We start from the raw sequence: 41120 nt of genomic DNA, 5'->3' as shown, positions 1-41120 counted from the left end.
TTTGGATTTTAAGAAGTTAATTTAAAGCTATAAAATATTTCATCTGTAATGCAAAAACATTAGGTCCTGTAAAAAATTAATCTATACTTAGTTGTTTTTGATTGAAAATTATAAGATTTTTCTTGGAATAAAAACAACTGTTTCAACAAGAATCTTATTAATTTTTACTTAAAACTATCTAAAATACGAATAATTCAACTTTTCTTTACAGAACCTAGTGCAGAAATAATTATTTTAATTCAACTTTTGCTCCAGCAGCTTCTAACTTACCTTTGATTTCGTCTGCTTCTGCTTTTTTCACATTGCTTTTAATCGGCTTTGGAGCTTCATCAACTAATTTCTTAGCTTCAATTAAACCAAGACCTGTGATATCTTTCACAACTTTAATTACTTCAACTTTCTTATCACCGGCAGCTGTTAAAACTACTTCAAACTCAGTTTTTTCAGCTACTGCTTCAGCCGCAGGAGCTGCAGCACCGGCAGCTGCTACAGCTACAGGAGCTGCTGCAGATACACCCCATTTTTCTTCTAGCATTTTCACAAGCTCAGCTGCTTGCATTAACGTTAATGATGATAATTGTTCTTCAATTTTAGCTAAATCTGCCATAATTTTTTCCTTTTACTTTTTTTATATTGAGAGATTACTAAATCAGGCATTTTAAAGTTAATTAAATTCTTTTGTGCTTCAAATTATAAGACTTTTTTAAAATAAGAATAATATCCCATAAAAAACCTTATTAATTTTCACTATAACAGCTCTTTAATTATCAATTAAAATACCTGATGCAGTAACCTTTAAGTTAATTTTTACTAGCATGTGCTTGTATTACTCTCGCCATACTCGAAGATGGGGCTTGTAAAACACCTACAACCTTAGTAGCCGGTGCTTGTAATAACCCAACAATTTTACCCCTAAGCTCATTAAGTGTAGGTAGCTTAGAAAGTTCTTTTATTGAATGTTCATCTAATACGTGATTATCTACTATTCCACCGATAATCTTAAGATTATCATTAGCCTTAGCAAAATTAACTACTAATTTTGCCATCTCAACCGGTTCTTTAGAATAAACAATAGCAGTAGGACCCGCAAATAAATTAGCAATACTATTAAGCCCTGTTTGATTTGCAGCTATTTTTGCTAAAGTATTTTTAACTACTTTAAAACCTGCTTCTTTAGATTTAAGTGATTCTCTAAGCGAACTCACTTGACTAACGGTTAACCCGTGATAATGAGTAATAATTATAGAGGGCGATTCTTTATAAATATTTACAATATCCTCTACTGCTACCGGTTTTTCTGATCTTAACACCTTTTAATTCTCCTTTTATAATACAGTTTAATATATTTAAACTGATACAAATGCTTAAAATAACAAAATTTTTTATTATTACTATACTACCGTTAAACGGCTATAAAAATTATGCTATACTAGTTAAATCTATTTGTACCGATGCTCCCATAGTAGAAGATAAATACATTGCTTTTAAATAACTTCCTTTTAACCCGGCAGGTTTTGCTTTAATTACTGCCTCAATAAACGCATTTAAATTTTTTAATAAATCTTGGTCTGAAAAAGATAATTTTCCAAGCCCTGCATGAATTATACCTGCTTTCTCTGCTCTATATTCTACCTGACCGCTTTTAGCATTTTTAATAGCATTTTTAATATCTAAAGTTACGGTACCAAGTTTAGGGTTAGGCATTAAACCTTTTGGCCCTAAAATTCTTGCAACTGAACCTATAGCTGCCATCATATCGGGAGTAGCTATACATACATCAAAATTAATTTTCCCTGCTTTAACTTCATCAATAATATTTGAACCTACTAAATCTGCTCCGGCACTTTTAGCTTCTTCTTCTCTTTCTTCTTTACAAATAACGGCAACTCTTACGGTTTTGCCTGTACCGGCAGGTAAATTAACTACACCACGTACCATTTGATCGGAATGCCTAGAATCAATTCCAAGCTTCATAACTATTTCTAAGGTTGGATCAAATTTAACATATGATGCTGATTTTAATCGTTCAACTGCATTTGTTAAATTATATAAAGTATCTGATTTTACTTTTTCTCTAGCTTCTCTTATTTTTTTACCGCCGCTAATTTTTACAGCAACATCTTTCTTATTTGACATAATAATTAATTCCCTACTACTTCAAGTCCCATAGATGCAGCACTACCACAAATAATTTTTGTTGCTGCTTCAATATTTTTTGTATTTAAATCAGGCATTTTTAACTTTGCAATTTCACGACAATCATCCATAGTAACTTTACCTACTACGGCTTCTTTTTTAGTAGCACTAGAACCTTTAGTAATTTTAGCATATTTCTTTAAAAAGTAAGAAGCAGGAGGAGTTTTTATTTTAAAAGAAAAACTACTATCTTCATAAACGGTAATTACGGTTGGCAGAGGTATTCCTTTTTCCATACCTTGCGTAGCATCATTAAAATCTTTACAAAATGCTGCAATATTAACTTTTCTTTGTCCTAGGGCCGGTCCTATAGGAGGTGCAGGAGTGGCTCCAGCAGCTGGAATTATCAAGTTAATATAACCTTTTATTGCTTTCTGAGACATTTATAAATATCCTTATTTTTCTCTTAAATTAATATTACTTTGTAATAATTGCATGGATCTTGTTTCCCATCATTGCAAGGAAAAGCTGTAAGTTTTGACAAAACAAGGAAGAAAAAAAATTCTGTAAATCAGAAGTTTTTTATTATTTCTCCTAGATTGCCACGCAGCATACGGCTGCTTTTGCAATGACGACGCATTATCCCGCCAATGAAATCCTGAACATTCGTACAATACAGCTTAAGTAATTTATAAACCGTATTTAGTCCAACTTTTAATCATTTTTCTTTACTTGATTAAAATTTAGTTCTATTGGAGTTGCTTTACCAAATATTGCAACTGAAACTTTTAACCTATTTTTTTCTTGATCTATTTCTTCTACTGTACCCATGAAAGTTTCAAAAGGACCGTCTGTAACAGTCACTATTTCACCAACTTCATACAATTTAGAATTCTTTGCTTCTTTAGCTTCTGCTTCCAAATTATTAAAAATATTTTGTATTTCACTTTCTGTAAGAGCTTTTGGCGTGGTTTTGCTTCCTAAAAAGCCGGTTACTCCAGATATATTTTTTACTAAATGCCAAGATTTATCAGTCATATTCATCTTTATCAAGATATAACTTGGCATTAGTTTTTTTTCTACCTTGACATTTTTACCGCGTTTAACGTCAGAAACTCCAAAAACAGGTATTAATATATCTTCAAAAAAATCCGTCATGTTCTGTTTAGCGATTTTTCTAAGCATATCTTCTTTAATGCGTTTTTCTGCTCCTGATGCCGTATGTACTACATACCACTGCTTTACATTTTTTTCAGAAGAAGGCAATATATTATCTATACTCTGTGCTGTCACAATTTATTCCTCATACTATTTGCCGATATTAAGCAAAAGCTGCATTATGTTATGTATACTATAATCAAGTACCAAACAAATTAGGCTAAAAATAAAAACTGCTACTACCACTACTAATGTTGAAGCAACAAGCTCTTTTCTAGTTGGCCAAACTACCTTATAAGTTTCTTGTTTAACTTGTTCAAAAAACTTATAAATTTTATATTCTTTAAACATATTTTTGTTAGGTAATTTATTAGACTTCTTACAAAATACTACCTCTAGAGGCAATTGAGACGATAATCCAACACTGGAATTCTCACATACTAGTATGTACGCTGCGATTCGAGGTGAAGTACCTCTTTCAAATTTCTCTCTATAAGCAAATTTTGTAAAAATTCTATATTTTATAGCAAAAAAGCTCTAAGCCTATAATGGCAGGAGCGACAGGTATCGAACCCGCAACCTCCGGTTTTGGAGACCGGCGCTCTACCAATTGAGCTACACTCCTATCATATTTTTAATAAAAAATCAATAAAAGTTATTAAAAATATTTGTTATTATTAAAAAATTACTATAATAAACAGTACTGTTAATTTATAAACTGCCACGGCAAAACAACATTTATTTCTGTAAGACGTGACACCTCACCCCTAAATTATTTTTTAGCTTTAATAATATCAGCTACTTGACTCGGCACTTGATCATAATGAGAGAATATCATACTAAACTGAGCTCTACCTTGAGATAAAGACCTAAGCGTATTAACATAACCAAACATTTCCGCTAAAGGAACATTCGCAGTAACTACTTGAGCATTCCCTCTTGGATCCATGCTTTGAATTTGTCCTCTACGACTATTTAAATCGCCTATAATATCACCCATATATTCATCAGGAGTGATAACTTCAACTTGCATAATCGGCTCAAGTAATTTAGGATTACCTTTCGGCATCCCTTCTCTAAATGCTGCCTTTGCAGCAATTTCAAACGCAAGTACACTAGAATCTACATCATGAAACGCACCGTCAACTAAAGTTGCTTTAAAATCAATCATAGGATAACCGGCAATAACACCGGTTTCTCTAATATTATTTAATCCTTTTTCAACACCTGGTATATATTCTTTAGGCACGGCACCGCCAATGATTTTACTTTCAAAGACAAAAATTTTATTTTTATCTTCATCTTTTAGATCTTTTACCTCTTTTAGAGGCTCAAAAATAATTTTTACACGAGCAAATTGTCCTGCACCGCCGGATTGTTTCTTATGGGTATAATCAATTTCACAAGCTTTTGTTATAGTTTCACGATATGCTACTTGAGGAGCTCCAATATTTGCTTCGACCTTAAACTCTCTTCTCATACGATCAATGATAATTTCTAAATGGAGCTCCCCCATTCCTTTTATCACTGTTTGTCCTGTTTCATAATCAGTTGACACTCTAAATGATGGATCTTCAGCTGCTAAACGAGAAAGTGCGAGGCCCATTTTTTCTTGATCGGCTGTTGATTTAGGTTCTACCGCAAGCTCAATTACCGGCTCTGGAAATTCCATTCTTTCTAAGATTACTTGCTGATCAATATCGGATAACGTATCACCTGTGGTAGTATCTTTAAGACCTGCTAAAGCTACTATATCACCTGCTGATGCTTCTTTTACGTCTTCACGATTATTAGCATGCATTAATAGCATTCTACCGATTTTTTCTCTTTTATTCTTTACGGTATTAATAACAGTTGTTCCTGAAGTAATTTTACCTGAATATATTCTAATAAAAGTTAATGAACCGACAAATGGGTCATTCATAATTTTAAATGCTAAAGCTGCAAAAGGCTCAGTTACCGAAATAGGGAAATCTTTTTCTTCACCGGTACTTACTTCCATACCTTTTACTATACCTATATCAATAGGCGAAGGTAGAAAATCTACTACGGCATCAAGTAAAGGCTGTACCCCTTTATTTTTAAAAGCACTACCGCATAAAACCGGATACAATGCTGCTGAAATAGTACCTTTTCTGATTAATCTTTTAATCTCTTCTGCTGTTACTTCTTCACCTGATAAATATTTTTCCATAACATGATCATCTAACTCAACAACCATATCAAGTAATTTAGCACGATATTCTTCAGCTTTATCTTTCATATCGACAGGTATATCTTCTTCAAAATACTCAGCTCCAAGTGCTTCATCTTTCCAAATCACTGCTTTCATTTTAATAAGATCAATGATACCTTTAAAATTTTCTTCAATCCCTACAGGCAACTGAATAACAAGTGGTTTTGCTCCTAAACGATCTTTGAGCATTTCAACGCATCTATAAAAATCTGCTCCCATTCTGTCCATTTTATTGACAAAACACATTCTAGGAACATTATATTTATCTGCTTGCCTCCAAACCGTTTCTGACTGCGGTTCAACACCTGCTACACCGTCAAATACTGCAACCGCACCGTCAAGCACACGAAGCGAACGCTCTACTTCGATAGTAAAGTCAACGTGTCCAGGAGTATCGATAATATTAATTATTTTATCTTGCCATCTACAAGTAGTAGCAGCTGAGGTAATGGTTATACCGCGTTCTTGTTCTTGTTCCATCCAATCCATGGTAGCACCGCCCTCATGAACTTCACCTATTTTATGCGATTTACCGGTATAATATAAAATACGTTCGGTAGTTGTGGTTTTACCGGCATCAATGTGAGCACATATACCGATATTACGAATGTGCTCAAGTTTATTTATTTTACTCATTATACCCTACCTTATTTCATTTTTTTAGGGCTAAAATGAGAGAAAGCTTTATTAGCTTCGGCCATTTTATGAGTATCTTCTTTCTTCTTAATGGCAACACCTCTATTATTAGAAGCTTCAAACAGCTCTTCGGCAAGTTTATCAATCATCATTTTTTCAGAACGTTTTGACGCAGCATTAATAATCCAACGGCTAGCAAGGGCATATCCTCTTCTTTCATCAACATGCGTCGGAACTTGATAATTAGCTCCTCCAACCCTAACCGAAGTTACTTCTAAATGCGGCTTCACGTTATGCATAGCATTATTAAAGGTTTGATACGGATCAACTCTATGCTTCTTTTCAATTTTATTAAAGGCTGAATAAACAATTTTCTCTGCAAGGGCTTTCTTCCCTTCTTTCATAATATTATTGATAAATCTTGACAGTAAAATACTGTTATATTTCATATCAGGTAAAATTACTCGCTTTTCTGCGGCATGACGACGTGACATTTTATTTTTTCTCTCTAACTAATAATTTATTTTTTTGTAACTGCAACTTGTTTACGAGGAGCACCGTAACGTGACCGACCTTGCTTACGTCCTTTAACTCCGGCAATATCATAAGCACCGAGTACGATATGATATTTCACCCCCGGAAGATCAGGAACCTGACCGCCTCTTACTAACACCCTATCATGTTCCTTTACACTATGCTTTTCACCAGGAATATATGCATTTACGGTTCTTTTATTACTTAAACGCACCGTTGCAATCTTACGCAGTGCAGAGTTAGGCTTTTTAGGGGTAACGGTTTTTACAACTAGGCAAACACCGCTTTTAAAAGGATTAGATTCTAAGGCAGGAGATTTGGTCTTACGAGTTTTTGACTTTCTCCCAAAACGTACTAATTGATTATATGTCGGCATTAAAAAAAATACTCCAAAAAAAACTTATATATACGATAATTAAAGGGTGAAAAATACTTCCACCCTTTATTTTCAATCATTTCTAAATACAAATTATAAGAATTTGTAAATTACACTAAATTTAAATTATAATTACTTTTTCCATAAAAGCAAGTATGTTTTAATTAACAATCATTTTTTTCTCAATTATTTTTGCTATAAAGCTGATTAACATCACTAAAATATAGTAACAGCACGCAGCAATAAGCATTGGAAAAAAATAATTATATGTTTCAATTGATACAATTTGTGCTCTACGCATTAAATCCATTTCTCCAAGCATAGAAATAATGGCTGATTCTTTAATCAAATTTACAAGCTCATTTACTAATGACGGAAAAATATTTTTAACTGCTTGCGGCAGAATTATATCTTTCGTTATTAAAAACTTTGGAATAGCAAGAGCTTCAGCCGCTTCAAACTGCCCTTTATCAACTGCATTAATCCCTGCCCTGATTACTTCGGAAACATATGCTCCCGAATTAAGAGAAAAAGCAATAGCTCCCGCCATAAACACACTAAATTTAATGCCTATGATATAAGGTGAAGCAAAATAAATAATACTTAATTGAATTAATAAAGGCGTTCCTCTGAAAATAGAAGTATAGAAATTTGCAAAAAGCCTTAAAGCACGATTTTTATTTACCTTACAAATAGCGAGCAGCATCCCTATTACTAAACCGAATATAACGGCAATAACGCTATATTTTAAAGTTACCAAAGTTCCCTCTACAATAAAAAAGATTTTTGGATAGAATTTTATTAAATACTCAAACATATGTTATATATATTTTTTTCTTGTCATACCGCGGCTTGACCGCGATATCTAAAAAATAAGCATTTTTGGATCCCGCGATTAAATCGCGGGATAACATTAAAGGTTTCTAGATTCCTGCTTTCGCAGGAATGACATAAGAACATTAATCAGTACACTCTCTTCACCGGCGGGACTGCTGTTACTTCATCGGTTAAAGTAGTTAAAGTCACAGATTTATAATCAAGAACTACTTTACCTGCTTCATCGATAGAGCTAAGAGTATGCTTCATCCAATCCTCATCATTACGATCAGGATAATCTTCACGTGCATGAGCTCCTCTGCTTTCTTTTCTTGCAGCTGCCGAATATACCGTTACTAAAGCTTGATCAAGTAGATTATCTAGCTCTAAGGCTTCCACCAAATCGCTATTCCAAATTAAAGATTTATCGTTAATTTTTATATCTTTATAGCCGCTTCTTATTTCGCTAATCATTCCTGCCCCTTCATCTAGTACCTCTTGAGTTCTAAATACCGAAGCATGGCTTTGCATAGTTCTTTGCATTTTAAGCCTTAACTCTGCAACTAAAATATTACCGTTAGCGTGACGGACTTTATCAAATCTATTTATAATTTTTTCAAGGCTTTCTTCTTTTATAGACTTGTGGGGACTCACAGGCTTAATAAGCTCGGCTGCTTTTAATGCAGAACTTCTACCAAATACTACTAAATCAAGCAAAGAATTTGATCCTAATCGGTTAGCACCGTGTACCGATACGCAAGCCGCTTCACCGATTGCCATAAGCCCTTTTACTACGCTATTATGATTTTTACCATCTTTGATTATGACTTGACCGTGATAATTCGTCGGTATCCCGCCCATATTATAATGTACCGTAGGAAGTACCGGTATCGGCTCTTTAGTCACGTCAACACCGGCAAAAATTTTAGCCGTCTCAGAGATACCGGGCAAACGACTATGTAAAATCTCAGGCGATAAATGATTTAAATGTAAAAATACATGATCTTTATGCTCGCCGACTCCTCGCCCCTCTCTGATTTCTATAGTCATTGCTCTTGAAACTACATCTCTTGAAGCTAAATCCTTTGCAGCAGGAGCATAACGCTCCATAAAACGCTCACCGTTTGCATTAACGAGATATCCCCCTTCGCCTCTTGCCCCCTCGGTAATAAGACAGCCGGCCGAATATATACCTGTCGGATGGAACTGTACAAATTCCATATCTTGCAGTGGAAGACCGGCTCTAATCACCATGCCGCCCCCATCACCAGTACAAGTATGAGCAGACGTCGCCGAAAAATAAGCACGCCCGTATCCGCCCGTTGCAAGCACTACATTATGCGCTCTAAAACAATGCAGACTACCGTCATCTAAATTCCACGCAACTACGCCTCTACATTCACCATCTTCCATCAATAAATCAATAGCAAAATACTCAACGAAAAACTGTACTTTATGTTTTAGTGACTGTTGATATAAAGTATGCAGTATGGCATGCCCCGTACGATCTGCCGCAGCACATGTACGCTGAGCTGCTTTTCCTTTGCCGTACTCTGTTGTCATTCCTCCAAAAGGACGCTGATAAATTTTTCCCTCTTCAGTTCTTGAGAAAGGTACGCCGTAATGCTCTAGCTCTAAAATCGCATCGGGAGCGTTTTTGCACATATACTCAATGGCATCCTGATCGCCTAACCAATCAGAACCTTTTACCGTATCATACATATGCCAACGCCAATCATCTTCGCCCATATTCCCAAGAGCCGCACTAATTCCGCCCTGAGCAGCCACAGTATGACTACGGGTTGGGAACAGCTTAGTTATACAAGCGGTATTTAGCCCTTCTTTAGCCATACCGAATGCAGAACGAAGACCTGCTCCGCCTGCACCTACAACTACTACGTCAAATTTATGATGAATGATATTATACGCTTTGGTCATTAAATTAATTTTTTACTATTTTGATACGTGAATTGTCTACCTCTGTCACCCCATAGCTTGACCACGGGGTCCAGTAATTCAATACACAATATTGTTTTCTGGATACCGCGGTCAAGCCGCGGTATGACAATTTTTATCCTTTATAAAACAGCGCTACTACAAAAGCTACAATAGTAACAATGCAAAATAATTGCACTATTATAATCAATGTATTACGTAATTTGTGACAACTTATATAATCTTCAATTACTACACGCATACCAAGCATCGCATGATACAACGAAATAACCACCGTAATTAACAAAGCTACTACATTAAAAGGCTTTTTAAGTTCCCACATAATAATATTTATATCATTATTTTTGTTGGTTAACGTAAAATATATTAGCCACACAGAACATAAAGCTAATATAATCCCCGTTACTCTTTGCAATAACCAATGATGAGAACCGCTTTTAGCAGAACCGCTATTTTTTGCTTTTACAATTTCTGCTTTAAAATCATATACCATTAATTTTCTCTATTATTTGTTTTAGCTTTTCGTCATTGCGAGGAAATTGCATAGCAATTGACGAAACAATCTCAGGCATTTGTTATTATTTCTGAGATTGCCACGTCGATGCTACGCATCTCCTCGCAATGACATTTTTAATTACTACACCCATAACAATACCGTTAATAATACAGATCCTACCACTACACACCAACCGGTGATATTAACCAATTTTATAGAAAAACCGTAACCGATATCCCAAAATAAATGCCGAATGCCGTTACATAAATGATAAAACCAAGCGTAGCTAACAGCTACTAAGCATATTTTTATAATACAGCATTCAGCAAACTGTAAATAATTATTGTCATATTTACTAAGAATCAACCACCACACCAAGATTGACACCGCAAAAAACAAAGCTACGCCGGTCATACGATACAAAATTGATAATGTAGAACTTATTTGCGGCTTATATATAGTTAAATGCGGTGAAGTTGGACGCTTATTATAAATTTCTTGTTTGGTTTTAGTCATATATTTCTAATAAATAAAGGGTTATGTCATTCCCGCGAAAACGGGAATCCAGAAAAGGAGAGCTTTTAATTACTGGATTCCTGCTTCCGCGGGAATGACATACTACACGTTTCAATCGGTCAACGACATCTATCTCTGCAACCAATGTCTTTCTACAGGCGATAAATCATCTGTCACTGCTCTCCTATCATCGAAGACAAAACATTCACCTTGCCATAAATTGTTCTTGTTTTGTGTATCTTCTAGATATTGCAGTATTCCACCCTTTAAATGATATACCTCATCATAACCTATGCTTTTAAGTAAGCTGGTGGATTTTTCACACCTGATACCACCTGTACAAACCATAGCAATTTTCTTACCTTTGAGCAATTCTTGATTCTGCTGAACCCAAGCAGGAAATTGTTTAAATGTTTTAGTATTAGGATTAATTGCTGATTTAAATGTACCAACCTCTACTTCATAATCATTTCGAGTATCTATTACTATAACATCTTGTTTTGTGATAAATTCATCCCAATCTTTCGGCTCTATATATTCGCCTTTAAACAAATCAACATTTAAATCATCAACGTTCATTGCTATGATCTCTTTCTTCAGTCTGACTTTCAATTTCTGAAAAGGATGAATATCACTATAATTTATTTTAACGTTAACATCTTTGGGACCGGTCAGCTTTATCAATTCTTCAAGTACAAGATTTACATTTTCATATGAACCTGAAAAAGAACCGTTAAAGCCTTCATTAGCTAATAAAATAGTACCTCTAACATATTTTCTTTTACCGATAAGCAAAAGTTTCGGTATCAAATTCGCCGGTTCTTCTATATTAACAAAACTATATGCACTTAAAATTGCTATTTTTTCATTCATAAATTATTTAGATATTATTTTTACATTCTATATTATTCCCGCGAAGGCGGGAATCCAGCAAAAGCTATAAAAAACTTATTTTTATAGCTTTATTTTATTAAATATGTAATTTTTGTATCAATGTTAAGATTATTTTTCTGGATTTCCGCCTTCGTGGAAATAACATAGAAAACTACATAACCTGCAATGGTACGAACATATTACTACTCCCCCTTTCAATCAAGAGCAAAATATTTTGCTTATCTGATTTTTTAGCATTTTCATATAATTCTTCTAGCTTACTTATATCGTCTATGCTTTCCTGATTAATATTGGTTATCAGATCACCAATTTTGAAGCTACTTTCTTCTTCATCAATATTGGTTATCACTATTCCCATTTTATCTTGAGGAATAGTATATTTTTGTCTTAGTTCTTCAGTCAAATTACCAAAAGTAATATTATTTTTAGTAATAGATAAATTATTTTCTTCTTTATTTGTTATTTCTTTCTTATTGGTCTCTTCTGTAGAATCTTTGGTAACCTCTTCATTATCCGAAGTAATTTTAATAGGTAACTCAAGCTCCTTTTTATCGCGAAGTATTTTTACTTTTACTTCCTGATCAATAGGAGCATCTGCAATAATTACACGTAATTTTTTAGTATTTTTAACCGGTATATCTGCAAACTCTATTATTATATCACCCGTTTTAATTCCCGCTTTATCACCTGGACCGTCTTCTTGTACTTTAGCTACTAACACCCCCCTAGTATTTTTAAGTCCTAGCCCTTCAGAAATTTCCTCGGTTAAATCTTGTATTGTTACTCCAAGGCGTCCTCTACTTACTTTGCCATCTTTCTTAAGACGTTCGATTATAGGCTTTGCAGTATTTGACGGTATTGCAAAACCGATACCTATATTAGTACCGAGCGGTGAAAAAATTGCCGTATTTACGCCGATTACTTTCTGATCCAAATTAAACATAGGACCACCGGAATTACCGTTATTAATTGCAGCATCCGTTTGAATAAAATTATCAACTATATTGTCCGTATCTATATCGATATCCCGCCCTTTAGAAGAAATAATACCGCTTGTCACCGTACCGCCTAGATTACCGAACGGATTACCGATCGCAATAACCCAATCTCCTACTCTTGCATCATTTGAATCTCCAAACTCAACAAAAGGTAGAGGTTCCTCGCTATCTATTTTTAAGAGAGCTAAATCGGTTTTAGTATCGTTACCTATTAATTTAGCCGATAATTCGGTATTATCTGCAAGTTTTATATTAATTTTATCAACATTTGCAATTACATGATAGTTTGTCACTATTAAGCCGTTAGGTTCAATAATAAATCCTGAACCAAGCGGGACACTTTTCGGAGTTTGATCAACCTCTTCCAAATTCAGCGGTATATTAAGCTTTTCTAAAAAATCATTAACTTTTTCTTGCAGAGAATCTTTCTCGGCGTTTTCCGATTTACTATTAACATATTCTATTGTTGAAATATTAACGACTGCAGGAATTAACGGTTCAACTATATCGGCAAAACTATAACGAGCGGCTTCACTTACTTTTAAAGGAGCAGAATTTATTTCCGTAAATTCATTCTCTTCTTGAGCTGCTACTTTTAAAGACTTACTATTTTCTTTTGCTAGAACAACGTTACTTGATATTAAAACTATTATAACAATAACTATTTTCAGATTAACCATACACTCCAAGTAAATAAAAAGTAGATAGACTAGTATACTACTTAGTGAGATTTAGATATTTTAAAACTTCAGCATCCGGTGAAATTACAAAATTAGTATTCTCTTTCTTTAAAGAATTTTTATATACTAAAAGTGATCTATAAAATTTATAAAATTCCGGATCAACTGAATAAGCAGAATTATATATTTTTGCCGCTTTCTCATCGCCGTCACCTTTAATAATTTGTGCATCTCGATAAGCTTTAGCAAGTATTATTTTACTTTCTTTATCTGCTTTTGAACGAATACGCACGCTTTCTTCTTGTCCTTCCGCTCTAATTTGGGTTGCTTCTTTTTCACGTGCCGTTTGCATACGACGATAAATAGCCGCACTATTTTCTTTTGGTAAGTCTGCTCTTAAAATTCTAACATCTACAACATCAATACCGAAGCTTTTAGCTTCACCGTCCACTTGATTTAAGATATTTAACATTACATTACTACGTTCCTGACTTAAAAGGCTACTTAGCGAGATTTTACCTATCACCTTACGCATTGACGATTCAAGATTACGAGTCAGCCTAATTTTCACACCTTGATAATCATGTACCGTTTTATAAAACATTACGGGATTATTAATTTGGAATTTGGCGTAGGCATCAACAATAACTCGTTTACCGTCAGCAGCCGTTAATTCTTTTGCCTCAACCTCAACATCTAAAAGACGCTTATCAAAAAATTCAACATTTTGAATAAACGGGATTTTAATATTCAGTCCTGGATTTTCTATAGTTCTAACTGCCTCACCAAACTGGAATACTACTGCAGATTGGCGTTGGTCAACTGAAAATAAGGAGCTAGAAATCAGTATCAGCCCAAAAACAATTGTAAAAATTATATAATAAATCTTTTGTTGCATTTAATATTCCTTGTTGTTTAGATATCATTTGTGTATAGCGTGAAAAACACACTTGATGTCATTCCCGCTTTTGCGGGAATGACATAGCACCCCTATGGTTTAATAGCCATGTGCGGCAGTAGTGCATTATTAATAATCGTTTTATTTGAACCGCCTAATATCTCTTCGACTACTTCTAAATATAATCTATCTCTAGTTACTTGCCTACCTGTAGCATATTGTTTATAAATAGCATTAAATCTTTGGCTATCACCTTCTGCTTTCGATATAACTTCTGCTCTATAACCTTCTGCTTCTTGTATAATCTTTGCAGCCGCTCCTCTAGCTTCCGGTAAAATCTTATTATTATAGGCTTGAGCTTGATTTATTTCTTTTTCTTTATCTGCTTTTGAAGTTTGCACGTCTCTATAAGCGTCTATTACTTCGGCAGGCGGCTCGGCTTTTAATAATTGTACTTTCTCAATCATAACGCCGGCATTATAACTATCCAATATCTTCTGTGCTAATTTCTCTATTTTATAAGTAATCTCCTGCTTTTGATCGGATAATACCCAAGAAATAGGAGTATTACCTATGACTTCCCTAACGGCACTCTCGACTGTTGCTTTTACTGTTTCTGCAGGTCTTTGTACGTTAAAAATAAAATCTTCAAGATTATTAATATGCCACATTACGTCACAATTTAAAGCAATGATATTTTCATCACCGGTGAGCATTATACTTTCACCGGCAATATTTTTAGTATTATCGCCACCGCTACGCAGAGAGCTATTTGTACGATAACCAATCTCAATCCGACGTGATTGTTTAACTTTCTCAACTATTATCTTTTCAAAAGGTGCCGGTAAATGATAATTAAGCCCGGGGTAGCCCTTACGCACAAAACGCCCAAATCTTATTACCGCTGCTTCTTCGCCTTCTTTTATTTCATAAATACCCGAAGCGAGCCATAAAGCAACCACTGCAACAACAGATAAAATTATTGTTTTAGCATTGAAATTAAACGGGAATTGAAATTGATCAAAATTAAATTGATTTTTACGCGGTCTTGTGAATATGTTATCTTCTTTATCAGAATCAAAATCTTTCCATGGGGATTTTTTTAAAATTGAGATATGTTTTTTATTAAGCATTTGCTTTATTGTTTTATATTATTTTTAAAGATGAGATAATTATATATATTATAGTATATAACGTCAAGTTACGAGCTTAAACAGCTTTAAAAAGGAAATTTAATTATGGCGAATTTACACCAACGACAAATTATAGATAAAATTCAGCATATTACCTTTAAAGACGGTACTTTTTTAAATGAAGTTATATCGGATATTATAATTAAAGGTAATAATATCGGTTTCTCAATAGATATATCAGGTAAAAACAAGTTAGAAGTCGAAGAAATTAGACTTAAGGCAATTAATAAACTTAACGAGATTTCGGAAGTAAATAAAATAACAATTGTTTTTACTGAAAGTAAACCGATGGAGAAAAAATTTCAAAAACCAAAACATTTTGTAGAAAATGTAAAAAAAATTATCTTAGTAGCGTCAGGTAAAGGCGGAGTCGGAAAATCTACAATATCTGCTCTTATCGCTCAACAGTTAAGTCTAGCAAATTACCGAGTCGGGATAGTAGATGCGGATATTTACGGTCCGTCAATTCCGCATATATTCGGCATTAACGAAGTACCGCAAACGAAAGATGGACGAATAATACCGGTACTTGCTCAAAGCATCGAAATTATATCTATAGGCTTCTTCGTTAAAGATCACTCGGCAATTATTTGGCGTGGTCCTATGGCGAGTAAGACTATTTATCAATTATTATCGGTAACAAAATGGGATAATTTAGATTATTTAATTATCGATATGCCGCCGGGAACAGGTGATATTCATTTAAGTATACTAGAAAATTATCATTTAGACGGCGTAATAATCGTAACTACACCACAAAAAATATCAGAAATAGACGTAATACGTTCTATAGATTTATATCAAAAACTAAATTTACCTATTTTGGGAATAATTGAGAATATGAGCTATATGCTTAAAAATAATAGTGACGGACATTTATCACAAAAATATAATATACCACTAATCGCTCAAATTCCGATCACACCACAAATAGCCGAGGCTTGCGATAAATCACTACCTCTAACAAACTTATTAACATTACCTTTAGAGAAGTATTTACAATGAAAATACACGTATTGAAGGATGATAGAACAGGCAACACCCATCAGGCTATTGCACTTGCTGAAAAATTAACGGAAGAATATACAACAATTAAGCTTGAATATAATTGCTTAGCTAAGCTACCGAACTTTTTACTAAAATATTATCCTATTCATATAAAAAGTGAGCTATTGCAGTATCTTTTGGATAAGTCCCCGCCTGATATGATAATTACCGCTGGAAGAAGAACGGCAGTACTAGCATTTTATTTAAAAAAGAAATTTAAAGATATCAAGTTAATACAAATAATGCAGCCTAATCTTCCTTACAATGCATTTGATGCCGTTATTCTGCCTTATCATGACCAACGTCATTGCGAAACCACAAAGTGGCTGAAGCAATCTCAGGGCTTTTTTACTAGATTGCTTCGTCAATACTTCGTATTTCCTCGCAATGACGACTTTAAAAACATCATCCCCATCAACGGAGCTATCAACAACGTAACTGAACAGTTCGCCGCAACGAACTTGGAACTCCAAAAACATTATCCTAATCTTAAACAGTTTATTGCAGTGATAATCGGTGGGAATAATAAAAAATTTAATTTCCATGAAGATGAAGCAGTTTTATTTACTTCATTATTAAATAAAATATATACTAATCAAAAAATACCTTTTTTCATTAGTTTTAGTAGACGTACACCACACACTGTAAAATCAATTATTAAAAATAATATGCCGTCCTCCACAATTATTTATTACCCGAACGAAGACGCAGGATATAATCCTTATATAGCTATGCTCTCCAAGGCAAAATATATAATCTCTACGGCCGACTCAATCTCAATGTGCAGTGAAGCAGCTTCAAGCGGCAAGCCTCTTTATATATTCTGCCCACCAAACTTTAATTCTTCAAAGCATAAGATTTTTATAAAGCAGTTAGTAGAACAGAAGATAGCAAGAATTTTTGATAAGTCGGCTATTGCTTTAGAAGAATATAGCTACAAACCCTTAAATGAAGCAGAAAGAGTAGCTGAAATTATTAAATCTTTAATCAAAAGCTGGTAATTATATGGATAAAGATATACAATCATATATATTCATTAATAAGCTAAAATCTTTATCGTTTGTCAACGAAATATGGCTTTTTGGCTTCTCGTGTTAGAGGGGATAACGATGAGCGTTCTGATATTGATATTGCAATTATCTGCCCTAATATTCCAAGATCAAGAATGGCTAGAAGTTATTTCTATTATAGAGAATGTCAACACGCTTTTAAAAATAGATTGTGTAAGGTTTGAAAATACTAAAATAAGCTCTGCACTTTATAAAAATATATTAAAAGAAAAAAATTATATATGTCAAAAATAAACCTTAAACTTGAAAAATTTCGTAAAGCTTTTATGACGCTTGAAGATATTTATTTAAAACCGACAACAGAAGATAGGGCTTATATTGATGCCACTTATACAAAGATTTGAATTTACTTTTGAACTCGCGTGGAAGTTTTTAAAAGAATATTTTTCTCAAAAAGGCACATTTCTTCACTATACTAAAGAAGTGCTAAAGGAAGCTTTTGTTGCCGGTATTATAAATGATGAGAGTTTATGGATTTATATGCTTACTGATCGTAATATGATATCTTATACTTACGATAAAAAGCTTGCTGATGAAATATATAACCGAATAAGAAATTATGTTCCTGAACTTAAGAAATTACTAAATATCATTGATTTAAAGATTTAATAATACCTTGCAGAGTTTGGACTTCAGGGGAAGAAAAACTATTTATACGTGTAAATATATTAGTGATATTTTGTTGCATAGCAGTTTTTTTGTCCGGAGCCTTGAAGAATCCGGCTTTATCGAGTTTGCCGAATAAATTTACTAAAAAATGCTCTATTTCTTCTTTAGTAGCTAATTTTTGAATGTTATGTACATCCTCTCTGGGCGTAGAATTACGAAACAACTCATAGCATATAATAATAACCGCTTGAGCAATGTTTAATGAGCTAAATTCGGTTGTATTAATAGTGATAATCTTATTAGCAAATGCGATTTCTCCGTTGCTAAGCCCATTATTTTCCCGTCCGAACATTATCCCGACTTTTTCAGAATTTGGATAATCTAAAGGTAAATTTTGTGAAAATACATAATCTTTATTCATAGCCCTTTTAATGCAAGTAGTAGCATATAAATATTCGAGGTCTTTAATGCTATCCTCTAGGCTATCAAAAATTTTTGCATGATCTATAATATTAACCGCTCCGACTGCATTACTACGTGCTTGCTCATTAGGCCAGCCGTCTCTTGGAGCCACGATTCTAAGCTCATTTAAGCCAAAATTCTTCATTGCTCTTGCAGTAGCACCGATATTCGCACCCATTTGCGGGGCAACTAATATTATTATTGGATTCATTTTAATAATTTTTTGTAACTAAGCAGGTATAGGCAATCGCTACGGCGTCAGCTTCATCAGAATTGGTAATTAAGGCAGTGCCAGGCAGCAAAAGCTTTATCATATGCAACATTTGGTCTTTCTCTGCATGCCCATATCCTGTTACGGTTTTTTTTACCGTATTTGGCTTAAACTCTCGCATGTCCAAATTATATCTACCGATCAGCGACATTATCGCCCCTCTAGCATATCCAAGCTTTAAAGAAGTCACGCTATTAGTATTAACAAATGTTTCTTCAATCGCTGCCATATTTGGTTGATATTCTAATATTACTTTTTCTAATGTACTATTAATAAAAGCAAGTCTATGATGAATTGCATCCTTACTATTTGTTCTAATAATACCACTAGCTAAATATTTCAACTGTGCGGTCTCCTTTGCCACTACTGCCCATCCAAGACTCCCAAGTGCCGGATCAATCCCAAGTATTATCATGATTATTTAATGTTATTTTTATTGGTGTCATTCCCGCTTTCGGGGGAATGACATCGAAAACTATCCAACAAAGCCTGTCAAGCCACAGGGTGACAGCTTTATATCTTCATATACTGATAAAATTCTTGATTATTCTCCCACAGCTCACGCACCTTAACGAATAAAAATAAATGAACAGGAAATCCAAAAAACCTCTCCATTTGCATTCGGGATTTTGCTCCTATTTCTTTGATTTTAGAGCCGTTTTTACCGAGTATTATAGTTTTATAGCTCTCTCTTGAAACTACTATAACTTGATTAATCTTTACGGATTTGTCTTTAAGATCTTCCCATTTTTCGGTTTGTACGGTTAATTTATAAGGGAGTTCTTTCTGCAAATTTAAAAATAACTGCTCTCTTGTAATTTCTGCTGCAATAAAACGCATAGGTAAATCCGTTATGTAGTCTTCCGCATAAAGCCAAGGAGAAATTTTGGCCTTACTTGTTATATATTCAAGTAATCCATCAATATTTTTGCCTGATAAAGCAGATATAGGAAAAAGCAAGCTATCAGGATGATTTTCTGTTAAAAAAGCTTTAATGTCATTTAGATATTTTGATTCGATGTCTATTTTGTTCAATAAAAATATCGGAACAATATTAAGTGAGCGAAGCTTATCTAAAATATTATGCGTTATATCATCAAACGACTTTAGACTATCAATAATTAACAGAACTAAATCCGCACTATGCAAACTAGACCACGCACATCTTACCATTGCTTTCTCTAAGCTCCCTTTCGGCTCAAATATACCGGGCGTATCGTATAAAATTACCTGTGTATCTTTTAAGGTAATAATACCGGTAATAATTGACCTAGTAGTTTGAACTTTTGGGGTAACGATTGAAAGCTTCTCACCGATTATTCTGTTTAATAAAGTTGATTTTCCGCTATTAGGTCGCCCGATTATACAAACCGATACCGTTTTCTGATTAGACATCTTCCCAAACTTCACTTCTAGAGGTAATTTAGACGTCGATCCAGTACTCGCATCCTCACGTACTGCGGCGGCAAGTGCTTCCGTGTCTCCTTTAAATTCCTCTCTATAAGCGAATTTGGCAAGATGTCTATTAGTCATTTTTAAGTCTATGCAATAAGCTGCGTGCTGCGTTTTTCTCTGCTTCTTTTATTGCGTGACCAGTGCCTGTTTGTTCATAATCTTTTACTTTTACAAGAACCGTAAAAGTCGATGAATGGGAGGCTCCTTCTCTTTTTATCAGACGATATATAGGTAGGTTATGATCACTAGCTTGAGCCCATTCTTGTAAAGCAGTTTTTGGGTCATAATCCGTTAAATTCTGAACTTTTATAAATTCTGCCCATAACTTCTCGATAATATCATGGGTTGTTTCAATATTGCTATCAAGATATATAGCTGCAATTAAAGCTTCCGTGGCATTTTCTATATTATTAAGATTATCACGCCCACCTGCTACTTCTTCGCCATGAGTCATAATTATATAATTTTTTAAAGTAAGTTTAGCTCCAACCATGCATATTGTTTCTTTGCAAACCAAATATGATCTAATTTTAGCTAAATTCCCCTCATTATAATTTGCAAAATTTCTAAATAAAATTTCTGTGATTACTAAATTTAATACGGCATCACCTAGAAATTCTAATCGTTCATAATCTTTATTATCCTTGTACTCGTGATGTTGCCTTAAAGACGGGTGACTCAACGCCTCTATTAAAAGCTCTTTATTTTTGAAACTATAGCTAAGTAGCTTTTCTAACTTCTCAAATGATTCCATTACGCATCCGTGTTATAAAGATTTCTGAAAATTCGATTTAACCTAACAGATTCAATCCATGGCTTTAACTTTAGTACTAGATTAATAACTCCTATATCATTATCCCACCAAGTTATTTTTGTTGAGAACCAAATAAATTGTGCTTTAGCAATAAAATTTTCAAACGGTACAAATCCAAGATTTACTCTACTATCATTTGACTGATCTCTATTATCCCCTAAAAAGAAATATTTCCCTTCAGGTACATAAAAAACATCCGTATTACCGTATCTATCATTATATATAACGCCATAAATAGGAGCAAGCTTATAAGAAAAATATGTTCTACCGTTTGGCAGTGTTTCTTTAAACTTTAAATATTTTATTCCTTCTTCGCTTATATAAGTTCCAACTTCCGTGCGTTCTATTTTTTTGTCGTTAATATATATTACGTCATTAATCAATTGAATTTTATCGCCGGGTAGCCCTATTAAACGCTTTATATATCTAACACTCATATCGTTAGGCGGACGAAAAACTACAATATCGCCACGATCCGGTTCACGAGCAAATATTCGCCCTTTAAAAAGAGGAATAAAATCAAAAAAAGATAAAGAATAATTACTATAACCATAACTATATTTCGTAGAAAATATATAGTCATTCTCAAGTATGGTTGCTTTCATAGACCCGGTCGGAACGGTAAACGGCTCCATAATAAGTATTCTAATAAGTAAAGCGATACATATTACAAAAGCAAAAGACCCCCACTCTTGCTTAGCTGTTTTATTAGTGTTTGATTTTGTATTATCTGTTTGCATAATCTCTTAATTATTTATAAATTGGAATCGTCATTGCGAGGAAATTACAAAGTAATTGACGAAGCAATCTCAGGAGTTTGTTATTATTTCATGAGATTACCACGCTCCTTTCTCCTTTCAGTCGCTCGCAATGACGGCTTAGTATCCACGCAGGCAATCTCTCCTCGCAATGACGATAAAAAGTCAAACCACACTATAACTCTTTATCCTTGCCTCAATCTCGCTTCTAAAATGGCGTATCAGCCCTTGAATCGGCCAAGCTGCCGCATCACCTAAAGCACAGATAGTATGCCCCTCTATTTCTTTCGTAACGTTAAGGAGTTCGTCTATCTCAGATCTTTTGACATTACCTTTAACTAGCCGCATCATAACTCGCCACATCCAGCCCGTACCCTCACGGCAAGGAGTACATTGCCCGCAAGATTCATGCATATAAAATTTACTAAGCCTTGCTATTGCATAAATAATATCGGTCGATTGATCCATAACTATAATACCGCCTGTACCAAGTCCAGAACCTGCTGTTCTTAAACTATCAAAATCCATATCCACTTCACATAATGACTTAGGAAGTAAAGGCACGGAAGAACCGCCCGGGATTATGGCTTTAAGATTATCCCATCCACCACGAACACCACCCGCATATTTCTCAATCAATTCTTTTAACGAAATGCCCATTGCTTCCTCAACATTACAAGGCTTGTTAACATGCCCTGATATGCAGAAAATCTTAGTTCCCGTATTGTTAGGTTTACCTATACCAGCAAACCAGCTAGCTCCTCGTCTTAAAATGGTTGGCACTACTGCGATAGACTCAACATTATTTATAGTAGTCGGACAGCCATATAACCCAAAGCCGGCAGGAAAAGGCGGCTTTAAACGAGGCATACCTTTTTTACCCTCTAAACTTTCAAGCAATGCCGTTTCTTCACCACAAATATAAGCACCCGCCCCACGATGTAAATAAATATTACAATCAAAACCCGAACCGCAAGAATTCTTTCCTATTAACCCTTCTTTATAGGCTTCATCTAAGGCACGCTGAATATTAGAGGCTTCATTATAAAACTCACCTCTAATATAGATATAACAATTATTCGCTCCTATAGCAAAGCTTGCAAGCAAGCAACCTTCTATTAATTTGTGCGGCTCAAACCTTAATATATCACGATCCTTACAAGTGCCAGGCTCAGACTCGTCGGCATTTACTACTAAATAGCAAGACTTCTCTAAATTTTTAGGCATAAATGACCATTTCATACCGGTAGAAAATCCGGCACCTCCTCGCCCTCTAAGCCCTGATTTCTTAACCTCTTCAACGATGAAATCTCTACCTTTATCAAGCAAAGCTTTAGTATTCTCCCAATCGCCTCGCTTCTTGCTAGATTTCAAATCATGGCTTTGCTGCCCATACAGGTTAGTAAAAATTTTGTCTTCTTCTTTTAGCATAAACTATTCTCGTTATGGCTTAAAAACGTCATTGCAAGGAAAAATTGAAAATTTTGACGAAGCAATCTCGTGCCAAAATCCTGAGATTGTCATGCAGGCTACGGCCACTCGCAATGACAATGAAGCCGGCCCAAGCAACAATGCCTGCTCGCAATGACGATTCTTTACCTTTCTATTACTTTTTTATTAAACTTCCTATTAACAAACATTGTAAGTATCGGAGCAGAGATAAAAATTGAGGAATAAGTACCGGCTATTATCCCAAAAAATACAAGTACGCTAAAACTACGGATTGCCTCACCGCCAAAAAGAATAAGGGCTAAATTGGCAAGTAGCGTGGTCATGACAGTTAAAATAGTTCTTGATAAAGTCTCATTAATACTTAAATTTATAATTTCCGTGATATTTTTTTTATGATATTTACGTAAATTTTCTCTAATCCTATCATATATTACTACCGAATCATTAACGGAATAACCTATAATAGTTAACACTGCAGCAATAGTACTTAAGTTAAAATCAAGCTTTGTCATACTCATAAACCCAAGAGCGAGTATTACGTCATGCACTAAGGCGATAAGTATACCAAGACCAAAATACCACTCAAAACGCACCCAAATATAAACCATAATCGCTAAGAAAGAGAATAGCATCGCCATAGCCCCCGCTTCTATTAGCTGCCTACCGACTTGCGGACCGACAAAATCTACCTTACGATATTCAAACTTATACGGAAAATTACTTTGCAAAGATCCTTTAATTAACTCAATATTTTTCATGAGATTTTCTTCACTACTACTACCGAATCTAATCGATAAATCACACTCACTACCGAAATTCTGTAAGACCACCTCACCTATTCCAAGCTTGCCTAGAACCCCACGCATTTTTGGCAAATCAGGAGTTTGATCAAGCCTTACTTCAATAACTATACCGCCGGCAAAATCAATACCGAAATTAAATTTATATATACCGATCCAAATAAAGCTAATGAGTGATAAAATAATTGAGAAAGTGTAACTAACTTTTGTAAAATTCATAAAATCAAAATCGATTTTATTAGGTAAAAGTCTTAAAGGATAAATTTGCATTATTATATATTTTGTTGAATAAGGATTATATTTGTATTATATAGTAAATTCAAAAAGGTTAAATGATTTTTTATGTCAGAAGTAGTAGTAAAAGAACAATTAGAGCAATATATAAGCAAAATAGAAAGATTAGAACAAGAAAAAGCTGATTTATCTCAAGAAGTAAAAGATATCTTCCAAGATGCTTCTTCACATGGATTTGATGTTAAAGCTATGAAATCTATATTGAAACTAAAGAAATTGGATAAAGATAAACTTGCCGAGCAGGACGCTATGCTTGAGCTTTATAGAGATACTTTAGGGATTTGAGTCATACGTCATTGCTAGGAAATTACGAAGTAATTGACGAAGCAATCTAAGGAGTTTGTTATTATTTCATGAGATTGCCATGCAGCTTACGGCTGCTTGCAATGACGTATTTAGTATTCACGTAGCAATGCACTCTTTCACAGTAATGACATAAGAAATACAAATATATTTAAGCTTTTGCTGCCTTAGTTTTAGCAATAGGGATATGTCTCTCTTTAATTCTAGCCGACTTACCGCTTCTATTTCTTAAATAATAAAGTTTAGCACGACGAACTACTCCGTATTTTACTACATCAATAGAGTGTACTATCGGCGAGTAAGTCATAAAGCGTCTTTCAACTCCTTCACCGTGGCTAATTTTACGTACTAAGAAAGATGAAGTAATACCGCGATTTCTTTTTGCAATAACTACACCTTCATAAGCTTGAAATCTTTCCGTTAATTTTTCCTTACCGTCTTTCTCAATCGATCTATCAATAATTTTAACAGTTACCTTAACTGTATCGCCGGCTTCAAAATCGGGAATTTTTTTATTTGCAGTACGCTTTGAAATATTTTCCTGTTCAAAGCGGTCAATAATATTCATTTTTTAACTCCTTAACTCTATAAATCTTTAAGTAACTCCGGACGGCGTAATTTAGTAATCATATGTGATTGCTCTTTTTTCCATTCATTAATTAGCCTGTGGTTACCGGATAACAAAACACTCGGTACAGCTCGATCACGCCAAATTTCAGGTCTTGTATATAGGTTGCATTCAAGCCCGCCCTTAAATTCCCCGTCTTCTTCAAAAGACTCAGAAGATAAGGTATTTTGGTTCATTAAAACACCTGGCAGTAGTCTAATTAAGCAATCGAGAATGGTGAGGGTAGGTATTTCTCCACCGGATAAAATGTAGTCGCCTACACTAATTTCTTTAACATTATACTCTTCAATTACACGTTCGTCAATCCCTTCGTAACGTCCACATAAGAATATGAGGTTTTTATTTTTTAACATCTCTTTAGCAAAGCTTTGGGTAAAGACTCTACCGCGAGGTGAAGGGTAGTACATTTCAGCATTAGGATTTAAAGCAAGAGCATGATCTATGCTACTGCCTAGAACATCAGGACGCATTATAAGCCCGTTACCACCGCCATAAGCCTCATCATCAATATTTTTATGCTTAGTTAAACCGAAATCTCGAATATTAATAACGTCATATGACCAAATATTTTTATTTAGTGCTTGTCCTGCTAAAGAATGTCCTAGAGTTCCAGGAAACATTTCAGGAAAAACGGTTAAGATTGTGGCATGAAGTATAGACATACGTTTAAAATAGTAGACAGTACCAATTAACGCAATAAAATTATAATTTAATTATTTATCCCACCCACCTGTCCTATAATCTTCTTTTCTTTGTTTTTTAGCAGCAGCTGTTGTACCACTCCTAAATGCTTCAGCTTTTTGTTGATGCGTTTTATGAGCTTGATCACTTTAAAATTTTTGAAATTCTGCTTTCTTAGCAGCTTCTATATTAATGGACTTGTTATTTTCTCTAAGCGTCTCATAGCATCTTTATCTAAACTAATACCTGCTTCTTTTGCTTGCTACTCTATTTTTAATGCTGTCTTATAACCTGTGCTGCTACGTTTTTAGCTATAACTTGCCTCTGCATCAACCCACTTCTAGAATCTTTCTTCATTGCATCATTATATGGATTTATCTTATTATTTTTAATATCCTTTATTTGTTTTTCTGCTTTCTTTTTATCAAAAAATCTTCTGGCATAACTTCCCCCAAAATTTAAGTTAAAAATATATCTATAGTTGCATATATTTCAAAAAAAGTTAATAAAAAAAATAGAGGTATAAGTAATTAAAAATTAACCAATTTGTGTTATAAAAACTTCATCACTTCCTCAGCGATGATTAGCTCTTCGTTTGTCGTCGACACAGCGAAAACTTTAACCTTACTGCTTCCAGCGCTTATTAGATGCTCATTTTTTTGGTTTTTTGTATCATCTATTTTAATGCCTAGCCATAAAAGTTTTTCAGTAATCATTTCTCGTATTACAGCGGAATTCTGTCCAACACCGGCAGTAAAAATTAGAAAATCAACTCCCTCAAGTGCAGCAGTTAGCTTACCTATTTCAAGTACAATGCGATACACAAATAAATCTATAGCAAATTTAGCATCAGGTGAGTTACTGGCAAGCAAAGTACGCATATCGGAGCTTTCACTGGACATACCGAGTAATCCTGATTTCTTTTATATAGTAACTCTGTTACTTCTTTCGTAGTCATTTGCTCATGATCGATAAGATATAACACTACTCCAGGATCAAGGTTACCTGTCCTTGTACCCATCATAACACCGTCAAGTACGCTAAAGCCCATGGAACTTGTTAAACTAAGACCGTTTTTAATAGCACATAGACTACTACTACTGCGTCCTAAATGAGCTATAATAGTCTTTGTAGGTAAATCTTCCTTTGTCATTTCGTTAAAATGGCTGCTAACATATTTATATGATAACCCATGAAAACCGTAACGAATTATCCCTTTATCATAATATTTTTTCGGTAAACCGAAAGCTTTTGTAATAGGAGGATTGGTAAAATGAAACGACGTATCAAAACAGCTATATGTGAGATTTCTTTATATTTTTGAAGAAATAAAAGCCAGTACCTGCAAATTATAAGGTTGATGCAAGGGGCTTAGAGGTATTAATGCTCTTAAATCTTCACTAACTTTTTCATTAACAATAACCGATTTATTAAAAATTTTCCCGCCATGGACAATACGGAGACCGGTTGCAATTAACTTGAGATTTTCTTGTTTTTTCCACCAATCTTCAAAAAGATCAATAATCATTTCAATAGCATCATCTTTAATGTCGGTAGCAGATGCCTGTGTTTTATTTATATGAAATAATATTTTATTATCATTTTGTCTAAAAAAATATTATAAATTTTATCCTTAACTTTTTCATTCTGAATTTCAAAAATAGAAATTTTCAAACTAGATAAACCGGCATTAGCTATTAAAATAACATTTTTCATTATTTACCTGCTTGGATATGTAGCTTCGCCTTAGTGTGATTATAAATAAATGAAGCAAGTACACAGGAAATAATACGCATATCCATAGGATCGGCTCTACTTGTTAAAATAATAGGCACACGGGCTCCAAGAACGATACCCACCATAACCGCTTGACCCAAATATTTTAGCTGCTTTGCAAGCATATTGCCTGATTCAAGATCAGGTACTACTAATATATCAGCATTTCCTGAAACTGAAGAGCTAATGCCTTTTGCTTCTACAGCAAATAAAGAAATAGCACTATCAAACGCAAGCGGTCCGTCAACTATAGCATTCGTAATTTGCCCTCTATCTACCATTTGCGATAAAGCAGCAGCATCAAGGGTTGTAGGGATTGCAGAAGTTACCGTCTCAACTACCGATAATACCGCAACTCTAACCTGCTTGTCTTCTCTGATCATATGCATTAAATCAATAGCATTCTGCACTATATCACGCTTATCTTCTAGAGTAGGACGAATATTAAAGCAGCATCGATAATAATGAACGGTTTTGGAAAGGTAGCAACTGCCATTAAGAAAGCATGGCTTATACGACGTTCAGTACGTAGTCCATTTTCCTTATAAACTACCGCAGACATAAGCTTATCAGTATGAAGCGCCCCCTTTGGCATAATAATAGCCGCAACTTCCCTTTTCTTCGCAAGCTCTACGACTTTTTTTGCTGCTTCGTGGCTATGCTCAACATTAATTACTTGATAATCCTCAAGATCGACATTATTAACTTTTGCTACTGATTCAATTTTATGTTGTGGACCAATCAAGACCGGTTTTATTACATTAAATTGTACCGCTCTAACTGCACCGAGTAATGATTCTTTATCGATCGGATGAACTACTGCAGTTTTAACAGGCTTAAAGCCGTCGGCTCTAAGTAATAGATCGATGAAATGCTTTGCTGCTTCACATCACAGTCAGGATCGTTGATTTCTTTTGGAGGAGTATAAGTAGTACCTAATTTCTTAGCTAGAATGGCATCTAAAAAAGTCTCGTTTATTATATGTTGCTTCTTCATAAAGCCCTTAATAAATTAATCACTAACTTAATTAGATAGTATATAAGTTAATTAATAAAGGGAAAACTAATTATTGTTTTTAGCGGGCATTTCTTAAATGCTATTAACACAACAGTGTATATGCGAATTCCGTGTAGGAATTGTTGCGTAGTTCGGAAAATACCCTTAATGTCATTCCCGCGGAAACGCGAATCCAGTAAAGCATAAAAAACTTGTTTTTTATATGCTTATTTTATCAAATATGTAACTTCTGTATCAATATTGAAGTTATTTTTCTGGATTCCTGCTTTCGCAGGAATTACATAAGAGCTATATATCAATCATTTAAATAATTTCCAATTTCATTCTTGCGGTGGAGAATCTTCTCTTCCTTCAGAAAAAAAATCATTAGTAGGATTTGAGCTTAGTTCTGTAAATAGTTCTTCCCAACTTTTTGCGGTTTTAAGCTTTTATCTGATGATAAATATTTGAGTTCTTCAGAACCATTTTTAGTTTGATCGTTCATCAATATGTTTGTTTTTACATATTCTATATACTATAATTGTTTAAAAAACAATTATTAGTTATTCTACTTCATATTTCTTAAATGATCTTCTAATTTTCTTAGCTTTCTACCCTCGTTTACTATAGGCTTTACATAGGTTTGCATTTTGGCATTTTCTCTATATTTATTAATCTTATCGATCTGAGCATTGACTTCATCGGTAATGGCTTGCTTTCTATCCTCTATTTTATTTAATACTTCAGTACTATATTCATAATTTTTAACATCAGCATTAAAGTTATTAAGCTCTTCCGTAATCTTTTGGTCTATTTCAGCTCCCTCGGCGGTATCTTTAACTTTTTGTGCTATTAATGCCGGCATTTCTTCGATCTTGATATCATCTCTTTTGAAATGATCTTTAAGCTCTTTATAAGTTTGCTCTAATTTTTCCTGGGCTTTCTCGTGCATAATATCATAATGCTCTTGGCGACGAATATATCGATCTCCATCTATAAATTCTGCATGTTTTCTATGAGCGTTATCTATCATATCGCGCATCTGAGAATCAGTAGCTTTCTCACGCATAAATCTGTCGCCCATCATTACCGGTTCACCTTCCTCAAATAACCTACCATGCACCTCATGAATAAGCTTTCTTTGAGCTAATTCTTGATAATATTCCACATCACTATGTCTACCTGCTTTTTCTAGTCTTGCTAGATATTCCGGTGATAATATATCTGCTTGAGCAGCTAGTGCCTCCTTATTAATATGCATTTGGAGCTCTTCATGTTCTCGTGCTTTTTCATCATCTTTTAATTTTTCGCTATAAGTTCTAAGCCTTGGATCGTTATATTCAAAATCATGCCATTCGGCACTGGTTAGATTACCCTCATAAGCATCACGTAAATCTTTACCGACTATTGCAGTTAAAGCTCCTCTTTTTATTCCTGTATAACCTGCATATATTTTTTCGCCTATACCTACACGCTTTTCTTCTTTTAATTTACGTTTTGTATCAACACGATGCGCTATCTCTTGCCAACTTCTAAGCACTCCTATATTCTTACCGAACAGACCAACACCTCGCCCGGACATTTCTTGGTGAGCATTTTTATAAGCATCTTGATAATCTCTAGTAAAGTTTGCATCGCTAGCGAGTTCACGTAAGTTAGCATCTTTTAATGACTTATCAAGCTCAGCTTTTTGTTCTTTACTTAAAGCAGCGTAATCTTTCACTCCATATTTATTTGCAGCAATTTTATCTCGAAGCTGAGTAAACTTCATGTGCGATAGTTCTTTTGCTTTTAATTCATTCCCCTTAGGTAAATTCTTTAATAATCCTGCAATACCGTTTTCATAATCCGTAATAGCATTCATTTTTACATCTTTAGAATCTATACCGTATTTTCTCTTAACTTCATTTTGTACGGTTTTATTTGCTGAAGAACCGAGAGCTTGCTTTTCAAGCCTTCCCATCATCATATTTTCAAATTTCTCGGCAAAAAACATACGAACTTGCTCTTTCCCTGCACTTACACGGCTAGTTACAGGTGCACTTACCGTCTTAGCCACATAATTTAGCGGTCTATTCATTTGTTTCGCTGCAGATTCATAAGATTGCTGATTAACTTTTTGTATTTCTGTTAAATTACCTGAAGTACCGGCAATAAATTGTGCCGTCGATATAGCAGTATCGTTAAATTTACTTAGCAAATAAATAGACACAAAAATTAGTAATATCCCGTCAAGTTGGACAAAGTTCCCATTTATAAAATTACTAATTCTTTTTGCATCTTTAACTAAATCTAAAAACGGTAATTCAATATAGCGTTCATCTATACACTCATACGCAGCACAATGCTTACATTTATCAGGGTCATTCTTACAAGAATCATCTACTATTATATGATCTTTAGGAACTAATATATTTGCTTTGTGGAAATTATTTATACCGCCTTTCATCGGTACTGGGAACCACCAATAAAATATTGAATGACCCAGGCTTGGATCTATATCCTCAAGGAAGCTACCGAATATTTCATTTATCGGACCTAAATTAGGAAAATCATGTTTACATACTGCAAAACCAAGCGTTGAATATATTTCGGTTCTGATGATCATTGAAATAAAAGCGATACCGGTAAATAAAATTATAGGCTGTAATGCATATGATATTAATTGTCTTAACCAATTCTCAAATAACGAACGAGTTATATTAAACAACATGAAACAAATAAATATCGGTCCCATAATTATAATCATACCGATAGTTATAAGAGCGGTTAGATAGATAATAGTGGCTTTAAATATAAGAAAGAAAATAAAATATAAGGCTATTAAATATAGAATGATATATATAAAACCAAGCCAATCAACAAATAGTAAAGAAAATAATTTAGATAAAGTTTGAGGAGAAATAAGTAACCCAAGCAAGCTTTGAGAACCGGGACCGATAGCCGAAGCTTCATTAATTATTTGCAGTATTTGCTGAACCCCATCAATAAAAAATACGAATAAATAATCATGAAAAAATGTCCAAGCTTTATCCGTACTTAATAATATTGAGACTATACTAACTTTTAATATTCTAACTATAAGTTCGACATGAGTAAGGTTTATATTACCTATTAAAAAGGAAAAGCCTGTAAACATTATATATAGAGTTAAAATAGCCGAGACACTCATCCTATAACCCGACGTATCAATTATTTGTTGATAAGTTTTCTTTATAATCCCATCCTTACCAAATAATACTCCTTTTATTAAATCCGTTAAAAATTGTAGCGGATCGGGTCTAGTATCAGTAACTCCAGACTTTATTACTAATCTATATTGCCCGCTATTATCATTATAAAATTTATCTATAATCTTAAAATAAAGACGAGATTGAGCATATTTTGACTTATCTTCACCTTTATATTGATAATTTATACCGCCGGCTTCCAATAATTGTCCTGTACTACTAGTACTATAAAATTCATAGCCCGAAGTAAGCTTTTCTCCTAAATGCTGAGTTATACCTTGCGGTTTACGCTGTGAGTCCGGTGAAATATTGGGATCGGTATTTTTAGCGGCAATAAGAAAATAAAGCCCGACACCGTTTGTCATTATACATGGAGCATTACTAATCATTGCATCATTTTGATTTGCGGGATTAGGAGTACACATATCAAGTCTAGTATTATCCCAAAAAGTACACGGTTGTAGCTTAACGCAAAAAGCAGCCAAAGTAGTTGTGTTATTTTTTTGACCATACCATGGACACCATGCAGATAACTGACCTGAAGTATTTTTATCGCCAAGTATATAACTCCACGGTCTTACCATAATGGTTAAAGGATAGCCGTTTACTTTATAAGCACTATCACGCCATGGTGCTACCTGATTACCTTCCTGTCTTGAAGTAATTTCTTCCGGATCATATCTAGCAGAGACATCGAATTTGATAAAACCAAAATCATCAGGGTCAATACAAGTATCGCCGGTACAACCGGAAAGCAGCAATAGCGATATTAATAATGTAATAAAAATATTTTTGTTCATTTATTATGTGTTATTTCCATATGTCTTAATTTCAATGTCATTGCGAGCGACCATAGGGAGCGTGGCAATCTCATGAAGCAGTACTAAATTCCTGAGATTGCTTTGTCAATTGCTATGCAATTTCCTCGCAATGACGGTAAAAATATTTACAATTATTCTTTCTTCTCTCCTTCCTCTTTCTTCACATCATTACGCTCAGCAAGAAATTTATTTGTAAATTCACCACCTACTTCCGGTTTTCTAGCTTTATAATTTTGATCAATTATCTTGTCTTTGAAAACTCTAGCCGGAGCCATTGCAGCCTTTTTAATCGGTTTTGTTACTGAATCTATATCCTGCATAACGGCTCCCACAGGATCAGAACGTTCTTGATAATTTCCTGATATTCGTGCCGGTGTAACATTTGTAAGCATTCCAACTACTATATTTACAAAAGTTACTAAACTATATGACATCAAGCAATATGAATAAAATAATAAAGCCGTAGTAAATAATACTAAGAAAGTATTAGCATTGTTCGTTAGAATATTCGAGCTACTAATTTCTGGAACATCCGGTACATAGAAAGGTATTCCGGGTAAGAACGGTAATGTAAAAGAGAAATGAATCGGAATACCAAGATTTGTTAAATCAAGCCCTATTTTTATTGGTATAAGCGTATCCCAACAGGCTCTAACTACCACTTTTAAAAGCTGCTCAGATAAAACCTGATCTATCAATAAAAAGAAAATCAATAATATTGTCGGCTGCACTACATAGCTAAGCAATATCGATATCCAATTATCAAATAAACTTTTAGTTTTTTCAAATAACATTAATATTATAAAAAACGGTGCCAATGAAATCATAACAGTTACCCCTATGAATGCAATAACATAACCTATTATAACTTCTAAAATAGCTCTAAAATAAGTAATAAGTGAATAAATGGTTATAATAGCGATAAATGCTAAACCATTATGTATTTGTAATAATTCAATAAATAGTAATCCCCAAATCCTACCGTTAGTATATTTATCAAATATAGGATCAATAAAACCAAAAATATTAGATCTAGAGCTTGTAGCACCTACTACGTTAGTTACAAAGAAATCAATACCGTCAGTAAATGCACTAAAGAAGTATGTATTAAAGAAGCTCCAACTTTCTTCTCTAATTAAAAAAGCTACTATAGCTATTTTGCATATACGTGTTATTACTTCTACGGCAGTTAATTTTAATGCTCCTGTAACGAACATTAGCCCAAATATAGTAACATAAAGGGTTAATGCAGCTTTAGCTAAATTCTGCACTGCAGAATTTTTAACTAACTTAATATAAAAGTTTTGACTAAAAGTTCTAAACTGATCGGTAATAGGTTTAATAGCACCGTTATATATTATATCAGAAAACCAAGTTGTACCGGTATAATTAGCATAATTTACACTAACTACCCCTTGTATATTACTATTAGGATTTACCACCCTTAACCATAAATATCCATCTTGCGGGGCATCAGTCGCAAAGTTATAATCTACCGGCGTACCACGAACAGATGGATCAGGTAATGTACCATCAGACGTTATTAAATATTCTAACTTTATATTTTGTTGATTATCAGGATTAATTGAATTTGCCCCATTACCTATTTCAACAATCATCGAATAACAACCAAAATATAAAAAATTAGCTGACCAATCATTCTTATTTATATAATCTACAAAACTAGCATAATTTGAAAAATTTCGGCTCCAATCACTCATTAAAACTGAATTACTAAACATGTTACTAACTTGCCAATCGCTAGTAAAATCCATAGTACCACCGCTAGTGGCTTGATAATATATAAAGCTACTTTGAGTACTGCCTGAATTTACAAAACTCTGATCTCGTCCCTTAATAACCTGCCCGCCTACTTTAATTATCATCCCTCTACCTTGATCGTAATAGCAAGCAGGGCTAGTATTTATACCGGCATTAGCAGGACAAGCCTTAATTAAGCCCATGAAATACTGTACCGTTCCCGTTATCATAGGCTTACCGACTATTACTCCATTATCGGTATTTTTATACTTTGTAGCAGTACCCGTGCCGCTACATACACTTTTTCTTTCCTCATCTATCATATTACACACCTGCTCTGCAGAAGAGTAAATTATTCTATTATCAAAATCTCCAAGGTTACTTTGAGTATAAAGTGCAGAAGCAGCGAATATCGAGCTATCAAGTTCCTGTGTTAAAATATTATCTACGGTATTAGGAAGTTTTAGAGTATTAGGGCTAAAAAAATTATCTTTACCAACTAAACTAATATTTACTACATCGCCGGCCTTAACTTCAATTCTCGAATTACCGTTAGAATAGTTAAAATATTTAACAAAATCAGACATTTTAGTAAATGAAAGTGCATCAATGTCTTTATCAGGCGGTATAGTCCCCGGTGTTTCACTGTTATTGTCCGTAACAAAACGAGGAAATCCTAAAGCTTCAAATTGTAATTTAGAATAATTATAAGTTTTAATGAAAACTTGCGGCATACTAAACCTTGGATCAATTCTATATAATACTAGATATTTTCTAGGTTCAGGAGTAATACCTGAAGTAGACCAATTTATTTTTAACAATTTACCTTTCTGAACAGTATTACCTGTTGATTGCCAAATTCCGGCTGTAGATAAACTAATTCCTATATTACCCTCTTGAAAACTTGTAAATTCAGGCACTTCTAAACAACCGAATAAGCTTTTTAACCCGCCAAAACTGGTTGACATCCATGAAAAAGCATCATCGGCTTTAGCTGGCACCGCCATAAACAAAACTAATAAAACTAAACTCTTAAGAATTTTCATAATTTTAAATTGTTATCCAACACGTCATACCGTGGCTTGTCCATAGTATTAAATAGTAAACCCGTCATTGCGAGCAGCTGTATGGCTGTGCGGCAATCTCATGAAATAACTCCTGAGATTGCTTTGTCAATTATTTCATAATTTTCTCGCAATGACGATTTTCGATTCACCCTCTACTTCGGTGTTTCAGGTTTAGGTGGTTCTTCATTTGTCTTCTCGCCCCCTTCTTTTGGCGTATTTTTCCTATTTTTCTCAGCCTGATCTAATGTCTTATTGCGTTGTTTTAATCGTGCTTCCGCTCTGCCGGTAATACCTTGTCTTGTTTTATCATCCATTCCTATTGAACTTAATGCTTTTTGTCCTGCATCATGAGACATTTTACCACCAATTTCAGTAGCCGAAGGCCCAATAGCACTAGTTAATTTTACTACTATACGTCCTGAAAATTCGACATAACCGTACATACCGTAAGCAATAATAACTAGAGCTACGATATTTTGCATATTTACTCCCATCATACCCGACATATAATCCATTCCCCAAGGGGCAAACCAATTAATACAGAAGATAGGTACATTCAGCAAGGCAATAGGTAAAATAGTACCGATAAACGGAATTTTTATCGGTAAAGCACATTTCCAACACACGCTATAACCTAAAACAAAATCTAGATAAATGGTAAATAGTTGTGTTAGCACTATAATACCTGCCATCATAACTACCGGTTCTATCATATAGCGGATCGTAAACCTCACCCAATTATCAAATAAATACCTAGTAAAATCAAATAATAAGAAACTAATAAATAAAGGGGCTATACCGATTAATATACAAGTTGCCATAAATGCCATAATATAAACGGCAACAGCTCTAAGCGCCGTAATAATTACTATACCAACCGCAATAAAAGTAATTATAAAATATATAATACCGCTAAGCCCAAGAGAAAGAAGTGCAAGTAATTGAGCGATAAAGGTTTGACTAAAAAATATTTTACTCATTACTGCATCTAAAAACATGAAAGGATTAGAAATAGTATTAGTAGAAGTAAACAAACTATATCCACTCATATTAGCAATAATTGAGTCTGAAAAATTGGTAATTGCATCAAAAAGATAGTTATTGAAAAATTCAAAGGTATTACCGTTCATAAGTCCGCTAACTACCCCGATTTTTGCTATTCTAATTACTAGCTCTTTTTGGTTTATCTTAGCAAAACCAAGCAAAAACATTGCTCCGTAAGTCATCACATACAGAATTAAAATTGCTTTAATATAGGTAAAAAAGTTAGTACAGGACGAACTATCATTAGCTTTATAACATACCATATTTTTAAAAATAGAAGTAGCAGCCCCTTGCACTTTAGTTTTAAATAACTGAAGTAACGGATTCATTACTTTAATAGTAAAACTTCCTACTTTTAAGGATGTTGAGAAATGTACTTTATAGCTACCTTCACTATCTTTATAGTCCCTTAAATTATTACCAGGATCATTTAGAATTTTCATCCATATATAACCCGCCTCATTTGCGTTAAAGCTATATTTACCTTCACTATCAACGCTAATTCCTTGAGGTGAATAGGTTTTACCGCTAGTATTCGGGTTTTCCGAAGGCTTTACTATGATGTATTGCACTCGCCCTCGATCATCAAAAGTATCGTTAAAACTATTACCGTTTTCTCTATAGCATTTAGTCTGTTTAATATTTAAAACGTATCCTCCCGTATTCTTACTACTATCTTGTGAGGTAGGAGACCACAGCCTATATTGTAAATAACTTTTTGCAATATTACTGTTAAAAGGTATATTATATATAACTTTATATAAATATTTACCGTCTTTATCTTTATAGTCAGACGGTTGATCTGTATCTGCAACAAATTTAGCAAATTTTAGCTTAGAAGGCAGAGCTTGACTTACAGAACCCGCATCATTCATTTGATATATTAATCCAGTTGGTCCTTTGCCTCCTTTACCGTCCGCCGTATACCAAAATCTCCGATTCTTTTGAAAATCTCCATCGCTACATATGCCCGAAGTACAATGTACACCTCCAATATAATCTTTATCTTTTGTACTACGATCTTGAACAATATCAGGACATTGATCAGTTGGAGGAATATTAGCATTATAAGAACATTGAAGGGCTGAATAGTCGATAAATAATTTACCTGTGTTGTCAGACCACGAAAATGTAAAACTCTCATCATCTAGGTAGTTTTCTGGTGCTGGTCTCGTTATATTAACCCAAGCCATACATTTGTCTGTACATTCTGATATCTTATCACAATACTGATTACAGCCCAATTCTCCCCAGTCGCAACCTATTTGCTCATGCCAGGTAGGGCACCTCCATGTGACGTGACAATTCCAATACCTCTCTTTTAACTCGCAAGCATTGACATACTCACCTGAATAAACAGAATATTTTCCACAAATTGGATTATAAGTAGTTTTATTCTCTGAACAATCTTTCGTAACTTCAACACCTTTAAAAGCATCTTTAACTGTCGCATCCGTATTGGCAAAATTAGGAGATACGGAAACTAAAACTCTATCATTGGCGTATAATTCGGCAATATTACGCCATTCATTATTTTTTGCATCCATTATTAGAGAGACAGGTGGATTATTTGTATCGTTAATACGAGGAATCGGGATCATTTGACCGTTATCGTCTAAATTAGATCCAGCCCCTGTACGTTGTAAATTATCTTTCGGTATATAAGCTAAACACAAACTAACCTGACCGACCACTTGTAAATTCACCGGTTGGCTGTTTTCTACTAGCACCTGAGTATTTAGCCATTCACCGTAACGAGTAGGATCAGGAATAAGCAGAGTCGTGCCGTCGGACAACATCTTAGCAGTGTTTACATAATTAGCATTAGCATTAAGGGTTATAGTACCGGTTATTGAATCCGCCCCTCCTTGACCGTCCGACGCATATCTCATGTAGCAGCCGTCACCGACTCTTACTGCTCCTATCATACCAAGTGCTGCAAAAATAAAGCAAACTAACATTGCTACTATAGCAAGTACTCCTAAAACTTTTAATAAGTTACCCTGCATATTCTATCATTTACCTCCACCCGAACCGCTTGCTAAATCCCCGCCTTGCTGTTCTCCCTCTTTACGCTTACCTCCAACACCCGGCTTATCTCCTACCAGCGGCTTACCTTGCGAAGCCATAGCAGCATCCTTAAGGAAAGCTGCTCCTTTCTTTACTAAACCAACGATTTTAGTGGGACTTGCCGTTACTGCATCCATATTAGGACCATTAGTTAAATCAGAAGCAAATCGCCCTATAGATTTAGAGAAGTAATAAAAAATCACCGAAAATACTAATACGCATAAAAGTTCTGCTAAAATAGATACAACATCTCTAACAATTGATTTTATTGGAAAAAGTATCAATAAATGCTCTTCCCAACCTTTACCTGCATAATATTCTAACATTTTATATCCAAAACTTTCCTGACATTGATCTGCCCCGCTCACAGGAAGCCTTAACTCAAAAGTACTAAATCTAATATCCCCTTTTTCATAATCATATCTAAGGAATTCACAATTTTTAAATATTGCGGAATCATACATAGTTATTAATAAAGCTATAAAACCTGCTACTACTGCCGGCTGCAATGCACATGAAATACATACTTTTAGCCACCCGTCAAAATAAGCTTTTGTACGAGTAAATAGAGCCATAGGAATGAATATAGGAGAAATATATGTCATAACGTAAATAGTAATCATGCAAACTAAATAATGCGTAATAAAATATAAAAGTATAGATAAAAATATTACAGAAAATACTAAACCTGCTGCAAATATAATAACGTTTCCGGCCATAAAGAATCCAAACATAACAGTAAAAAATCTAAGTGCTCCTGCTTTACTTAAATCCTTCGGTCTGTCATTTTTGCCTTCAGGATCAAAATTAGGTATAGGTGTATTATTACCACGGGGACCATTGCCGACCACATTCCCTAACACTCCATTCTTATCTATATTATAAAGTAAATCCAAGCCAAGATAATAACCTATACGGCAATCAATCGCGTCCCATAAACCGTAAAATTTATAACCATCCTTATACTTTGAATTATCAAATTGACATAATCCTCTAGAACCTGCTGCATTAAAGATCATCTGTGCAAAGTCCGGTGCTGCTCCTGTCAAAAGAGGTAATCCATATTTTAACATACCGTTTTCTTTTGTCGGCTGACCGCCGCTAAAATCTAAAGGTCCAAGACCGATAGAAAAATAAGCAACAAATAAGAATTTTATTACAAAAAGAGCTATTTTTTCAGTACTTGCATATTCTGTATTTAGAGCCATATTAAAGGCAAAAAACATAGTATAAAGAATTAATGCCGCACCTATAATTCTCTTTAAATAACCTTGAAACGTAGAAAAAGCAGCAAGATTAGTTATTCTAGAATTTTGATCTTGAGCACTACAACTCTTTCCAGCAAAAAATATTTTATTAAGCGTTGCGCTCAAACACTGAACTGCAAGACCGGAAAAATTAATTAACGATTGACTATAATTTGCTCCCGTATAGCAACTTTTTCCTATATTACAATTCTCATCCTCAGGAGGAGGTGGAGTCGGTGTAGCACTCAAAGATTTACATGCTACCGGCATCGGTCCCCTTGACGTAGGCATAACTAAACATAGATCATTATCCCATTTTTTAACCGTTAAAACGATATTCTTTAATACAGGATTTGCTCCAAGATCAGGATTATTATCGGTACTTAAATCACTAATCTTTTTAGAGTCACCTTCATTTAAAGTATACATGGTGCAAGGGCTACTACTACCTTCTACATTTTTAAAACAAAACGTTATACTAGACGCAACTGAGTTACAATTACCTCTCGGATCTTTCATATCAATATTACGAATTATATAGCCATATGCCGTGTCCGTTTCTAAATACCCATCTGAAGTAGTCGGTAAACTAGAACATGATTCTCCAAAGCCGGCAAAGCTAGCTAAGCTTACAGACGCTATACAAACTATAATAAATATCTTTAAGGTTTTAAGAGTTTTCATTAGAACTATTATCTTTTTTTTCTGTTACTACGCCGCTTTTTACTAACTCATCCCATGCCTTTTCAGCATTTGCACGTCGTTCTGATATTTCTCCTCCTTCTTGTTCTCTTACTCTTCCTCCTCCGCTTGCTACTAGTTCATTCCATGCTTTTTCTACTTTTACACGTTTATCTCGAATCTCTGCATTTTCCCGTATCTGTTTTACGCCTGTCGGATTATCATGTTCCTTTAAGTTAAAACTATAATCAATTACTCCT

At 34.3% G+C, this 41120-nt stretch carries 39 protein-coding genes, 1 tRNA gene and 2 pseudogenes; 6 read left to right on the top strand and 36 right to left on the bottom strand.

Annotated features, from left to right (window positions below):
• Positions 1 to 229 precede the first annotated feature (229 nt).
• From rplL to hflK, 18 genes are all read right to left on the bottom strand, one after another.
• Positions 230 to 607 carry a 50S ribosomal protein L7/L12 gene (gene rplL, locus WSW_RS0107425; RefSeq protein ID WP_014273192.1) on the bottom strand — a complete coding sequence of 126 codons (378 nt, stop codon included), beginning with the start codon at positions 605 to 607 and terminating at the stop codon, positions 230 to 232.
• 193 nt (positions 608 to 800) lie between these two features.
• Positions 801 to 1310 carry a 50S ribosomal protein L10 gene (gene rplJ, locus WSW_RS0107420; protein ID WP_016917631.1) on the bottom strand — a complete coding sequence of 170 codons (510 nt, stop codon included), beginning with the start codon at positions 1308 to 1310 and terminating at the stop codon, positions 801 to 803.
• 109 nt (positions 1311 to 1419) lie between these two features.
• Complete coding sequence (gene rplA, locus WSW_RS0107415; RefSeq protein ID WP_016917630.1) at positions 1420 to 2136, bottom strand: 50S ribosomal protein L1; 717 nt, start codon at positions 2134 to 2136, stop codon at positions 1420 to 1422.
• A 5-nt stretch (positions 2137 to 2141) separates the two neighbouring features.
• Positions 2142 to 2579, bottom strand: coding sequence for a 50S ribosomal protein L11 (gene rplK / locus WSW_RS0107410; RefSeq protein ID WP_004996639.1), 438 nt, complete (start codon positions 2577 to 2579; stop codon positions 2142 to 2144).
• Between the two features lie 271 nt (positions 2580 to 2850).
• Positions 2851 to 3429, bottom strand: a complete 579-nt coding sequence (nusG, locus tag WSW_RS0107405) for a transcription termination/antitermination protein NusG (protein WP_016917629.1) — start codon at positions 3427 to 3429, stop codon at positions 2851 to 2853.
• Between the two features lie 15 nt (positions 3430 to 3444).
• Entirely contained in the window at positions 3445 to 3645 is a 201-nt protein-coding gene (gene secE, locus WSW_RS1000000111270) for a preprotein translocase subunit SecE (protein ID WP_004996644.1), read from the bottom strand.
• A gap of 198 nt (positions 3646 to 3843) precedes the next feature.
• Positions 3844 to 3919: transfer RNA gene (locus WSW_RS0107395), tRNA-Trp, on the bottom strand.
• Positions 3920 to 4066: 147 nt separating this feature from the next.
• Positions 4067 to 6166: an elongation factor G gene (gene fusA, locus WSW_RS0107390; RefSeq protein ID WP_016917628.1), complete on the bottom strand. Its 2100-nt coding sequence runs from the start codon at positions 6164 to 6166 to the stop codon at positions 4067 to 4069.
• A gap of 11 nt (positions 6167 to 6177) precedes the next feature.
• Positions 6178 to 6660: a 30S ribosomal protein S7 gene (rpsG, locus tag WSW_RS0107385; protein WP_004996646.1), complete on the bottom strand. Its 483-nt coding sequence runs from the start codon at positions 6658 to 6660 to the stop codon at positions 6178 to 6180.
• Between the two features lie 26 nt (positions 6661 to 6686).
• On the bottom strand, positions 6687 to 7076 hold the full coding sequence (gene rpsL, locus WSW_RS0107380; protein ID WP_004996647.1) for a 30S ribosomal protein S12: 390 nt from the start codon (positions 7074 to 7076) through the stop codon (positions 6687 to 6689).
• A 160-nt stretch (positions 7077 to 7236) separates the two neighbouring features.
• Complete coding sequence (locus WSW_RS0107375; protein WP_004996648.1) at positions 7237 to 7893, bottom strand: amino acid ABC transporter permease; 657 nt, start codon at positions 7891 to 7893, stop codon at positions 7237 to 7239.
• Positions 7894 to 8039: 146 nt separating this feature from the next.
• Positions 8040 to 9830, bottom strand: a complete 1791-nt coding sequence (sdhA, locus tag WSW_RS0107370; RefSeq protein WP_016917627.1) for a succinate dehydrogenase flavoprotein subunit — start codon at positions 9828 to 9830, stop codon at positions 8040 to 8042.
• A 133-nt stretch (positions 9831 to 9963) separates the two neighbouring features.
• The gene (sdhD, locus tag WSW_RS0107365; RefSeq protein ID WP_012736733.1) at positions 9964 to 10341 is read right to left on the bottom strand and encodes a succinate dehydrogenase, hydrophobic membrane anchor protein; all 378 of its coding nucleotides are present in this window, start codon (positions 10339 to 10341) and stop codon (positions 9964 to 9966) included.
• A 144-nt stretch (positions 10342 to 10485) separates the two neighbouring features.
• Positions 10486 to 10860 (bottom strand): succinate dehydrogenase, cytochrome b556 subunit, encoded by a 375-nt coding sequence (gene sdhC / locus WSW_RS0107355; RefSeq protein ID WP_016917626.1) that lies wholly within the window; start codon positions 10858 to 10860, stop codon positions 10486 to 10488.
• A 129-nt stretch (positions 10861 to 10989) separates the two neighbouring features.
• The gene (gene trhO / locus WSW_RS0107350; RefSeq protein ID WP_016917625.1) at positions 10990 to 11733 is read right to left on the bottom strand and encodes an oxygen-dependent tRNA uridine(34) hydroxylase TrhO; all 744 of its coding nucleotides are present in this window, start codon (positions 11731 to 11733) and stop codon (positions 10990 to 10992) included.
• A 172-nt stretch (positions 11734 to 11905) separates the two neighbouring features.
• Complete coding sequence (locus WSW_RS0107345; protein WP_016917624.1) at positions 11906 to 13432, bottom strand: Do family serine endopeptidase; 1527 nt, start codon at positions 13430 to 13432, stop codon at positions 11906 to 11908.
• Positions 13433 to 13469: 37 nt separating this feature from the next.
• A complete protein-coding gene (gene hflC, locus WSW_RS0107340) occupies positions 13470 to 14330 on the bottom strand; it encodes a protease modulator HflC (protein WP_004996654.1) in 861 nt (286 codons plus the stop codon).
• Positions 14331 to 14422: 92 nt separating this feature from the next.
• Entirely contained in the window at positions 14423 to 15463 is a 1041-nt protein-coding gene (hflK, locus tag WSW_RS0107335; protein WP_016917623.1) for an FtsH protease activity modulator HflK, read from the bottom strand.
• Positions 15464 to 15568: 105 nt separating this feature from the next.
• Here hflK and WSW_RS0107330 point away from each other — a divergent pair, with 105 nt between their 5' ends.
• The 5 genes from WSW_RS0107330 (at position 15569) to WSW_RS1000000111255 (ending at position 18249) form a co-directional block, all read left to right on the top strand.
• Positions 15569 to 16528, top strand: coding sequence for an Mrp/NBP35 family ATP-binding protein (locus WSW_RS0107330; RefSeq protein ID WP_016917622.1), 960 nt, complete (start codon positions 15569 to 15571; stop codon positions 16526 to 16528).
• Complete coding sequence (locus tag WSW_RS0107325; protein ID WP_016917621.1) at positions 16525 to 17571, top strand: mitochondrial fission ELM1 family protein; 1047 nt, start codon at positions 16525 to 16527, stop codon at positions 17569 to 17571. Before WSW_RS0107330 ends, WSW_RS0107325 begins: the two co-directional genes overlap by 4 nt.
• Before the next feature lie 72 nt (positions 17572 to 17643).
• Positions 17644 to 17874: a hypothetical protein gene (locus WSW_RS1000000111260; protein ID WP_238528584.1), complete on the top strand. Its 231-nt coding sequence runs from the start codon at positions 17644 to 17646 to the stop codon at positions 17872 to 17874.
• Positions 17862 to 17984, top strand: a complete 123-nt coding sequence (locus WSW_RS1000000113715) for a hypothetical protein (RefSeq protein ID WP_274378122.1) — start codon at positions 17862 to 17864, stop codon at positions 17982 to 17984. The genes WSW_RS1000000111260 and WSW_RS1000000113715 overlap by 13 nt, the downstream gene beginning before the upstream one ends.
• Positions 17962 to 18249 (top strand): HI0074 family nucleotidyltransferase substrate-binding subunit, encoded by a 288-nt coding sequence (locus tag WSW_RS1000000111255; RefSeq protein ID WP_238528582.1) that lies wholly within the window; start codon positions 17962 to 17964, stop codon positions 18247 to 18249. The genes WSW_RS1000000113715 and WSW_RS1000000111255 overlap by 23 nt, the downstream gene beginning before the upstream one ends.
• Here WSW_RS1000000111255 and WSW_RS0107305 read toward each other — a convergent pair.
• The 7 genes from WSW_RS0107305 to secF all read right to left on the bottom strand — a co-directional run bounded on the left by WSW_RS0107305 (position 18230) and on the right by secF (position 24531).
• Entirely contained in the window at positions 18230 to 18922 is a 693-nt protein-coding gene (locus WSW_RS0107305) for an RNA methyltransferase (protein ID WP_016917620.1), read from the bottom strand. The genes WSW_RS1000000111255 and WSW_RS0107305 overlap by 20 nt on opposite strands.
• Before the next feature lies 1 nt (position 18923).
• On the bottom strand, positions 18924 to 19397 hold the full coding sequence (gene ruvC / locus WSW_RS0107300; RefSeq protein ID WP_016917619.1) for a crossover junction endodeoxyribonuclease RuvC: 474 nt from the start codon (positions 19395 to 19397) through the stop codon (positions 18924 to 18926).
• A 98-nt stretch (positions 19398 to 19495) separates the two neighbouring features.
• A complete protein-coding gene (era, locus tag WSW_RS0107295; RefSeq protein WP_016917618.1) occupies positions 19496 to 20515 on the bottom strand; it encodes a GTPase Era in 1020 nt (339 codons plus the stop codon).
• Positions 20508 to 21191: a ribonuclease III gene (gene rnc, locus WSW_RS0107290; RefSeq protein ID WP_016917617.1), complete on the bottom strand. Its 684-nt coding sequence runs from the start codon at positions 21189 to 21191 to the stop codon at positions 20508 to 20510. Before rnc ends, era begins: the two co-directional genes overlap by 8 nt.
• Entirely contained in the window at positions 21191 to 21991 is an 801-nt protein-coding gene (gene lepB / locus WSW_RS0107285) for a signal peptidase I (RefSeq protein WP_016917616.1), read from the bottom strand. Before lepB ends, rnc begins: the two co-directional genes overlap by 1 nt.
• Before the next feature lie 183 nt (positions 21992 to 22174).
• Positions 22175 to 23440 (bottom strand): NADH-quinone oxidoreductase subunit NuoF, encoded by a 1266-nt coding sequence (gene nuoF, locus WSW_RS0107280; protein ID WP_016917615.1) that lies wholly within the window; start codon positions 23438 to 23440, stop codon positions 22175 to 22177.
• Positions 23441 to 23604: 164 nt separating this feature from the next.
• Positions 23605 to 24531: a protein translocase subunit SecF gene (secF, locus tag WSW_RS0107275; RefSeq protein WP_016917613.1), complete on the bottom strand. Its 927-nt coding sequence runs from the start codon at positions 24529 to 24531 to the stop codon at positions 23605 to 23607.
• 72 nt (positions 24532 to 24603) lie between these two features.
• Here secF and WSW_RS0107270 point away from each other — a divergent pair, with 72 nt between their 5' ends.
• Complete coding sequence (locus WSW_RS0107270; protein ID WP_004996682.1) at positions 24604 to 24840, top strand: DUF2312 domain-containing protein; 237 nt, start codon at positions 24604 to 24606, stop codon at positions 24838 to 24840.
• A gap of 169 nt (positions 24841 to 25009) precedes the next feature.
• On the opposite strand, the gene rplS is transcribed toward WSW_RS0107270, so the two are convergent.
• The 11 genes and pseudogenes from rplS to WSW_RS01000000108820 form a co-directional block, all read right to left on the bottom strand.
• Positions 25010 to 25426 carry a 50S ribosomal protein L19 gene (rplS, locus tag WSW_RS0107265; RefSeq protein ID WP_014273176.1) on the bottom strand — a complete coding sequence of 139 codons (417 nt, stop codon included), beginning with the start codon at positions 25424 to 25426 and terminating at the stop codon, positions 25010 to 25012.
• Between the two features lie 17 nt (positions 25427 to 25443).
• Positions 25444 to 26148 (bottom strand): tRNA (guanosine(37)-N1)-methyltransferase TrmD, encoded by a 705-nt coding sequence (trmD, locus tag WSW_RS0107260; protein WP_016917612.1) that lies wholly within the window; start codon positions 26146 to 26148, stop codon positions 25444 to 25446.
• A gap of 570 nt (positions 26149 to 26718) precedes the next feature.
• Positions 26719 to 27069 carry a hypothetical protein gene (locus tag WSW_RS1000000113710; RefSeq protein ID WP_274378121.1) on the bottom strand — a complete coding sequence of 117 codons (351 nt, stop codon included), beginning with the start codon at positions 27067 to 27069 and terminating at the stop codon, positions 26719 to 26721.
• Positions 27000 to 27695, bottom strand: a pseudogene (locus tag WSW_RS1000000109780) (hypothetical protein). Before WSW_RS1000000109780 ends, WSW_RS1000000113710 begins: the two are co-directional and overlap by 70 nt.
• A 47-nt stretch (positions 27696 to 27742) precedes the next feature.
• Positions 27743 to 27883 carry a hypothetical protein gene (locus WSW_RS1000000113405; protein ID WP_238528581.1) on the bottom strand — a complete coding sequence of 47 codons (141 nt, stop codon included), beginning with the start codon at positions 27881 to 27883 and terminating at the stop codon, positions 27743 to 27745.
• Positions 27883 to 28939 (bottom strand): annotated as a pseudogene (locus WSW_RS1000000109775) (phosphate acetyltransferase). Before WSW_RS1000000109775 ends, WSW_RS1000000113405 begins: the two are co-directional and overlap by 1 nt.
• 568 nt (positions 28940 to 29507) lie before the next feature.
• Complete coding sequence (locus tag WSW_RS0107230) at positions 29508 to 32969, bottom strand: type IV secretion system protein (protein WP_016917611.1); 3462 nt, start codon at positions 32967 to 32969, stop codon at positions 29508 to 29510.
• Positions 32970 to 33121: 152 nt separating this feature from the next.
• The gene (locus tag WSW_RS0107225) at positions 33122 to 35797 is read right to left on the bottom strand and encodes a TrbL/VirB6 family protein (protein ID WP_016917610.1); all 2676 of its coding nucleotides are present in this window, start codon (positions 35795 to 35797) and stop codon (positions 33122 to 33124) included.
• Between the two features lie 173 nt (positions 35798 to 35970).
• Positions 35971 to 38871 carry a TrbL/VirB6 family protein gene (locus WSW_RS0107220; RefSeq protein WP_016917609.1) on the bottom strand — a complete coding sequence of 967 codons (2901 nt, stop codon included), beginning with the start codon at positions 38869 to 38871 and terminating at the stop codon, positions 35971 to 35973.
• A 6-nt stretch (positions 38872 to 38877) separates the two neighbouring features.
• Positions 38878 to 40863: a TrbL/VirB6 family protein gene (locus WSW_RS0107215; RefSeq protein WP_016917608.1), complete on the bottom strand. Its 1986-nt coding sequence runs from the start codon at positions 40861 to 40863 to the stop codon at positions 38878 to 38880.
• On the bottom strand, positions 40850 to 41120 hold a 271-nt coding region (locus WSW_RS01000000108820), incomplete at its 5' end, for a hypothetical protein (RefSeq protein WP_032850316.1). The genes WSW_RS01000000108820 and WSW_RS0107215, both read right to left, overlap by 14 nt.

It is taken from the genome of Rickettsia honei RB, from assembly GCF_000263055.1.
GTDB lineage: Bacteria > Pseudomonadota > Alphaproteobacteria > Rickettsiales > Rickettsiaceae > Rickettsia > Rickettsia rickettsii.
Note: the sequence above shows the minus strand (reverse complement) of the source record. Positions and strands in the feature narration are given on the sequence as shown.

Excerpts from the sequence above, each read along its gene's own strand:
- hflK (WP_016917623.1), bottom strand. The coding sequence starts at position 15,463 with ATGCTTAATAAAAAACATATCTCAATTTTAAAAAAATCCCCATGGAAA.
- WSW_RS1000000111260 (WP_238528584.1), top strand. The coding sequence starts at position 17,644 with ATGGCTTTTTGGCTTCTCGTGTTAGAGGGGATAACGATGAGCGTTCTG.
- ruvC (WP_016917619.1), bottom strand. The coding sequence starts at position 19,397 with ATGATAATACTTGGGATTGATCCGGCACTTGGGAGTCTTGGATGGGCA.
- WSW_RS0107325 (WP_016917621.1), top strand. The coding sequence starts at position 16,525 with ATGAAAATACACGTATTGAAGGATGATAGAACAGGCAACACCCATCAG.
- rpsL (WP_004996647.1), bottom strand. The coding sequence starts at position 7,076 with ATGCCGACATATAATCAATTAGTACGTTTTGGGAGAAAGTCAAAAACT.
- WSW_RS0107230 (WP_016917611.1), bottom strand. The coding sequence starts at position 32,969 with ATGAACAAAAATATTTTTATTACATTATTAATATCGCTATTGCTGCTT.
- rplS (WP_014273176.1), bottom strand. The coding sequence starts at position 25,426 with ATGAATATTATTGACCGCTTTGAACAGGAAAATATTTCAAAGCGTACT.
- trmD (WP_016917612.1), bottom strand. The coding sequence starts at position 26,148 with ATGTCTATACTTCATGCCACAATCTTAACCGTTTTTCCTGAAATGTTT.
- rplL (WP_014273192.1), bottom strand. The coding sequence starts at position 607 with ATGGCAGATTTAGCTAAAATTGAAGAACAATTATCATCATTAACGTTA.
- WSW_RS0107305 (WP_016917620.1), bottom strand. The coding sequence starts at position 18,922 with ATGAATCCAATAATAATATTAGTTGCCCCGCAAATGGGTGCGAATATC.
- WSW_RS0107225 (WP_016917610.1), bottom strand. The coding sequence starts at position 35,797 with ATGAAAATTCTTAAGAGTTTAGTTTTATTAGTTTTGTTTATGGCGGTG.
- secF (WP_016917613.1), bottom strand. The coding sequence starts at position 24,531 with ATGCAAATTTATCCTTTAAGACTTTTACCTAATAAAATCGATTTTGAT.
- sdhD (WP_012736733.1), bottom strand. The coding sequence starts at position 10,341 with ATGGTATATGATTTTAAAGCAGAAATTGTAAAAGCAAAAAATAGCGGT.
- WSW_RS0107220 (WP_016917609.1), bottom strand. The coding sequence starts at position 38,871 with ATGCAGGGTAACTTATTAAAAGTTTTAGGAGTACTTGCTATAGTAGCA.
- WSW_RS1000000113405 (WP_238528581.1), bottom strand. The coding sequence starts at position 27,883 with ATGAAAAATGTTATTTTAATAGCTAATGCCGGTTTATCTAGTTTGAAA.
- trhO (WP_016917625.1), bottom strand. The coding sequence starts at position 11,733 with ATGAATGAAAAAATAGCAATTTTAAGTGCATATAGTTTTGTTAATATA.
- rplA (WP_016917630.1), bottom strand. The coding sequence starts at position 2,136 with ATGTCAAATAAGAAAGATGTTGCTGTAAAAATTAGCGGCGGTAAAAAA.
- fusA (WP_016917628.1), bottom strand. The coding sequence starts at position 6,166 with ATGAGTAAAATAAATAAACTTGAGCACATTCGTAATATCGGTATATGT.
- WSW_RS1000000111255 (WP_238528582.1), top strand. The coding sequence starts at position 17,962 with ATGCCACTTATACAAAGATTTGAATTTACTTTTGAACTCGCGTGGAAG.
- WSW_RS1000000113710 (WP_274378121.1), bottom strand. The coding sequence starts at position 27,069 with ATGTCCAGTGAAAGCTCCGATATGCGTACTTTGCTTGCCAGTAACTCA.
- hflC (WP_004996654.1), bottom strand. The coding sequence starts at position 14,330 with ATGCAACAAAAGATTTATTATATAATTTTTACAATTGTTTTTGGGCTG.
- sdhA (WP_016917627.1), bottom strand. The coding sequence starts at position 9,830 with ATGACCAAAGCGTATAATATCATTCATCATAAATTTGACGTAGTAGTT.
- WSW_RS0107345 (WP_016917624.1), bottom strand. The coding sequence starts at position 13,432 with ATGGTTAATCTGAAAATAGTTATTGTTATAATAGTTTTAATATCAAGT.
- rnc (WP_016917617.1), bottom strand. The coding sequence starts at position 21,191 with ATGGAATCATTTGAGAAGTTAGAAAAGCTACTTAGCTATAGTTTCAAA.
- WSW_RS0107330 (WP_016917622.1), top strand. The coding sequence starts at position 15,569 with ATGGCGAATTTACACCAACGACAAATTATAGATAAAATTCAGCATATT.
- rpsG (WP_004996646.1), bottom strand. The coding sequence starts at position 6,660 with ATGTCACGTCGTCATGCCGCAGAAAAGCGAGTAATTTTACCTGATATG.
- nuoF (WP_016917615.1), bottom strand. The coding sequence starts at position 23,440 with ATGCTAAAAGAAGAAGACAAAATTTTTACTAACCTGTATGGGCAGCAA.
- WSW_RS0107215 (WP_016917608.1), bottom strand. The coding sequence starts at position 40,863 with ATGAAAACTCTTAAAACCTTAAAGATATTTATTATAGTTTGTATAGCG.
- rplK (WP_004996639.1), bottom strand. The coding sequence starts at position 2,579 with ATGTCTCAGAAAGCAATAAAAGGTTATATTAACTTGATAATTCCAGCT.
- lepB (WP_016917616.1), bottom strand. The coding sequence starts at position 21,991 with ATGCAAACAGATAATACAAAATCAAACACTAATAAAACAGCTAAGCAA.
- sdhC (WP_016917626.1), bottom strand. The coding sequence starts at position 10,860 with ATGACTAAAACCAAACAAGAAATTTATAATAAGCGTCCAACTTCACCG.
- secE (WP_004996644.1), bottom strand. The coding sequence starts at position 3,645 with ATGTTTAAAGAATATAAAATTTATAAGTTTTTTGAACAAGTTAAACAA.
- WSW_RS1000000113715 (WP_274378122.1), top strand. The coding sequence starts at position 17,862 with ATGTCAAAAATAAACCTTAAACTTGAAAAATTTCGTAAAGCTTTTATG.
- WSW_RS0107375 (WP_004996648.1), bottom strand. The coding sequence starts at position 7,893 with ATGTTTGAGTATTTAATAAAATTCTATCCAAAAATCTTTTTTATTGTA.
- era (WP_016917618.1), bottom strand. The coding sequence starts at position 20,515 with ATGACTAATAGACATCTTGCCAAATTCGCTTATAGAGAGGAATTTAAA.
- WSW_RS0107270 (WP_004996682.1), top strand. The coding sequence starts at position 24,604 with ATGTCAGAAGTAGTAGTAAAAGAACAATTAGAGCAATATATAAGCAAA.